General features: G+C 35.1%; 46 protein-coding genes (2 of these 46 cut by a window edge). 8 read left to right on the top strand and 38 right to left on the bottom strand.

The genetic code is table 11. From position 1 onward, the window contains the following. Positions 1-1025: the 5' portion of a galactokinase gene (locus ACFS5O_RS06280; protein WP_205725138.1), read on the bottom strand. 163 nt of this gene lie to the left of the window's left edge; the window shows 1025 of its 1188 coding nt (coding positions 1-1025); its start codon is at positions 1023-1025; its stop codon lies off the left edge, out of view. 94 nt (positions 1026-1119) lie between these two features. Next, a complete protein-coding gene (locus ACFS5O_RS06275) occupies positions 1120-2916 on the bottom strand; it encodes a glycoside hydrolase family 2 protein (protein WP_205725137.1) in 1797 nt (598 codons plus the stop codon). A 231-nt stretch (positions 2917-3147) separates the two neighbouring features. Between ACFS5O_RS06275 and ACFS5O_RS06270 the strand changes: the two genes are divergently transcribed. Then, the gene (locus tag ACFS5O_RS06270) at positions 3148-4191 is read left to right on the top strand and encodes a family 43 glycosylhydrolase (protein ID WP_318300120.1); all 1044 of its coding nucleotides are present in this window, start codon (positions 3148-3150) and stop codon (positions 4189-4191) included. A 296-nt stretch (positions 4192-4487) separates the two neighbouring features. On the opposite strand, the gene ACFS5O_RS06265 is transcribed toward ACFS5O_RS06270, so the two are convergent. The 8 genes from ACFS5O_RS06265 to ACFS5O_RS06230 form a co-directional block, all read right to left on the bottom strand. Then, on the bottom strand, positions 4488-5471 hold the full coding sequence (locus ACFS5O_RS06265) for a LacI family DNA-binding transcriptional regulator (protein WP_205725135.1): 984 nt from the start codon (positions 5469-5471) through the stop codon (positions 4488-4490). Between the two features lie 31 nt (positions 5472-5502). Further along, a complete protein-coding gene (locus tag ACFS5O_RS06260; protein ID WP_205725134.1) occupies positions 5503-6453 on the bottom strand; it encodes a glycoside hydrolase family 43 protein in 951 nt (316 codons plus the stop codon). A gap of 67 nt (positions 6454-6520) precedes the next feature. Continuing rightward, complete coding sequence (locus ACFS5O_RS06255) at positions 6521-7351, bottom strand: carbohydrate ABC transporter permease (protein ID WP_205725133.1); 831 nt, start codon at positions 7349-7351, stop codon at positions 6521-6523. A gap of 14 nt (positions 7352-7365) precedes the next feature. Then, positions 7366-8262: a carbohydrate ABC transporter permease gene (locus ACFS5O_RS06250; protein WP_205725132.1), complete on the bottom strand. Its 897-nt coding sequence runs from the start codon at positions 8260-8262 to the stop codon at positions 7366-7368. Between the two features lie 129 nt (positions 8263-8391). Then, positions 8392-9666 (bottom strand): ABC transporter substrate-binding protein, encoded by a 1275-nt coding sequence (locus ACFS5O_RS06245; protein WP_205725131.1) that lies wholly within the window; start codon positions 9664-9666, stop codon positions 8392-8394. A 271-nt stretch (positions 9667-9937) separates the two neighbouring features. After that, entirely contained in the window at positions 9938-10099 is a 162-nt protein-coding gene (locus ACFS5O_RS06240; protein ID WP_205725130.1) for a hypothetical protein, read from the bottom strand. A 303-nt stretch (positions 10100-10402) separates the two neighbouring features. Continuing rightward, positions 10403-11455: a DUF4179 domain-containing protein gene (locus ACFS5O_RS06235; protein WP_205725129.1), complete on the bottom strand. Its 1053-nt coding sequence runs from the start codon at positions 11453-11455 to the stop codon at positions 10403-10405. Next, positions 11445-12014, bottom strand: a complete 570-nt coding sequence (locus ACFS5O_RS06230; protein WP_205725128.1) for a sigma-70 family RNA polymerase sigma factor — start codon at positions 12012-12014, stop codon at positions 11445-11447. Before ACFS5O_RS06230 ends, ACFS5O_RS06235 begins: the two co-directional genes overlap by 11 nt. A gap of 688 nt (positions 12015-12702) precedes the next feature. Here ACFS5O_RS06230 and ACFS5O_RS06225 point away from each other — a divergent pair. Continuing rightward, positions 12703-13023, top strand: a complete 321-nt coding sequence (locus ACFS5O_RS06225) for a hypothetical protein (protein ID WP_205725127.1) — start codon at positions 12703-12705, stop codon at positions 13021-13023. Between the two features lie 91 nt (positions 13024-13114). Here ACFS5O_RS06225 and ACFS5O_RS06220 read toward each other — a convergent pair whose 3' ends face one another. The 20 genes from ACFS5O_RS06220 to ACFS5O_RS06125 form a co-directional block, all read right to left on the bottom strand. After that, positions 13115-15502 carry a S8 family peptidase gene (locus tag ACFS5O_RS06220; RefSeq protein ID WP_205725126.1) on the bottom strand — a complete coding sequence of 796 codons (2388 nt, stop codon included), beginning with the start codon at positions 15500-15502 and terminating at the stop codon, positions 13115-13117. 189 nt (positions 15503-15691) lie between these two features. Next, positions 15692-17569 (bottom strand): SpoIID/LytB domain-containing protein, encoded by a 1878-nt coding sequence (locus ACFS5O_RS06215; protein ID WP_205725125.1) that lies wholly within the window; start codon positions 17567-17569, stop codon positions 15692-15694. Positions 17570-17676: 107 nt separating this feature from the next. After that, positions 17677-17820, bottom strand: a complete 144-nt coding sequence (locus tag ACFS5O_RS06210; protein WP_205725124.1) for a hypothetical protein — start codon at positions 17818-17820, stop codon at positions 17677-17679. A 973-nt stretch (positions 17821-18793) separates the two neighbouring features. Continuing rightward, a complete protein-coding gene (locus tag ACFS5O_RS06205) occupies positions 18794-19258 on the bottom strand; it encodes an SMI1/KNR4 family protein (RefSeq protein WP_205725123.1) in 465 nt (154 codons plus the stop codon). 11 nt (positions 19259-19269) lie between these two features. Further along, positions 19270-27714: a polymorphic toxin-type HINT domain-containing protein gene (locus ACFS5O_RS06200; RefSeq protein WP_205725122.1), complete on the bottom strand. Its 8445-nt coding sequence runs from the start codon at positions 27712-27714 to the stop codon at positions 19270-19272. Positions 27715-28286: 572 nt separating this feature from the next. Further along, positions 28287-29102, bottom strand: coding sequence for an ABC transporter permease (locus ACFS5O_RS06195; protein WP_318300119.1), 816 nt, complete (start codon positions 29100-29102; stop codon positions 28287-28289). Beyond that, a complete protein-coding gene (locus ACFS5O_RS06190) occupies positions 29102-30082 on the bottom strand; it encodes an ABC transporter ATP-binding protein (RefSeq protein WP_205725121.1) in 981 nt (326 codons plus the stop codon). The genes ACFS5O_RS06195 and ACFS5O_RS06190 overlap by 1 nt, the downstream gene beginning before the upstream one ends. A gap of 16 nt (positions 30083-30098) precedes the next feature. Next, the gene (locus tag ACFS5O_RS06185; protein WP_205725120.1) at positions 30099-30908 is read right to left on the bottom strand and encodes an ABC transporter permease; all 810 of its coding nucleotides are present in this window, start codon (positions 30906-30908) and stop codon (positions 30099-30101) included. 27 nt (positions 30909-30935) lie between these two features. After that, positions 30936-31601 carry a CPBP family glutamic-type intramembrane protease gene (locus ACFS5O_RS06180; protein WP_205725119.1) on the bottom strand — a complete coding sequence of 222 codons (666 nt, stop codon included), beginning with the start codon at positions 31599-31601 and terminating at the stop codon, positions 30936-30938. Between the two features lie 234 nt (positions 31602-31835). Then, complete coding sequence (locus ACFS5O_RS06175; protein WP_205725118.1) at positions 31836-32090, bottom strand: PqqD family protein; 255 nt, start codon at positions 32088-32090, stop codon at positions 31836-31838. Positions 32091-32105: 15 nt separating this feature from the next. Next, positions 32106-32930 (bottom strand): nucleotidyltransferase domain-containing protein, encoded by an 825-nt coding sequence (locus tag ACFS5O_RS06170; RefSeq protein WP_205725117.1) that lies wholly within the window; start codon positions 32928-32930, stop codon positions 32106-32108. A gap of 2 nt (positions 32931-32932) precedes the next feature. Next, entirely contained in the window at positions 32933-33562 is a 630-nt protein-coding gene (locus ACFS5O_RS06165) for a CYTH domain-containing protein (RefSeq protein WP_205725116.1), read from the bottom strand. Further along, the gene (locus ACFS5O_RS06160; protein ID WP_205725115.1) at positions 33552-34571 is read right to left on the bottom strand and encodes an LLM class flavin-dependent oxidoreductase; all 1020 of its coding nucleotides are present in this window, start codon (positions 34569-34571) and stop codon (positions 33552-33554) included. Before ACFS5O_RS06160 ends, ACFS5O_RS06165 begins: the two co-directional genes overlap by 11 nt. Further along, positions 34572-34838 carry a phosphopantetheine-binding protein gene (locus tag ACFS5O_RS06155; protein WP_205725114.1) on the bottom strand — a complete coding sequence of 89 codons (267 nt, stop codon included), beginning with the start codon at positions 34836-34838 and terminating at the stop codon, positions 34572-34574. Next, positions 34822-35460, bottom strand: coding sequence for a dTMP kinase (locus tag ACFS5O_RS06150; protein ID WP_205725113.1), 639 nt, complete (start codon positions 35458-35460; stop codon positions 34822-34824). The genes ACFS5O_RS06155 and ACFS5O_RS06150 overlap by 17 nt, the downstream gene beginning before the upstream one ends. Before the next feature lie 4 nt (positions 35461-35464). Beyond that, positions 35465-36118, bottom strand: a complete 654-nt coding sequence (locus tag ACFS5O_RS06145; RefSeq protein WP_205725112.1) for a dTMP kinase — start codon at positions 36116-36118, stop codon at positions 35465-35467. A gap of 13 nt (positions 36119-36131) precedes the next feature. Next, positions 36132-38438, bottom strand: a complete 2307-nt coding sequence (locus ACFS5O_RS06140) for a glycoside hydrolase family 3 N-terminal domain-containing protein (protein ID WP_379838824.1) — start codon at positions 38436-38438, stop codon at positions 36132-36134. 120 nt (positions 38439-38558) lie between these two features. Beyond that, positions 38559-40631, bottom strand: a complete 2073-nt coding sequence (locus ACFS5O_RS06135) for a glycosyltransferase family protein (RefSeq protein WP_205725110.1) — start codon at positions 40629-40631, stop codon at positions 38559-38561. Continuing rightward, positions 40609-42615 (bottom strand): radical SAM family protein, encoded by a 2007-nt coding sequence (locus tag ACFS5O_RS06130; protein WP_205725109.1) that lies wholly within the window; start codon positions 42613-42615, stop codon positions 40609-40611. Before ACFS5O_RS06130 ends, ACFS5O_RS06135 begins: the two co-directional genes overlap by 23 nt. 53 nt (positions 42616-42668) lie before the next feature. Further along, the gene (locus ACFS5O_RS06125) at positions 42669-43682 is read right to left on the bottom strand and encodes an Ldh family oxidoreductase (protein WP_205725108.1); all 1014 of its coding nucleotides are present in this window, start codon (positions 43680-43682) and stop codon (positions 42669-42671) included. 286 nt (positions 43683-43968) lie between these two features. On the opposite strand from ACFS5O_RS06125, the gene ACFS5O_RS06120 reads away from it, so the two are divergent. Further along, positions 43969-45246, top strand: a complete 1278-nt coding sequence (locus ACFS5O_RS06120; protein WP_205725107.1) for a helix-turn-helix domain-containing protein — start codon at positions 43969-43971, stop codon at positions 45244-45246. A gap of 174 nt (positions 45247-45420) precedes the next feature. Here the strand turns inward: ACFS5O_RS06120 and ACFS5O_RS06115 are convergent, their stop codons facing one another. The 5 genes from ACFS5O_RS06115 to ACFS5O_RS06095 all read right to left on the bottom strand — a co-directional run bounded on the left by ACFS5O_RS06115 (position 45421) and on the right by ACFS5O_RS06095 (position 49807). Further along, positions 45421-46626 carry a UTP--glucose-1-phosphate uridylyltransferase gene (locus ACFS5O_RS06115; RefSeq protein ID WP_205725106.1) on the bottom strand — a complete coding sequence of 402 codons (1206 nt, stop codon included), beginning with the start codon at positions 46624-46626 and terminating at the stop codon, positions 45421-45423. Between the two features lie 403 nt (positions 46627-47029). After that, complete coding sequence (gene hepT, locus ACFS5O_RS06110; protein ID WP_205725105.1) at positions 47030-47437, bottom strand: type VII toxin-antitoxin system HepT family RNase toxin; 408 nt, start codon at positions 47435-47437, stop codon at positions 47030-47032. Next, complete coding sequence (mntA, locus tag ACFS5O_RS06105) at positions 47427-47819, bottom strand: type VII toxin-antitoxin system MntA family adenylyltransferase antitoxin (RefSeq protein ID WP_205725488.1); 393 nt, start codon at positions 47817-47819, stop codon at positions 47427-47429. Before mntA ends, hepT begins: the two co-directional genes overlap by 11 nt. Positions 47820-48042: 223 nt before the next feature. Then, positions 48043-48882 carry an ArdC family protein gene (locus ACFS5O_RS06100; RefSeq protein WP_205725104.1) on the bottom strand — a complete coding sequence of 280 codons (840 nt, stop codon included), beginning with the start codon at positions 48880-48882 and terminating at the stop codon, positions 48043-48045. A gap of 583 nt (positions 48883-49465) precedes the next feature. After that, positions 49466-49807 (bottom strand): hypothetical protein, encoded by a 342-nt coding sequence (locus ACFS5O_RS06095; protein WP_205725103.1) that lies wholly within the window; start codon positions 49805-49807, stop codon positions 49466-49468. 211 nt (positions 49808-50018) lie between these two features. On the opposite strand from ACFS5O_RS06095, the gene ACFS5O_RS06090 reads away from it, so the two are divergent. The 3 genes from ACFS5O_RS06090 (at position 50019) to ACFS5O_RS06080 (ending at position 54200) form a co-directional block, all read left to right on the top strand. Beyond that, positions 50019-50714, top strand: coding sequence for an ABC transporter ATP-binding protein (locus ACFS5O_RS06090; RefSeq protein WP_205725102.1), 696 nt, complete (start codon positions 50019-50021; stop codon positions 50712-50714). 88 nt (positions 50715-50802) lie between these two features. Then, positions 50803-53313 (top strand): ABC transporter permease, encoded by a 2511-nt coding sequence (locus ACFS5O_RS06085; RefSeq protein WP_205725101.1) that lies wholly within the window; start codon positions 50803-50805, stop codon positions 53311-53313. A gap of 581 nt (positions 53314-53894) precedes the next feature. Then, entirely contained in the window at positions 53895-54200 is a 306-nt protein-coding gene (locus ACFS5O_RS06080) for a hypothetical protein (RefSeq protein WP_205725100.1), read from the top strand. A 173-nt stretch (positions 54201-54373) separates the two neighbouring features. On the opposite strand, the gene ACFS5O_RS06075 is transcribed toward ACFS5O_RS06080, so the two are convergent. Together ACFS5O_RS06075 and ACFS5O_RS06070 are read right to left on the bottom strand one after the other, a co-directional pair. After that, positions 54374-55222: a DUF2785 domain-containing protein gene (locus ACFS5O_RS06075; RefSeq protein WP_205725099.1), complete on the bottom strand. Its 849-nt coding sequence runs from the start codon at positions 55220-55222 to the stop codon at positions 54374-54376. Positions 55223-55378: 156 nt separating this feature from the next. Further along, positions 55379-55843, bottom strand: a complete 465-nt coding sequence (locus tag ACFS5O_RS06070; RefSeq protein WP_205725098.1) for a VOC family protein — start codon at positions 55841-55843, stop codon at positions 55379-55381. A gap of 178 nt (positions 55844-56021) precedes the next feature. Here ACFS5O_RS06070 and ACFS5O_RS06065 point away from each other — a divergent pair, with 178 nt between their 5' ends. Both ACFS5O_RS06065 and ACFS5O_RS06060 read left to right on the top strand, forming a co-directional pair. Then, the gene (locus tag ACFS5O_RS06065; RefSeq protein ID WP_379838818.1) at positions 56022-56789 is read left to right on the top strand and encodes a phosphotransferase family protein; all 768 of its coding nucleotides are present in this window, start codon (positions 56022-56024) and stop codon (positions 56787-56789) included. A 43-nt stretch (positions 56790-56832) separates the two neighbouring features. After that, positions 56833-57357, top strand: a complete 525-nt coding sequence (locus ACFS5O_RS06060; RefSeq protein WP_205725097.1) for a P-loop nucleotide/nucleoside kinase family protein — start codon at positions 56833-56835, stop codon at positions 57355-57357. A gap of 53 nt (positions 57358-57410) precedes the next feature. Here the strand turns inward: ACFS5O_RS06060 and ACFS5O_RS06055 are convergent, their stop codons facing one another. Then, a protein-coding gene (locus tag ACFS5O_RS06055) for a GNAT family N-acetyltransferase (protein ID WP_205725096.1) crosses the window boundary here: on the bottom strand, positions 57411-57671 show its 3' portion. 174 nt of this gene lie beyond the right edge of the window; 261 of the gene's 435 nt are visible here — the last part of the coding sequence; the start codon falls outside the window, past its right edge — the gene reads right to left on this strand; its stop codon occupies positions 57411-57413.

Genomic DNA, 57671 nt, shown 5'->3' with positions numbered 1-57671 from the left:
GCACCAGTCATTCGTGCACCTAATACACCTTCACGCTTCCAAGCAGCTTCTACCAGTGTATCGAGTTCTTTTCCTGTAACTTCATAATCGTCTCTTAAACTATGATGTGAATCGTTCATTAATTTCCCAAAAACCTTCAGCTCTCCACTACGCAACGCTTTAAGAGCTTTTAACGTTCGTTGATTTTCATAAACAGCATGTTTAGCACGCTTTATAAGTCGATCATCACGAATGATCTGTTTGTTCGCTTCAAATTCTTCTTCAGAAAGGTCCCCTAGTTCTTGTATATCGACTACAGTTTGTAAACGACTTAAAGCCGTTTCGCATTCACTTCTTCTTTCATTGTACTTAGAATCAGCTAACTCTCTACGTTTGTTCGTATTCATGATCACGATGCGATATCCGTTTAAAGGTAGAGGAGCATATTCATAGTTTAATGTGTTGCAGTCCAGTAAGATGCCGTAGTCTGCTTTTCCCATTCCCACCGCGAACTGATCCATAATTCCACTGTTAACACCAATAAATTCATTTTCAACTCTTTTACCGAGTTTGATCAGTTCTAACCGGTCAAGATGAAGATTAAATATTTCACTGATCATGACTCCAATCAGCATTTCTAGTGACGCGGACGAAGATAAACCTGCACCGTTAGGAATGTTACCGTTGATGACGATATTCAGCCCGCTTGGCAGCGAACCATAGTTCTCTGACAAGTAGCGAATCATCCCCTTTGCATAGTTAGCCCAACCATGCTCTTTTCGATAATCAAGTTCATTTAATGAAAATTCAATAACTCCTGCTTCAGGGAAGTTCATAGAATATAACTTGACTAGTCCGTCATCTCGTCTTCGAGCAACACCATATGTACCATATGTAATAGCGCTCGGAAAAACATGGCCACCGTTATAATCTGTGTGTTCACCAATTAAATTAATTCTTCCCGGCGAAAAGAAAATTCTTACATCTCCATGTCCATCTACAGGGAATATAGAGTTAAATGTATGGGTTAATTGCTGTAAGTTCATCGTATCGTTCCTCTCATGTAAGATCTGAGTGACGGGGAATGAAGACTTTCCTATCTGTTCTTTAATGCCTTCAGCAATTCCGTCTACTATCCCCTTAGATAACCCCTGGATGCCACATATCATTGATCTTCTTAATTTGTTTCAGTTCGCACTTTGGTTTTCGATCGTACGTTAATAAGCCATTGATTTCTTGTTCGACATCGGTTAATTGTGTGTAGCAGTACCCAAATAAAGCCTTGGAGCTGTAAACGGCCTGCATGATTCGGTCATAATCTGCTATAAATTCTTCCGCATTGTTCACCGAGGTGTAACCCCATCCTGAGTCTTCTCCAACTTTAAAGCCGATTCCACCAAACTCCGTTAATAAGATCGGTTCTCCTTCATAGTTGAAACCATTAGCATAAATAGAGCGACGTGCGGGTTTAGAAGAGAGAATACCGTCAACCGTAGAAATGTCTTCTTTATATTTTTCATATTTTGCAATTTCATCTTTATTTCCATGATTGTAGTTATGCACGGCACAAATATCCGTTTTCGTAAGTTCCCATCCATCGTTTGATACAACGAGTCTTGTTGAATCAAGAGAGTGGATCAGATGATACATGGCTAAGGAGTGATGTTGCTGTTGGTGGTTATCACGAATGTTTGGTACTCCCCAACTTTCATTGAGAGGAACCCACGCTACTACTGATGGATGGTTATAATCCCTTTCAATGATTTCAATCCATTCTTTCGTAAGTCGTGCAACCGCATTTTCACTGAATGAAGGAGATGCTGCACATTCACCCCAAACAAGAAAACCCAACTGATCTGCCCAATATAGAAAACGAGGATCTTCTACTTTTTGATGCTTTCGGCAACCATTAAAGCCTAATTCCTTGGATAACTCTATATCTTTGATCAAATCTTGATCTGAAGGAGCCGTTAATAATCCTTCTGGCCAGTACCCTTGATCAAGTACAAGCTTTTGATAATAAGGACGGTTGTTCAAATAGATCATTCCATTTTCAGAATGCACTTTTCTCATTCCAAAATAAGATTCAATCTCGTCTATAACGTGGTTATTTTGTATCACTTTAATCTTCACATCAAAGAGATTTGGATTCTCTGGTGTCCAGTTCCATCCGTCATGATGAAAGCCTGTTCGGAAGATTTTATGGTTATACAGATTAAACGTTCTTCTATTAAATGCTTCATGAGTAGAGACAATATCCTTAACGATTCGTTCTCCTTTAAACACGATCTCGAATTGAACATCTACATCGTTTGCTTGTTCAGTTAGCTCAAATTCGACCCCAATCTCCCCTCGATCCACATCAGGTGTAAATCGAAGCTTAGATAGGTGGACGGAATGGACAGCTTCTAACCAAACAGTCTGCCAGATTCCTGTTGTACGCGTGTACCAAATACCATCAGATTCCTCGATCCAATACTGTTTTCCACGAGGTATCGTTTCATCTGTAGAAGGGTCTTCCACTTTCACCACAATCGTTTGAGTACCTTCTGTCAAATGATCGGTTATATCAAAGGAAAAACTAGTGTTACCACCTTCATGAAAACCTACAAATTTCTCATTTATATAAACCCAAGCACGATAATCGACGGCTCCGAAGTGAAGAATTACTCTTTGTCCGCTCCAATTTTCAGGAACTGAAAACTCCCGTTTATACCAAACAACATCATGAAATGTTGGATCTGCAATTCCACTTAATTGTGTTTGATAAGCAAACGGTACATTAATTTCTTTATCAAATGTTTTTGTGTTTTCCTTGTACCATTTTTGCTTCGTTCCTTCGTTTTGGTCATCAAAGTTAAATTGCCAAGTCCCGTTCAAATTCTGCCACTCTTTACGCACCAATTGAGGTCGTGGATATTCTTTGCGATGCATCATACATCTCTCCTTTAAATGGGTTGATCTATTTAGATTCTTAATTGAGGAGTTATTTACCAAGTGAATTGAAAGCGCTTTACACTCATTGTAGTAGAAGGGTAAAACAGCGTCAATGTTTTTACTAAAATTTTAACTAAATATTTAACTAAAATCATTGAATACCCCCTTTCTATCCGTTAGAATAAATTGTAAGCGCTTTACAAATAAGTGAGATGAGAAAGGATGGTAAGTTTGAGGCTAAGAAAACTACTACTTCCTATCACTACAGCCACTCTGATTCTAACTTCAGCCTGTTCAAACACAAACACAGAAAGCCCTGATGAGAACAAAGCTCAATTTCAAAATCCAGTATTTGAACCGGTATTCGCAGATCCTTCCATTATTAAAGCAAAAGATGGAAGTTTTTACGCTTATGGTACAGAGGATGATTGGGGAGATGGAAAAGGAAGCAAATACATACCTATCCTTAAATCTACTAATTTAAAGGACTGGAAACACGTCGCAGATGCATTTAGCGACAAAGACCGTCCCACTTGGAAACAAGGAGGTCTGTGGGCACCAGATATTCAGTACTATAACGATACCTACTACCTGTATTATTCCTTGTCCACTTGGGGAGATTACGATCCCGGAATCGGAGTTGCTACCAGCGATTCACCTGAAGGTCCTTTTCAAGATCACGGACAAGTTATCCGGAGCAGTGAGATCGGTGTGGAAAATTCTATTGATCCTTTCTTTATGGTAGACAACGGTGTACCTTATTTGTTTTGGGGTAGCTTCCATGGTATTTATGGAGTGGAATTAACCGCGGACGGCAAGAAACCTAAGGGAGAACCTTTTCATGTTGCCGGTAATGCTTATGAAGCGCCTTATATCATTAAGCGAAACAACTATTATTACTTTTTTGGATCATTAGGTTCTTGTTGTGAAGGAGAAGATAGTACGTATCGAGTAACGGTTGCGCGATCAGAATCCATCAAGGGACCTTTTTTGGATAAGAAGGGTGTAGATATTCTCGCTTCAGAAGGAACGCCTGTTTTATCAAAAGGAAAACGTTTTGTTGGTCCTGGTCATAACGCCATCATTTCTGATAATAAGGGTAAAGACTGGATCCTCTATCATGCTATCGATAAAAAGAAACCTAAACTGGATAACGGAGCCACAAGACGTCCGCTAATGATTGATCCTCTCGTATGGGAAGATGGCTGGCCGATGGTTGAAGGACTTGTTCCAGGGGAGGAAAAGCAAACAAGACCTAACATGGATAAAAAATGATTAACGGTTGCGGACTGCTAAATACCAGCAGTCCGTATTTTATTTAAGAGAAAAGCCCTTTTCTAAAAGATTATTGCTTTAGAGTCTTGTCTTATATGTTCAGTTATTTTTTTGTTTTTTTACGGTACGTGTTTTTATATTTATTACGCGTTCGCCGGTAAACGAACTGTGACCACCTGAGATGCATAACTTTTCACCTGTAATCATGCGTTTTCCACCTGAGAAAGCCTAATTTCCGCCGATACAAGATTCCGAAAGAAACCAAGAAAAAAAAACACACAAAACGCTGTGTGTTTTTAAGTGCTAGAGCCTCGTATTTCTAGTTTTGTGGCGATGACTACTTTTTTAGCAATCTGACGATCAGACAGCCTTTCGACCAGCAGGTCAACTGCTGTTTCACCCATAACTTCAGTGAATACTTTTACCGTACTTAAAGGAGGATAGATGTATTTAGAAACACTGATATCATTTACTCCGATTACATTCACTTGATCCGGAACCGAAATCCCCGCTTCGTGAAGTGCTCTTAATGAACCTATGGCAATGGAATCATTGGCTGCAAAAAAAGCCGTCGGAAGGTTGTCCCCATGATCAGCGATCGCTTGCTTTGTTAAAGCATAACCGTCTTCCACCGAGAACTTACCCATATACACTTTCGTTTCATCGTACAACCCTCTTGGCGTTAGATAGTTTTCAAAACAGATCCGACGAGGGTCTTCAATTTCTTCTGTTTGATCTTCGTAAATTTCTCTGCCGCCGATGTATCCTATGTTCGTATGCCCCTTTTCTATAAACCGTTGTAACACATTTTCGGTAGCTTTATAGAAATCACTAAGAACCGAATCATATTGATCATCATCAGGTGAACTGTCTACGAAAACAATGTTTTCCGTCTGTTGCCGCAGCTCTTCAGCTTGTCTTTTATTATATTTACCAATTGCGATAATGCCATGAATTTCTTCGTCTTGCTGCACACTGCCTTTGTACATCTTTGCTACTTGAATACCAAGTGCTTCACAACGATTCTCGATGCCTAAACGAATCGACATATAATACAGATCATCCAACTCTTGTTTCTCTGTATACCAATGAATGATCGCGATTTTATAAGCCATCGTTCTTCTTGCTGTTTTTTTTCGATACGACAATTCTTCTGCCACTTCAAAAATCTTCTGTTTTGTTTCATCACCTACAGAAAGCTTTGAATCATAATTTAGTACTCTTGATACGGTGGCAATGGAAACCCCAACACGTTCAGCGATATCTTTAATCGTTGCCATCGTTTACCCTCATCTCATTTTCGTTAAATATTTATTTTTCTTCATCCGTAATCGTAATTCCGTTCAACTTCTCTTCTACTTTTATAAATAGGGGGCGCTCACTTCCATGTGGCGTGTCTGGATAATGTGTACAGAGATACAATTGTCCGTGTACATCACGAAATAGACTCGAATGACCCGCATTACGATCTAACAGCAACTGTGGATCGTGCGTCCATTCTCCTTCTACACGACCATCACTTGAACGGGCTACCGCTACCGTATAACCCCCAAGACCAGCATCTCCATAACCCGGAACTGAATAGCTCGACCAAAGCATGATGAGTTCACCGTTTTCGGTTTTATACATGAACGGTGCATCTGTTAAGTAACCTGTTTTTTGTATACGAGGATCTCCAAAGTGACGAATCCACGGCATCTTTGCAGCATTAAGAATTTCAACCGGTTCACCAAAAGACTCTTTCAAATCTTCGCTTAAGCGAAAAGCTTTGATCCGACCCTCGTAGAGCTCTGTCCATTCATGGCAATAGATGATCCATTTTTGCCCTTCATCATCTTCATAATACGTTCCGTCGAGACATTCAGCATCAGCTGGCGTAACAGGTCCATCACTGTGTGGAAGATAAGGTCCAGCAGGATGATCAGCAACCAATATCCCCGTACCTCTATTCTCTCCAATTCCTCCTTTAAAAGAAGCGAACATGTAATAGCGCCCATTCCATTCAAATACTTCTGGTGCCCAATAATGCCTCACACCCCAAAATCCTTTTGGAGGCTGAAACGCAACATAAGGACCTTCCCAATCAATGAGATTATCACTTTGATAAACTTCAAAGATGGGATCTTTGTCTCCACAGCCATCTGCAAAGGTTGTACCAAATAAATAATAGTTGTTATCTTTTAAACAAGTGAAAACGAAAGGATCTCTCATGTGAATTTCATCTGTTTTTACTTTTTTTATCGTCCGAAATCCTATCTCCATTATACTCACCCATTCATTATATTTGTTTTGGATTTATTAATAAACCATGGCATAAAATTGGCTCTCGTTACTTAATCCCTGTATTCGTAACACTTTTAACGATATATTTGTTCGCGATCAAAAAGACAATGATAGCCGGGATTGTAGCGATAACCGTCGAAGCCATCATTTTCGCTGGATTCACGAAATTCGCTCCTTGTATTAAAGTCGCAATTCCGAGCGTGATCGTCTTCATATCGTTAGAATTCGTTACGAGTGAAGGCCATAGAAAGTCGTTATATATACCCAAGAACGTAATAACCCCAAGTGTCATCGCCACTGGCTTGATCGTAGGAAAAATAACATGATAGAGAATTTGCCATTGCGACGCTCCATCAATATATGCCGCTTCTTCAAGATCTTTTGGAAATGAGATCAAGAAGTTATAGATGAGAAAGACACCCATCGTACTCGCCGTATACGGCAATATAAGTGGAACATAAGAGTCTAACAGTCCTGCTGTTTTAAACATATAGAACGCCGGAAACAACGTAACGATTCCAGGAATCGCAAGGGCCGCAAACACCATCCCTAAGATAACTTTCTTCCCGGGTACATTCAATCGAGCGAGCGAGTATGCCGCTAATATATCAACAAAGACAACAAGTACTGTACCTGCTGCAGTGATAAACGCTGTATTAAACAACCACCTGAGGATCGGTGCATCTGTTACAGATGAGAATATCCCAACATAGTTTTCAAGCGTCCATGCAGAAGGAAGAATACTAGAACTCGCCATCGATTCACTCAACGTCTTAAATGAAGTAAATATCATCCAGATCAAAGGCAATAGAAACAGAATGGCGATTATAGTAGCCACGATTAATATCGGAAGGCTTTTGCGTGTGGATCTTTTCATCTTCGTCACTTCCTTTACTCTTTGTTTCGATACGAAATCCAGTATTGAAAACCGATGATCAACATCATAATAAAGCCCATGATGATCGCCATGGCAGACCCGATTCCCAGCTGGTTCATACTGAAAACAGATGTTTGGATATTCATGATAAGCGAATTCGTCGACTGTTCAGGTCCACCTGCTGTAATCAATCTTGTTTGTCCATAAAGGTTAAAGGATGCTATCACCGTCATGATCAGAATAAAAAAAGCAACATTTCGAATCTGCGGCCATGTAACAGAAACGAACTTAGAGAACGCACCTGCACCATCTAAATCTGCTGCTTCATACAGAGAACCATCTACTTCATCTAACGCATTAATAAAGAGCATCATATTAAAACCAATCGTCCACCAAACCGTCGCGATTAAGATTGTAACCCATGCATACGGCTGCTCACCTAACCAATTGATCGGCTCACTTATAATCCCGATAGACTCTAGAACATTGTTTACATATCCACCATTTCCGTTAAACAGCCACAAGAATATAGCAGACACAGCTGTTACAGAAATAGAATAGGAAATAAAGAAAATGGTACGGTACACCGGCTTAAACTTTTCTGGCAGATTATCAATGATTAGAGCCAGAGCGAGACTGATTAACACAAGCGGCGGAACACTAATCACAACAAAATATAACGTGTTTTTTAAACCATTAATAAAAAGATCATAGTATAGTGTTCCAGGAGTAAGAATAGATTTGTAGTTTTCAATCCCGATAAAACCTAAGTTTCCTGAAGAGATATTCCAGTTATGAAGACTGATCCACGCGCCAAAAGCAAGGGGAAGCAGCCAGAAGAGTAAAAAGAATATAACAAATGGAGATACCATCAACACTGACCAAATTTTATGGGAAGCTCCTTTATACATATTGTCCTCCATTCGAAAGAATCGCCTGTTCTTTCCTATGTTTCACTTCATCTGTTAGTAAATAAAGAGTGGAATTACCACTAAAGGCAACCACTCTTTATTATTTTCTTATAGAAATGTGATAAATGTTTATTTCTGTGGAGCAGTCTTTGCGATCTGTTCTGCTGTCTTACTTGCTTTTTCAAGTTCTTTCATCAGATCTTTTTTCGTAAAGTTCTCAGTTGTCACAAGTTTACCGAACACAGACTCGTTCATATAACGCATCTGTTCTCCGAATTGGTAGACTTGCGGCGGGTTTACATAGTTTTCAAATTGCTTTGAATTTTGGTAGGCAATCTGGTACTTTTCTTGATCTGCTTCAATTTTTTCAAGTGTCGCTAAGTGTACAGGAGCCTGTCCACCTTCTGCCCAATTCAGAAGATTTTCTGGTGTGAACATGAATTTTAAGTATTCGGCAATTCCTTCTTTTACTTGATCATCTTCCACTTTTGCAGAAAGAGCGATCGTATGTGCATTTCCGTAAGAAGCAAGTTCTGATCCGATCTGAGGAATCGGAGCCACTCCTAATTTGTCTCCATACTTTTCTTTAGCTGCGCCATAGAACCAAGGTCCAGTAAGAGCTACAGCAGTCTGGTATGCTTTTCCTTCTTTCGCTTCCTTCATAAACGTTTGGAACTCACCGTCAAGACCAAGTTTTGCAGGAGAAACTTTATCCTTCCAGATCATATCGTGAAACTGCATCAACGCATCTGCGTATTTTTCTTGTGCGAAGTTTAATTTCTCACCATCTTTTAACTCAACACCATTTTGCGCTGCAATCATCAACATGTAGAATTCAACCAATCCACTTGAAGGAACACCTAGAGCGTAAGTATCTTTGTTTTCTGCTTGTAGCTTTGTGTTGAGCGCTTTTAAATCTTCGTATGTTTTTGGAGCTTCAGCTGTTAAATCTTTATTGTAGAACATCGTTAATGGGTGAATATCTAGCGGAACCGCATACATTCCACCTTCAAGTTTTGCAATATCTAATCCTGCTTGGTGAAAATCAGATTCTTTAATACCCGCTTTCTTTATTACAGGACCGATATCTTGAATGAGTCCGTCTTGCTTGTATGTTTCAAGGTTGTTCCCATGAACCACAACGAGATCATAATCACCTGATTTGAACTTTGTGTAGTGGTCTTTTTCCTGCAGCTCGGTAACCACATATTTATCTTGTGAAGCATTGAAGGCTTCAGTGATTTTTTTCATATACGCACCATCACCACCAGTGAAGCCATTTATAAAGGAAATTTTTATCTTCCCATCTTTCGTCTTTTCAGAATCAGAAGATGAGCCACTCGAACATCCTGCCAGCAACAGAAAAACTGAAACTACTAAAGCTAACAACTTTGTTAATTTCATAAAACGTTTCCCCTTTCACTTTCCTCTTATTTAGCACTAGTATGAAAGCGCCTTCAATTAGATAGTAAACTACACAGAATTTCCAGTCAATTGTTTTTACTAAAATTTTAACTAAAATTATTTTAACTGTACTTTACTAATAGTGAATAGTTTACATTAAGTAATTGATAATATGTGGATGAATTCCCTAGTAAAAATTTTACTTCTTAATATGTAAGTAAACATCCTGGAAATAGGTGGATTTAAAAAATCCCCGTTTCCGGGGATTTCACTAATTATTTATATTGGCTTTGTTATTTCTTCCGCTATAGATCCTGTATACAATCCCAATACCTGCGATAACAAAAAAGATTACGAGTGCCGCAGTTGTTTTGGCATAAATGCTATAACCTAGAGTAGCAATGAACGCTATAAAAATAAGTATATTTAACATAAATCTATTCCCTTTCTTATATGTTGCGGGATTTTTCAGATCTTCTTTTATAGATGTTCAAAAACGCTTCAACCGCAAAAAAACACGACTAGACCAACAACTAATAAATTTAATGAGCTTTCATTCGTAATAATGAATATCCAACTACTCTCATACTTAAACATTTGTTTATATATAAGTATGCAGAATAAAAAAAAGCACCCAACATATTGATGGATGCTGGATGTTTATCCAATAAACAAAGTTCTATTAGCGTAGGTAGCCCGTTTAATTTTCTTCGGATCCAAATTTCAGGTTAAAGTTCTATTCTTTAAGCGGTACTTTAAACTGTACACTTTCTGAAGAATCAGATGGATTATAGGCTTTTATTGTAATAAATTCTGGTACTTCTTTTATTGGAGGAAAACTTGATTTAGTTGTTATCTGTATTTTACCGTTCTTTAACTTTTCAGCATCTGCTATTACCCCGTTATCTGCACCTACCTCAACTATACTAAATAAGAAGTAATCATTTTTATTTTCTTCCGTTATTTCTCTTATCATTTTAGTCTCAAGTCCAATGGCTGTTGGAGTAAAATCTACTTTACTCACTATAATTTCCCCATCTAATCCATCTACTTTATAGTTAGGTTCGAAAGAATGTACGGTTTCTTTTACTTTCTCTTTAGTGACAGGCACTTTGAACTTCCATTCTCCCTTTACTCCTTGAATTTCTGTAAAGAAACAATCTAAAGTAAAGTTGTCTTCTTTTGGAAACTTATTTGGATGGAACTGTAAAACTCCTTCATATTCATTTGAGCCTACTTCTTCGAATGTATCATTCATACCGCCCATCATCTCTGATCCATTTATTTTGAATTCATGTTGACCTTTAAGAATTAAGAAGTGTGAAGCTCCAACTCCCATTTCAGGAGGATCTGGCCACTCCTGTGAAGTGTTGTTTTTTATTTTATACCCGATTGATAGGTTCACTCCATCGTAATAAATTTTTGTAAACGTCACCTCAACCCCTTCTGAGGTTACCGTTTTTTGAAAGTCTTCTGTTAAACCTACTTCTTCAGCTTTTTGAAGCCCTATGTCAGATTGATAATCTTTATAGATATACCCGACAACCGGAATCTTTTGTAATACATTTCCTAGGCGTGGAGAAACAAATCCACTTCCAAATAATAAAATTAAAATTATACAAACCGTGCTAACACGTACAATATTTATCTTTAGTTTTTGCCAGGATTTTGTTGTGCTTTTTTCGCTTATTATTCTTTGCTTAATTTCGGTATGTAGGGATGATGGAGGATGGAGGTTTTGTAAGTTGTCATTTAAATTCTTTTGTAAATTGTTATCTTCATTTAGCATTATTAATTCCCACCTCTCCTGTTATTGATGCTCGTTGTCTTTGTATATACTTAATAGCTGTATGATGTCTAGATTTAACTGTTCCAATAGGAATACGCAATAGACTAGCAATCTCTTTAAGAGGATAGTCATAATAATAAACTAATAACAAAACTTCTTTTAATTTGTAAGGCATGGTACTTAACTGCGATAATATCTCATCTTGGTTTTCACTTTTAAAAATATCATTGTCTATAAAAGACTCTTTCAGACTAAACTTTTTAATCTTACGAAGTAACTCCGCACGCTTCCATGCTTTCATTTTCCAATTCTTAACTTGGCGAAACACTAGACCGTTCAACCAAAATAAAAATGGAGATGAATCGTTATAATTTGAGATAGATTTCCAAACTTGAAAATATATTTCATTCACAATCTCGTTAACTTCTTGTTTATTAGGTGCAAGGACATAAACAGTTCTATAAACTTTATGAATAGTAGCTCCATACATCTCGTCAAAAGCTGCAAGGTCCCCTTTTTTTAAACGATTTATAACTTCTGGTGTTATTTTTGGTTCCATGAAGGTCCTCCTAATAGTTGGTCAATCATATGTAATTGTCTAGAATTCGATAAAAGGTTCAAAAAATTCTATTGATGTTGCATTTACTCACCATGTCTTCTTAAAGAAAGCACATAAAAATGAGCTCACCGGGTGGCAGCTCAATAGTGAAAATTAGGAAATATATACTATTTTCTTTCGTACTTACCTCACATTACCATATTAAACCAATTTTCATCCTAAATAAACACCCAAGCCATTTGGCTCAGGTTCTCAAATTGCCTTTAAGCTACAACAAAAAAAGCCTTAACCCTCGTGGTTAGGCTCATTAAGTCATATATTCTTATATTAAATCTATATTCTTAAAAATCAGACGTCAACCGACCTTGTGGGTCAAAATATGATCCAAATGGTAACAACGACTAATATGGAAAGCAGCCATAAGGGCAATGATAATAATATTCCCCATAAGATAACCCTTGCCATCTTCTTTTTTGTCATGAAAATCCCTCTATCATTTTTTATGTTAAAAGACTTATATTTCCTTATACGTTAATTTGTATAAAAAGTTTCAGTCATACTTAAAATTCAACATATATAAGTCTATTTAATTGTAAACAGCGTACTTGCATATGTTAAAATTTGTATAAGTAAATTATAACCATGTGTTTTTATATAACTGTTTAATAATAAAATATAGGAGCGTGCTATGAAAAGAATTAAGCCTACTATAAAAGATAATACAAACATACCTGTAAACATCTACAAAGAAGAAACGCTTGTTTTGGAAGCACTGAGTATTGAACAGGCTGCTAGTTGGTTAAAAGATGAAACAGGTGATTCAAATAAAAGATTCACTGCAATCACTAAGGGAATTTGGTATTATGAACCTTATCATTATAATGGACACACCTATTTTTTTGAAACCGATCCACATGCCGTTGTTCAATACTTTGAACGTGTCAATAGGAAAATTCTAACTGAACTAACTCAATATAATGTTAATCATTCAGTGGCGATATCTACATAGATATATTTTAAAACCATAAAGACCTAGAGATAACTCTTTCTCTAGGTCTTTATTTAGTCCTACTACTTTTAACTACATTTATTCTTCTAAATTACTTCTTCACAACAACCTTAGCTGCAGTACTTGTATTTTTAGCAGCATCTGTTGCAGTTACAGTTAGGAGTACATTTGCTTTCTGAACAGGGATTTTCACTGAAAAAGCCCCGTTTGTTGCTGCTTTTGCTGTATAACTTTTGGTCCCAATCTTTACGATAATCGTTGCGTTTGCTTCACTTTTTCCTGTTACACTCGTAGATTTACTAGTAACTGCATTTACTACTGGTGATTTAGGGGCTGTTTTATCCTTTGTGATTACTTTTGTAAGTGTACTTTTATTTCCATAAACATCTACAGCCCATATTTCAAAGACAGTCCCTGCTTTTTGCAAGAAAATTGGAACGGCAAATTTTCCGTTTTCAGCTACTGTAATATACGTATTGATTCCGAATTTTACTGTAACCGTGGAACCTTTTTCTGCCGTACCAGACACTTGTGTGGATTTATCAGAAATCTCGCCCACTGACGGTGCTGGTGGTGGTGTTGTGTCTTTTACTGTAACCTTTTTTATTATGCCTTTATTGCCAGCTTTGTCTGTTGCCCAAACTTCAATTGTTGTACCTGGTTTCTGTAACGGAATAGTTACAGAGAACGATCCTGTACTCAATGCAGTTGCCGTATAAGTATTTGTACCAATCTTAACAGAAACTTTAGCTCCTGCTTCTGTTTTCCCTGTTACCGTTTTTGCTTTCTCAGTAAGGTTATTAACAACTGGTGCTGCAGGTCCAGATTTGTCCTTTACCGTATAAGTACTCGTATTGCTATAATACCCAGACGAATCCTTTGCCCATACATAAACAGTTGTCCCTGCTTTTTGAAGAGGGATGGTAATTGAAAAGACTCCTTTGCTATTTGCTGTTGCGGAATAGGTACTGTTACCAATCATTGCATAAACCGTAACCCCTGCTTCTGCTGTTCCTGAGATGGCTTTATGCTGGTCTGAAATCTCATTAACCTTGGGATTTGTCGGAGCTGTACCGTCTTGAACCGTTATTTCTACAGCATCGCTAGAATTGCCATTTGACTTTGCTGTTACGTAAAGCTTTGTTCCCGCTTTTTGCTTAGGTATGGTTACTGAAAAATAACCATTATCATTGACTTTTCCAAGCACTTTTTTACCATCTGTTACTTCAATGTCGTAATAGTCATATCCACTTGTATATCCTGTTACAGATGTATCATAATCATATACAGAGTAAACAGTCGGTGAAGTAATTTTGTCCGCAATACCCAGTGCTCCTCTAGCATTCACTCTGCCGTTTCCATAATAATAAGAGGATCCTAAATCATCTGCTGTATCATACAAGCGCTGTTCTACTTCATAGTTAGAAAGGTTAGGCTCATTTGCTAAGATTAGTGCTGCTACACCTGCAACAACCGGTGAGGCCATTGATGTGCCACTCATGTAACCGTATGAAGAATAAGGCAGTGTTGAATAGATGTACGAACCTGGCGCCATGATATCGACCCAGTCACCATAATTAGAGAAGTACGACCGTGAATCAGATTCAGTTGTGGAACCTACCGAAATTACATTGTCATAAGCAGCAGGGTAATGCATTGTACTTGTTCCATCGTTTCCTGCTGCGGCTACAATCACTACTCCTTTTTCATGCGCATATTGAATGGCAGAATCATAGGAATAATTGTAATAATAGCTACCCAAACTCATATTAATAACATCTGCCCCGTTATTAACTGCGTAATAAATTCCTTCAATGACATCCGAAGAGTAGGCTCCTTCATCTGTAAATACATCAATAGGCATGATTTTTGAATTAGGAGCCACACCCGCCGTACCAACATAATTGTCAATTGAACTTCCAATAATTCCAGCAACGTGTGTACCATGATCGCCTGCCGTTAACGTACTCGAAGAATCATAAACCGTATCATAAGGAGATACAATCCTATTCTTTAAATCCGAATGATTTAGATCTATTCCATTGTCAATTACAGCAACGACAACACTTGAGCTACCCTTCGACTTGTCCCATGCACTTTCAGTTTGAATCGTTTCATGATGCCATTGATAATCGAAGTAAGTATCGTTTGGCGTATGATCTAGTTTAATAATATGATCTGGTTCTGCGAATTCCACATCATCTCTTTTTTCTAACTCTTTAATATACGAGTCTACTTTTTTACCCTCTGGTACTTCTATAGTAACGATAGGTTCTTTTTTACTTTCCTGATTTGTTAGTACTTCAATGCCTTTTAAGTTTGTTTTTTCCGCAGGTTTTTTCAGCTTTACGATAACTCGTTTTGTTTCCTGGTTACTTAGAACTTCTTTTTTAGGACCGGCAGCATTTACTTTATCATGAGTCCAACTGCTTCCCAATAAAAATATAGCCGCCATAAATAATAAGCCGATTCTTTTCATATACAATCACCCTTTATGAAAAATAATGTAAAAAAATTTATCCTCTTCTTTCATCGGCTAATTTCCAAATTTTATAATACTAAAGAGAACTATTTTCCTATTACAAAAGAACTATTTTGTTATTTCAAATAATTTATATACAAAAAGCCGACTACAAAAAGTTACCTTTTTTGAGTCAGCTTTCTCTATTTATCTATTAATCCATAGTACGCCTTCAGCTTTTTCTTCATAATAGTACGCTAATCCCGTTTCACTTAAAAATGATGCAGGCACATATACAGCTTTGTAAATCATTTTTGGTCTTACACTTAATGTCTTTTTAACACCATTAACCGTAGCGGTGTTACTAACAAGGGAAGCAGTTACTTTGCGCGATCCAGATGTAATAGAAATCGTAGATCCTGATACTTTTGAAGTCATAGCATACCGCTTTGATAAGCCCACAAGCGGTACATATACGGTATTCTTTTCTATTACAAGATTACTTCCTAAGTATTGAATTCTACCCGAAGAAATTGGTGTAATGCCATTTTTATAAGCTAGTTGTTGGTTCACCGTCACATAATCTTCATGCATGTATCCTGTTAACGATCCGATCTTAATTTTATACCATTCTTTTGTCTTGCCTAGAACGGTTACAGCTTGTCCTAGTTTACCCTTACCCAATGAAGCTGAAGATGTTGTCGGTGATTTACGAATATTAACACCTTCATAATTTACTTTTCCCGTTACTTGAAGAGCGGAAGGAATGGATGAAGTTTTGTCATTCTTTAAACTTGTGTTTGGGTAATAGAATGCCAGAACTTCACGATAACCCAAACCACCCTTCGCTCTTGCGTTAGCACCGATCTGACTCAATCCTACCCCATGTCCATTACCAAGGCCGGATACTTTAAAGTGTGTCGATGTTTTACTTAAACCCGTGACATACTTGCTTGTTAAGCCAAGTGCACTCTTAAACTGATCTGCAGAAATGGTGACTTTTTTCCCGTACAATTTTGCCTCGCCTTTAGTATTCTTGATGACCATCCCTGAAGCATCTTTCATAAAATACGTGACATAAAAAGCAACCTGTAACAACCGCTTGCCTTCTGTTCGCTCTTTAGGAAGTGCAACCGAAGAAATCTCTACAATTTTAGACGTTTGGTTGGAAGCTGTCAGTTTTTCTTTTAACACATTCGATAATGCTTTATCCTTCTCAACTACGCTTCCCCACCAAGAATCTGGCTTTTTTACATTTTTCCCTGCTAAGGAGATTTGTTTTCTAGAAAACGTTTTTGTCCATAGTTTTTTGCTATCATACGAATCAGGCTTAGCAATGAAATATGGTAGTTTCGGAGCGCCTACTCCTGGCCAAGCTCCTCGATTTGTTTCAGTATAGCCGCCATTTGAAGCATTATATAAAGTCTCGACCACTTTCCCTTGATAGGTTAAGACTTTACCTTTTGTCTCCATGATTGCTTTATCCGTTTTATTATTTTCTTTATTGTATCCTGTGTAATGTTGATAACTTGGTGTATCGTTAATATTTTTTTTAGCAGATACCTTGTACATCACATAAGATCTTGCAATGATTGCCTGCGATTTTAATGCTTGCAGATGATAGCTAGAATCCATTTCGCCAGGAACAACGCCCTTAATATATTCCTCTATAGGGAGGCTATTAATTGGACGAATATACTTAGAACCCTCAACAGTAAATTTCATCGTTCCCATGTACGATAGTGTCTTTTTCCCATATAGAGTGAGAAGATGCGTACTTGCTACCACATTAGGCTTAACAGTAAGGGTCCTTCCTTTTGTAACAAGTATACTTCCGTTATAAAGGTATAGTTCTCCTTTTACCACTTTAACTGTGTATTTCTTTCCTGATCCCAATGTCTTTCCACCTTCAGTTACCTTATAGGTGCCCTTTGGCAAAAAGGATAGAGCGGTAGCATTTTGTATGTACATGTTTAAAGACACAGATACTACTGGATCAGCCGCGTATGCTTCTTTTTGTTTTGAGATAAAAATTGAGCTTAACACAAGTGTAACGACTAGCAAACTAACTAAATACTTTTTCACAATCCACCAACTTATACATTTATTTACAAAATTAGTATAACAGAGTGATAGAATATTGGTAATAAAAATACCTTTTCTCACAAGGAGAAAAGGTTTTTCATTAAACTTTATTTCTTATCTTCTTTTAATCTTTTTTCTATAGCTGAATTGACTAGAGCTCTAATTTCTATTAAATCATCATATGGCGCATCTTGATATATATAACGGATGGCTTTTTTAATACATTTTGGCATGAATTTAAAACCGTTCAACTTAACTCTCCCTTTGTAACAAATAGAATAACAAATAACCTTTCAATATCTTACAATATTTCCATAATCTTAGATAGAACTTTTTGTAACTAATTACAATTTTTTCGCTTTTGTTACTTTATATATTTGGTATCGATTAATATGGTCTTTCAATCACAGCTAAATTAAGGTTAATTTTTCAAATAACATTTTTTAGTGGAATGAGGATATTGATTTTATATTCTTAAACTTTATTCGATTTATGAGTTTACATATATTTATCATACATCGATTTGCTTCGTGCATGACAAAAATCAAGAGATAAAGTTCCTACTACCTTGATTTACAGTGCTAATTATATATAAAATTAAGGTAATACATCCTTATCTTGATTATTATAAGTGAGTATAATTTACGAACTAACGTTCCTTTAATATCTTGAATAGTCAGATTTTAAGTTGTATAAATTTAAAAAAATAATGATTTTGAATTAATATTCATAAAATGAATAAAATACAATTTAGGTGATATTATGTCAGTGCTTCTAAAGAAAGGTTATCACAACAAGGAAGGCTATTTTACATCCCAGTGGTTTGGAGGGAGGAATTTAAGTTTGTTTGGATATCGAGGATGGTAAAATCGTGATAAACAAACATAGAAGCTAAAGATTTGTTTTTAAAAACTTTCCGTTGATTTTCTTACTAATAGTGCTTACTCACTGGATAAATGCTTAGACAACATGAGTTCTTCTCTTAATTTTAAAAAATTAAATAGCATTATCTTCCTAGTCCTTTAAAAAAACCCATAGATAAACACTAGTAGCAGGTGTCATGATGGGTGCCGTAGCCATACCTTTGCTCCTTAAATAATTATATAAATTAATTGTCTAAAATAAGGGTTTTAATTTTATAATAAAAAAGCTTGTAGACATGGTACTTTGTCTACAAGCTTTGACATTGCCTAAAAGAGAATTGCCTTTTTATTAGAGTTTACTTTATTCCATTGCCTCTTTTAAAAGTTTATAGAGAAATGTTCCAAAATCTTTTTCTATTAATTCATATTCTTGTTCGCTTTCATCCGCACTAATAAAAGATATTACTGGAGCGTTATCATCTTCTGAATCACTAATCTTTGAACAGTCTAAACAATAATACTCATTATCATAACCAGTATTATATATAGGAACAAGATGATTAGGTAAATTTACATCCTTCCTCAACTCAAGCGTTATCCATTTAACGTGGGGAATTCCAACCTCTTCTACACCTAAACCATAAATTTCCTCACCAAATATATCACCTAAACCATAATTAGAAAGAAACTCAATATAGCTTTTAGGAAACTTTAAGTTCAGGTCACTTTGACAATTGTTAATTACCTCTATAGGAACTGCTCCTACAAAATCTGCTTCATCAATATTTCTCTCAATTATTTTAAACGCCTTTTGAATATTTGACATTTTTCCCCTCCTCACTCTTTAGCACGAGTCTTCCAGTAATCTTTTCTCCAAGAATTAAAATTCTTTCTATTAATTCTACTTTTTCCGTTATACTTATGCAAAACTTTTTTATATTTTGAATGAATTGATGCGGTTACTTCGACTAAGGAACTGTCATCTCTTTGTCCAATGTGATGAAGATTTATAGATTTACCGTCTCTTCCAAGAGGAGCCAATCCTTTTTTTGCTCTTTGTCTATTGGTTCTACCTCTTGCGTCTTTTTTCCCCCAATCAATATCACTTCTTTGGAAGACTTTTTTTCCATCTACTTGCTTAGGTTTGAAGACACATGAATTGTGCGTATAAATATTGAGATCCGATACAAAGTACGTATGGTAATCTTTAACCTTAAAGTTATAAACAGTAGTATTTTTCTTCTTAACTACAACCTTTGAGATGATAAGAGTGTCACCTTGTTGATTCTCTAATTTATCACCTGCTTTAAGGTCCTTCGCCTCTACCCATCCTTCACCTATTATCCAAAATGGGTGTTCATCAGTTGTTTGAAGAACTTCTTCGCCAACATGTATTTCATAAATTTCTGAAACATTTCTTTCATATAACCATTCTACGTCCTTATAAGCCTGCTTACCAGTATCTTCATCTTTGGCTAGAACCTTATCACCTATTTTAACATCCTGTATATCCTTTTCACCATTGTCTGTTTTCACTTTTGTATTTACAGTGAAGCAATTACATCCACCTGGTTTTTTGCTTGTTCGTTTAGCAGTATAGCTTCTAGCGCTATATGTCTTCTTATATGTTTTCTTAGACTTAAGTTTTTGCTTCCTTGTCTTCTTTATAGAGGAAGCCGGGAATTTCTTAATTTTTTTCGCCTTTTTCCCATACTTCAAAGCCTTTATCCCTGCTTTAGCACCCCATTTAGCTGCACCTACTCCAGGAATAAAGTTACTTGCGAGACTTGCTCCGGCTCCAGCTTTTTGATACCACTTAGACTTTTTACTTCTAAGTTTTCGTATATCGTCTCCAGCAGCAAAATTATAAGCTTTCTTGGAATACTTCTTAGTTGACTTCCATCCTCTTTGCATCCATTTTGGAAGATGGCCATCTGGGTCAATATTATTAACCGGATCACCCTCTGCATACAAATATCGGTTTAAAGAAGTTGGCTCATCTTCTTCCCCTTCGTATTCGTCAGGGACAATGAAACGACCTGTCGAAGGATTATAATCACGCCAGCCCATAAGATACGTATTTGCATCTTTATCATAAATTACTCCATACTTACCAACAAAGCGATAAGGATTTGCATTCGCCACTTCTTGATTTCCTGTAATGGAAGTGATATTACCCCATTCATCATAATCATACGTAGCTATCACAGTTCCTGCCGGATCTGTAATCGCAATTACATCGCCTCGAGCATTAAACTGATAGTAATAAAGACTATCGTTGTAACGGAAACTTAAAAGATTACCATCAGCATCTTTGTAAACATTAAACATGGTCTGTGATCCATTGGCGGTTTCTGTTGTAACCTTAAAGATCTCACCATTAGTATCACGATGGTAATGTTGGTGAACACCATTTACAGTTTTAGCTAATCGATTACCGTCTTGATCATACTCATAAAGAATGCTAGTTTGCGTTCCATTGATGTTTTTAATAATTTTGATTAACTGATCATCATTGTTATATGTGTAATCAATCGTATTGGTCTGACTGCCTTCTGTAATTTGAGCTTTAGCAAGTGCACCATTTGCATTAAATGTATAATTTATTGTTCGAATTAGTGTACCTGTTGTATCGTTATATTCCTTCTTTTGTGAAATACGGTTTCCAGTAGCATACGTATATGTTTCTTTAACTTTACCGGAAGTTAGATTATCAACTCTTATCATATTACCATTGGCATCGTAAGAAAACTTATACTTCTTACCGTTTGCTTCTACAGTTTCTAAGTAACCGTTAGCAGTATACGTGTATTTCTTTTTAACTTGCCCTTTATCAGTAATCTGTGCGATTTGCTCAGTATCTGTGTAGGTGTATCCTAAGTCAACGACAGAAGAACCACTTCCGTTAATCCCCTTCATTGTTGCAACCTTAGTACCACCATTGTACGTTAAGCTTGTTTTTACACCTGGAGCATTAATTTTGGAAATCGAATCATCTACCAAATATTCATACGTAAACGTGTCTCCATTAGGTGTTCTAATCGAACTAACGTCTTCATTATTGTTATAAAAGACCTCAGTATCCCCAAGCGCATTCTTTAAGATTTCTTTATTGTCTTTATCAACAAAAGAGTGCGTAGTGACAGTCCCTGTATGAGAAATACTTTCTTGTAAAAGTCTATTATTAGCATCATAAGTGGATATTGTTTCTGTGTTGTATTTACCGTCTTTATCAGGATCGTAAGTTTCTGGCACAGCAACAGTTTCATCATAAACCCAGGTATGCGTTGTATTTCCATTATTATCGAAGTAGAAACGGGTTTCTGTTAATTTGCCCTCTGCACTACCCGACTCTTTAACAAGTCTGCCTAACTCATCGTACTCAAGACTTACTTCCTTTGATGTTATGGTACTCTCATTAGTCTTTTCTTTATGAGTTCTTTTAGTAACTTGACCGAATGCATCATATTGATATTCCGTAATTTGATGTTTAACTTCATTCGTGTCGGGATTTACTATCTTAACCGCTTCACTTGTAAGCTGTCCCTCAGCATCATACTCCCAAGTCGTTTCTGTTCCTGTAGCATCAACCTGTTTTATTTTATCTCCAGCTGCGTTGTAAGAATAGCTCGTCTTTTTTCCCTCTTCATCGATGACTTCCAACAAGTTTCCGTTAGCATCATGTGTATTATAGCTAGCCCCTTGCTTGTCTAATGAAATAGCTAAATTTCCATTACCATCATACAAGGCCCAAGTTTCTGTAACAGGTGTTGATGATTCCTTTGTATAGATGCTTTCATTGTTCTTATCAAATTGAAACTCTGTTGTTACTCCTACCCCACTAATTGTCTTGATCTCATTGTCAACAGCATCATATTTAGTTTTCTCTACAATACTATTTGGATTTCCAGATGAATCTGTAAATGATATCTCTCTATTTAACTCATCATAATTATATAGAGTTGTTCCTTTAATATGAGGAGTACTAGTAGAAACATCATACGCCCAATCTTCTTCTTTTATCTTGTTATCATTCGCGTCATAAACGTATACAGCTTTGTTTTTAAGGGGATCGGTAGTCGTAATTAAACGATTGGCCTTATCATATACGAATGTTGATACGTTTCCATTCCCATCTTTCTCTGCTACTTTCTGACCGAACTCATTGTACTCATCTACTTCTGTAACAACAACCTTCTCTGGCGTTTGAGGAGTTTGACCAACATAAAACGTCTTTGTTACTTCAGGATTTTTAATAAGAGTTTGACGATTGTTCTCATCATACGTAAATTCAGTAACTTGATTTAATGGATTGGTTACTTGCAACAAGTTTCCATTTAAATCATATTTATTTACTGTCTTTTTACCTATTCTATCGATCTCTTCTATGACTTTTCTATCTGCATCATAATTATATAGAGCAGTCTGATTTAATTCATTGGTTTCTGAAATCTTATTTCCAGCTGCATCATATTCGTACTTCATCTTTTTACCATATGCATCTGTTGAAGTAACTAAATATAATCCATCCGTACTGTATTCAGATTGTTCAATAATATTTGCTTCCTCAACCCAAACACTATCAACAAATGCACTACCAGCTGTCAGTGCTGAATCTACACGAAAACTAATAAATGCTGCATTATCAGGAATTGAAGCTGAAAGGTTAAACAACTTCCAATCATTTGAACCAGTCGTTGGTGTAGAACTAGTTTCTGAGATTTTACTTTTATTTTCATCATAGAATAAAAGTGTACCTTTAATACCAGTACCCGTTAATCCTTCACCTTTCATCCAGTATAAGGCGCGCACAGGAAGCTTTCCTTTTTTAACCGGAACAAATTCACTCGTCACTGCTGATGTTCCTGTTAACTTAGCACTTTTGATTCCACTTTTTTTGTTTGTAGTATCCGATGTTACCGTACCTGTAGAATTCCAGTTTTTAAATGAAGTATCTCCTTCTTCAAAACTAAAGTTTGGTAGATAACCATAAAGTGCCCCTCGTTCAGATGTTTCTTTTAACAGGTTTCCGTACTGATCATAATCATAAGTCGTTTTAAATCCTTCACTATCAATCATTAATGTACGGTTGCCTTTAGTGTCATAATCATATGTAACACTTCGTCCTAATGCATCCGTTTCTTTAACAACTAGGTTTGTTCCTGCTTTATACTCATAGGTTGTAATAGGTGTTCCCGTCCCACCTTCTACATCCGTAAAGGTTGGTTCTGTTTTGGCTAACAGGTTTCCTAAAGTATCGTAAGTATATGAAGTTTTGTACCCTTTACCATCGATAGACTCTTTTAATAAATTATCTTGGTAAGTCGATTTCTCTCGAATCGCTAACCCTTTCGGATCTGTTACAGTTTCTATAATATTTCCTGCATCATTGAACAGATAATCAATTTCCTGAGAATCTGCTGCACCAGAGACCCGTAACATAACTTTTTTTGCTGCTAAATCGTAAATTAAACTTTCATTTAAAGTAACAGGGGCAAGGTTCTTTCCAGTCGCCGCTTCTCGTGATGTATGTTGACTTGCGGCATTAATAACACGGTTACCATTGTAAGAATAAACAACAGCATTGCCATTAGGATCAACGGCATGAGTTAATTTATTTAGACTATTGTATCGATAAGTTAATACACGATAACTTACCCCATTCTTATCAAAAAACTCCACTTTGTTTAGTAGGTTTTCTTCATTAAAACCATATTTAACTCTATTACCTGTATATAAAATGATTTCATCTATTAAATTATTTGTTCCATATTTAAATAAAATTTCGCGGCTTACATCGTCCTTCATGCTTGTAAGCTTTCCATCTGTGTAAACAAATGTTATTTTGTTACCATTCTTATCTGAAATGGATGAAATAGAACCAGTGTCAGAATAAGTTTCTGAAATGCTAGCTGGATCTAAATCTGTTATAACAAATTTACCATCCGTATTTTTAATTAAACGTTTAAATATACCCTTTGGTGCCGAATAAGTATTGTCAGTATTCTTTATAAATCTGTGTTTAGACCCATCACTATCACTATAAATAACGTCACCATTAGCCTCTTCATTAACCGCTGTTTCAATGCTCAATCTCCAGCCTTGTCCTAATAATCCAAGGTTTATGTCCTGGCTATTGTAAGTTCTACCAATTGAAGGATCTAGTTGTCTCCCATCAACCGAAGCATCCGTATAATTTAAGATTAAATTACCGTTTGATAGATTAATATCGCTGCTGCCAAAACCTGAGGCTGTTGATTCTGTACCCCAAAAATCCTCTAATCCTAATTGATTATTTGATTGGTCAATCCAAACCTTCTTTTGTTCATAGGTCGTGTTCCCTGCAGCATCTGTTACGGTTAAACGTATCGTATATTTACCGGTTGTAAGGCTGCTAGTGTCCCAATTAGCAAGCAAACCATCTTCTATTACTCGATCACTAATTAATATGGAATACCAACTAGTTGGAACATCACCTATTCCGTATTCTAAAGAATATTCTCTTAAATCTTCATCTTTCGTAGTACCTTTTATCTCAATAGTACCGTTTAGGTAATCTAGTTCTTTTGGTGTACTAATAACTGCAGTCGGAAAATTTGTATCGAGTTTAATAGAATCAGAAGCTTCGACTGACTCGTTACCTGATCCATCTTTGAACATAGCTGTTACTGTTTTTTCACCATTTGCTTCAGAAAGTGTCCATTGTTTAGTCGTGTTAAAAGGCTCATAAGTAGAGTAAGTAGCTGTTTCATTCTTAAACCTTTGCATCCATCCACTGGACGTGTTGTCCGTTGCATTTAAAGACAAGGTAACATTAGGTGAGTTTGTAATCTCTTGACCATTATTAATAACGATAGAGCCAGTAGGCGCTTTAGTATCGACTACTGGAACATCTCTAGAAAGCGTATCACCGAACCAACCAGTACCTATTTTCAACATTCGCCACTTAGTATTAAAGAGGCCTGTTTTATCTCCCCCATTGAATTTCAAAGCAAACGTCTTACTTTGATCCTTATTAATTACCTCAGTTGAGCCCAGTGGTAATCTCAAAATTTTGGAGAATGGATCAGTTTCATTTACTGAACCCAACATAAAGTTCTGTGCACTCGTCCAAGTCTCAATTCCTTCATTTTTTAATGTTATTTCAACGTTATAGTCCCCACCAGCTTCCATCGGGTCAGGGATAGAGACAGCTTGAAGACTTGCATCTTGCAATAATCTTGCTTTAGCTTGTCCAATTCCTGAAACAGGTGAGCTATTACCGCTATTATCTACTGCTTTTACGTAATAGTAGTATGTTACTCTTGGATCTAGTGGTGTTGGAAATGTGTAAGTATTTGAGGTAACCGGTTCACCGTTTAAGATGTTAGTCCCACCAGATGTAGTTCCCATATATAACAGATACTTTTGTACGCCTGATAAAGAATCAGTTGATGCTTGCCAATTAATTCTGAATTGAGTATTTAATTCATTGCCGATTGTCGGTGTTCCTGGTTTTGTAGGTGCCGTCTGATCTATAATAGTTGGCATAAATGCATCAGACTGTGCTGTCTCACCTAATGAGTTATAAGCTTTTATTCTAAACCAGTAATTCTTACTACTCTGATAGGTACCTCCAGAGTTTTGATAGACTGGCCGTGGATCATCAGAAAATTCTGTTCCAGTTCCGTCTTTTCTTAGCGTGTAGGTTCCTGTTGCAATTTGTGAAGCAGTTGGCCACAATTTTTTGCCTTTTGTTGACCATGCAGTAACATTTCCTACATCAATTTCCTCGTATGCTTTTCCATTAAAAATTAGCACTTTGTATCCTGTAGCACCTGCTACACTTGTCCAATTCAAATCGACATAACCATTTCCGGTGTTTGCACCGTTACCTGTAGCTGAGCCAGTTGGGACTGTTGGTTTTGGCGAGTAATTAACTTCAAGGCGAGGGGAATAGCTCCCTGTACCGTAGTCACTCGCATAAAATTTACGGTAGCTTCCTGTTGTGTTCTCATTAGAAGCTTGCATTACTAATCCATGATATGCTGTTGGATTTGTATACCAATAATCTACTAAACTAGCAACATTCCATGAATACCAACCATTCGCTTCACCTTTAGAGAGGGTATTACTTGCATATGTACCCCCAAAAGTTGGTTGATTCTCCCATTTTAGTGTAGATTCAGCCCAAGAAGCATTTGCTTTATGGATATTAATCGTTGTATCTACACTAGCTGGTTCGTAATACTTGTAAGCTTTAAATGTGGCTCCAGTCAAAAGCCCACCATTTAGGTTTGGCATAGCTGTACCAGGTTTTATAAAAGAACGATGACTATAAACTCCTGGTGCATATCCTGTGCGTAACTCAACGTCTGATCCATAATTTACATGGCTATAATATTCACCTACATATGCATCTGTCGTAGTACTAGATGTCCCACCAACCGTTACTGTTGGATCTAGATATACAGGATATTTTGTATCTTTATCATTAAGGAAGTCTTCATCCAAATGAAGGACAAGTGTATTTTTCCCCTGAGATTTAACGTATTCAAATGTACTTTTATATGATTCCATATCATTGGAATCCCTCATAAATAAAGGTTCAAAAGACCATATTACTTCATTCGTCTTCTTATCAAGAAAATCAAAAGTATTATCTTTTTGTTCAATTTCTAAATTAGTTTTAAGGTCAAAAGTAATTGTATTAAAATCTGGTTTACTATGAAGAATAAAATCTTCTTTTATACCTTTTCTTCCAATTCGGTATTTAGCATCCGTATCCTTAAATATATTCTTATAAACGATTTCATTATCCTTTGCTTTAGCTTCAACATTGGAGGCACCACTTATTGAATAAGAAAGCCAGTGATTCTTTTGCTTAATCTTAAAAATTTCTTTGTTTGCATGACTAGCAAAATATGAGGAAAATTTGTTAGCTTTATTCTTGTATTTATATTTTCCTTTCTCTGTTTGGTCAATAATGCTCTCTGAAACTGTATTATCAATCTCTAGCCAGTTACCTTTAGATTCTTCTTGATAGAAAACTGGGCTAGAATACATTTCGGTCGTTTCAGTTAAGTCACTATTCTTAAACGTTTTTGAATGACTTGTACGTTTTTCTTTAATTTCATGAAGTCTTTCCACATTTTTGTTTTTCTTGCTTTTTTTCTCTTGCTTTTCTTGCCCGTGATTATCTGATCCGTGTGCAAATACTTTTGGTTGTGCTTCTGTCCATGGAACAGAGCTCAACACTAGTGTTACAACCATTAACCAAATGATTAAAGGCTTAACCTTCATTTTACTCCCCTTGATCATAAAATCCCTCTTTTCACCATTTTTGTAATATAATTACAATAATAATCATATTCTGGTAAAATAGTACAGATACTCACTCCAAATGGACAGTGTCAAATTTACTAATATTAATTTAATAAGCTCAAAAAAAATTTTGTATGTTAAAAAATTAAGCCAATAAGGTGCTTAAATAATCAATAAATGAGATTGGACGCCTATCGATAAATAATGGGTATATTTTATGTACGGTATATGAAATTAATTAGAAGTTTGTAATTCTATTCTTTGTGAATTCACATGAATTTTTAGAGTAAGGAATAGAATAACGACCAAAACTTTCAATTTAAGTTATAATTCAGGCAAAAGGCATTATCACTTATGGAAACCAATGAGAAATAAAATATTTTAGAAAAACCTTGAACATATCACAGCAAACACTAGCAATAGGGATATGCTCCACTTCTTACCTAAGTATCGCTTTTGTTTTAAGGGGAAAAACCACACACAGATCCTTAGTAGAGACCAGTGTATGGTTTTTTTAAGCTAATAAATATTAAAAATATTTCTTTCTATATTTAGTATAAAGCCATGGAACCATTAATCTTAGAATTTTTTTCTGCTTTCCTAATAATCCAAGAAGTTAGCAATATAAATACTATTATTACTACAAGCAAACTATAAATCATAGTTGAAACTTCAAATAATGATGCACCTCGCATAACAATTTCACGATAAATTAAAAGAACATATGATAACGGAAATAAATAAGAAATAAATTTTCCCCAAATAGGTAATACCGGGATAGGTATCCTTACACCAGAAAATAATAATAGAGGTTCTTGTATTATTAAGAAAAAAAAGCCAGCATCTCTTGAAAATAAAAAGATAGCATTTAAAAAGCCACCCCAAACAACAGCAGATATAATCAATAAAAATAAAGATAACGGAATACCCCACCAATTATGAGGTTGTATATCACCAAAGAAAAATAAACCTAAGACAGTAAATACAAAAAATAACCATACTCCTTCTAGAAGATTAGCCATTGCACGTCCGTAAATAACAGCTAATCTAGATACCGGCGACAAGAATATCAGTTCAAGTGTGCCACGCGCTCGCTCCGGTGCCATCTGAAAGGCAGATTGCATTAAACTAAAATAAAAAATATAACCCAGGTATCCAATGAGTAAAAAAGATCCAATTTCTTGATTGCTCACATACTCTGACAAAACATTTTCACTTTTTGTATCAAAGGGTTTAAAAGAATAATAAGCCGAAAAGAATAATATTATTGGCCAAACCAAAAGCGAAAAATAAATCATATTGGTATGAAAATATAAAAAATGACTTTTCTTAAATTCCGCCATAAAAATGGTCATTAGATTCTTCATCACGCTACACCATTTTCTAATTGCAAGATAGCATCTTCCAGTTTTGGTTTCTCTATATAAAGTGAGATTAAATTAACGTTGGAATTATAGATAGTTTGAACGACTTCTGTTGTAATATCTTTTTTACTTTTAATTGAAATTAAAATCCCCTCTTCATTTGACGATATTTCTATATTTGCATTATGTAGTTCAATAAGGGTTCTTAAATTATTATTTAATTTATCGTTAATTTCTGGAACCACTATATTTAAGACATTTCCATGGGTAATATTAAAAACTAGATTTTTGGGAGTATCATGCATAATGATTCTTCCATTATTTGCAATATAAACGCGATCACATAGTTCTTCTATTTCCTCAAGATAATGGCTAGTTAGTACTATACCTTTTCCTTCTCGATGAACAAGTTCTTGAACGAATTCACGTAACCTTTTAGCTACACTTACATCTAGTCCTAATGTAGGTTCATCCAAGAAAAGGTATTTGGGATCGTTTATTAAACCTCTTGCTATCTGTAGTCTTTGTTTCATTCCCTTTGAATATCTTTCTACAGGTGTATCAGCTGCTTTTTCTAGTCCTACTTTTGATAATAAGTAGTTAATTCTATCTTTTAATAAACTTCCCCTTAAACCGTATAAATTTCCAAAATACTCTAAATTTTGACGGCCGGTTAGTCTAAAATATAACATTCTTTCTCCACCAGCTATCATGTTAACAATTGATTTGACCTTTAATGCATCTTTAACTACATCCATACCATCTATTGTGATCGTACCAGATGTAGGAGAGAGTAGGGTTGACATCATTTTTATTAGTGTCGTTTTACCTGCACCATTCATACCTAAAAGACCTACAATTTCTCCAGGATTAACATAGAGATCTACTCCGCAAACTGCCTCTGTTTGTCTTGTTTCACTAAAAAATAAAAAATTTCTATGTTTATTTATATAAGTTTTATAAACCTGTTCAACTTTAATCATGTTATATCCTCCAAAATTATTCGGTAATCTTTTCTAATATGTTTTTCTCAACTTTAATCAATAGATACTTACCAATCAAGAAGTAACATGTTGTGAGCATAATTAGATATGAGATTGACTCAAAACTACTTACAAGTTCTCCACCTAACATAATAGTCTCGCGAAAGGCAACAAGTCCAAAGGTAAGTGGCATTATTTTACTTAAATATTGTAACCAGTCTGGAAGGTACTCAATTGGGAAAGAAACACCTGAAATTAAACCCATTAAAGTAATCAGTGTATTTTGTGTAATATATGTATCCCTAAACCATACCATTATTGCTCCTAAAACTAGTGCCTGTGAATAAAAAGAAAATATAATTAACACCAAGGTAATACTTGCTGAAATAGGGTTTATATTAGTAATATCTAAGCCAAAGAAAAAACCCATAACTAATATTCCAATAAATTCAATTCCAACTAACATTAAGCCCTGTAACATACATCCTAAAAAATATCCTTGCCTTGAGGCTGGACTCAAAAAAATGGTTTCGAGGGTTCCTTGTCTTAACTCTGAGATTAAGGAACGGCTTACTATTAGTAGGACTGAAATACTAAGTATATACACAGTACTACCCAAAACAGCGAAAGTTATATAGTCACTTGAACCGGTATACTTTATAAAACTATCGTCTAGCTTTCCATTAAACATAATTTTATAAATTAAATAAGAAAATAAAATCATATAAAATCCACTTAATAAACTTCCGATTATTGAAGTGTATGGTAATGAATGTCTCATTACTAAGTAGTTTCTTCTAAACGTCGCTTGTATTGTAAGAAACATAGTTTTACTTTCCTCTTTTCATGAAATTCATATGGAATAGTTGCTGTTATATTTGCGGGGTAAATAATAGCAAAGACATGTAATAACAAGATTTGGAGAATTATATATTAAATGTCCCAAGATGGCTGGAATAATAGATCCAGTAAGTTCAATTGATATAGCCCAGAATAAACTTAGAGAAAAAATAATCATATATGTTTTTATAGTAAACGTTTTTTTTGTACTAGGCTGTAAAAAGTGAGCAAGTGTAAATAATATTGAACACATCAATATTTGAGCAGCTACGGGCCATGAAGGGACCAAACCTGGAAGGAAATCACGATAAAATAATTCTTCAACAAATGCACTTCCTATAAGTGTCCAGCATGAGATGATTAAACGTCGTAGATTTATAGGCTGAATAATGTAATATATATCTTTACTTAAATAAACATTAAAATCTTTAAATTGTAACATTATTCCGACAAAGGAGGCTAAAATAGCTATTCCATATCCTAACCAAATTTCGTCTGTAATCTGATGACTGAATGAGGGCTCTCCTATAATTATTGAAGGAATAAGAAAAGGTAAGAAAAAAAGTAAGTGCCTTGAAAAATCCGCTGTTAACGAATTACGAATCTTTATTCTGATTAATTGTGAAAGATAAAACGAAAGTAAAAATACACCAATAAAAATGAGAAGCTCAATATACATTAACAGTGTCACACCCTTTTGTAGATAAAGTTGAGTGATGTAGGGGAAGGGCAAATCTAGGATTTTTTTCTTGAACTATATTTAAGTTTTTTCTTATGTTATCCCTGGATAATTGCAGCCGGCATTTTTACTTTTACTACTTTAGGCTTTTTGTAAGTCATTAAAATCACCTCCTTTAAGTATAAATCTCCCATTAATACCCTTCCTCGACATCACTCAACTCATTTATCTTTCCTATTCTATCTCTATTAACTTATCTTCAAGTAATTCATTGATGAATTCTATTACATCTTCTGTAATGTCATTGACGCTTTTATTGTATTTTTCTGCTATTTTCTCTGAAATTTGCATTACCGTATTTTGCCCATCTAACAATTGCCATATTTCTAGACCCACACCGTCTAGTAAAAAAACCTCATTATGTTTAACTGCATAAGTTTTTCCATTGATAGACCTGATTTGAACAAAAATATCTTTAACGACTGTCATATATATAACTCTCCTTTATACTTCCTGCTTCGTTTTTAGTTGTTCTTGTATACCGATGTTAATTTCTTGGCAATACTTCACACATTCACGAATATAAATTTTTACAGTAGCAGGATCAAAATTAGAATTTTGTAATTCCATAAATTTAGAGAAGTAATTAAAATCACCTGTAGTTTCACTCAATCGCTGTAATTTGCGATAAAGCCATTTTACATTTGGATTAGTTTCCCCATGCAATGCTAATAAAGCTGTAAATGTAATTTCTACTAATCTTTTTGCTCGAAAAAATGCCGTGCCATAATCTTTTGAAATGAATGCTCCCTGTAAATCCTCAAGAGTCCCTGCAAAAGCTTGTGATTCTGTTACTGCGATATAATATCGAAGATTATCAAAATTTATAGTTTTTAAAAATTCAGAAAATTCTGCGTGGTTAATTATTGATTTTGCATATTTTAAACGATGCAAAAAATCTATTTCACCCTTATTTAAAACCATCTGAAAATCCGTATTTAAATCAATATTGTTAATTGAATTTTTGATATGATTTACCTTATCTGAATTCCAATATGTAAAATCATAACGGATACCTTCGTGAATGATATTGTGAACTAATGAATACATACCTTCAAAAAATCGCTGTTCTTCATTAGATAAATTTATATCTTCCGAAGTAGGATCGTCTGAACTTATTACAAAGACATCTATGTCAGAGGTTGCGTTTCCAAATCCCTCCATAACAGATCCACCAATATAAATCATTGAGTTCTCAATATCTACCCACGGAATATGCTGTAATATTATTTCTGGATGTTTAAATATTTCTTCAACTTTCTCTAACATATCTACACCCCTTTTAAACTATTTTTATCTTTTAATAATGCTAAAAAACGTTTATACTTTCCCTTTTGATTACTCACATATTTAATTCCAATTTTTGATAACATCATTAATAACTGATTAGCTTCTTCAGGGTTTATATTTTCAATTTCTAGTTCATAACTATTTACAGCATTAAAAAATATAGAGTGATCTAGAGTTAAAACAAGACCGGATGGCCCTTCTCGTAATTCACGATAATTTTTTATACTCCCAAGCATTAAAAGCTGTTTACTGCGGTCAAATAGTGAACTCAATAATTTCAAACCCTCATTATTAATATGATTTAGAATATATTGAGGATTATCTTTAATAGTTAAAAAAGTTTGTTCTGTAATTATGGTATTGTATTCTTTTGATTTGGATATTAAATCTCTGTCTTTTGAAGTCTTATGTTTTAAACATATACAATATTGATTTTTTTCAAAACGAATACGTAAAGTAATATGTTTAGAACCTAATTCATAATCAAATGTATCAAAGTAGTAATTTATTTGCTCTATAGATTCTTGGTGTAACTTAAACATTTTTTTTAACATGATAAAATCTTTAGCTTCTAAGAGTAATTTCAATTCTTGTTCAAGTTCAACTTTCAAAGTTTATAGCCTCCTTACTACCTCTCTTATTGATGTAATCTTTTACAATATTTATTACATTTGCATTCTCCTCATATTCTTCTTGAGGACTTGCTAATATGATATGTTTAACTCCACATTGAATGTAACGAAACAAATATTCTGCTACTTTTTCATAATTGCCTACTAAGAAAGGAGAATGTGATCGTCCACTTAGAACTGAACCTAACCAGTAGGTCTGATCATACACCTCATTCTCAGTAAGTAATGCTAATCTTTGTTTCCAACTAGATTCTGATTCTCGGTTAAACTTACATCTTATATAAGCCAATCGATTCGTTGGAAAATAATCCTTTGCTACAGACCAGGCTTCAATATCCGTTTTTCTAGTGATTATTCCAATTCTAATCCCTAGCTCTCTATTTTCTTTATATTTGTGAACAAAATAGTTTTTAAACATGTCAATAGGCTCTGGATTAGTTAAAGAGATATTTTCATTTGATCCCCCATTATCGGAAGAACCACCAATAAAGAACTTAGGTAAAATATTCTTTTTTATCCCCGGTTCGAAATAACGTAAGTTGCGATAGTTGTAATAATCTCCCTCATAAGTAAACACGTCTTGATGGGACAACAATTTTTTTACAATATGTATATATTCATTTAATCGAATGTATCTTTCAGAGTGATTAATTTCATCACCCACTTCTTGCAGTTCTTTAGGATTAGAACCAGAGATCATGTTAAGATAAACTCTTCTATTATATAAGTAAGCTACTGACGCAATACTCTTAGCCAGTGTAAAAGGAGGCATACTGTAAGGCTGTATAGCTATTAACGGAATAAATTTAGTTGAATGTTGTAGTATTTTTAAAGTTAGAACCCATGGATCTGGTACTTTATGGTTGTACTGAATGAGTGCACCTGTAAAATTAAATTTCTCACAAGTTTGAACTATTTCAATAACAGCTTTTAAATAGTTCCTATCCCCTATACCTGGAAGCGATCCATATACTTCTAGTTGTGACATTTAAATCTCCCCAGCTTCCAATTTAGTATTTAACATATTTACAATATTAAGAATGGTAGAAAAGTTATTTAACACTAATTCCTCATCGGTAAACAAGATAAGATATTCAAGTTCTAAGGTATGTACTAGTTTTGCAGCTCTCTTAGAATCTAGTCCTAACTTTAAAAGGTTATCGTTAGAAGAAATTTCATTTTCTGTTTGTAATAAGACTTTTAAATGGTCTTTTGTTTTTAAAGATAATATCTCTTTCTTAATTTTGGTTAGCATATAATTTTTCCTTTATCATCTCTTGATATACTCTTTCAACGATTTTATCGGCTGTTAAATTTCCATTAATGATGAGGTCTGTTCTAGCAAATTCTAAGTATTTGTTTCTTGAAACATTTAAATAAGAGGCATATTCATCTTTATCAAGAGTATCCTCTGAAGCATGAGGTTGACCAAATCCTATATACCAAGTAGAATTTGCTCTTGGTGAAGTCCTTTTCAAACTTTCTTCTGCTGATAAATCTAACAATATTGTTAAATCGGGCTTAGCTGCAAAACGGTAGGCTTCTTCAACAAAACTTCTAGGTAAGCCTCTTACAAGACCGCGTACAATTCCTGTATATACATAACGATCAGCGATGACAACTTTTCCTGACTGGAGGGCTGGAAGTATCTCTTGTTCATGCCGAAATGAAAAGTCTGATAAATGCATCATAAAATATAAATATGGATTATATAACAACCCATTCTTTCTTAAATAATAGATTGCTGGATGAACTAGGTCATAGGAATTCCAGCTAGTTGTAACCACTTCACGACCATCTATTTGTAGTTTTTTTACTAATGAATTAATGAGAGTCGATTTTCCACAACCATGTATTCCTTCTACTACAATAAGCATTATTTCACCCCTGTTTTACACACCTACTAAGTAAAGGCTCTAATTCTAGCAATATATCTTGATATATTTTGTCTGGTTCTTGCGTAGCATCAATCCAAGAAAAATTACAAACTTCTTTTAATTCTCTATAATTCGAATATAAATTGTTTTGATATTTCATGAAGCTAGGTTGCAAGCCTAGTAGAGGATTAACATCATTTCCAGAACTATAATAATAAAGATTAGGATGTCTTTTAAGACGCCTTTCTATAGATTTTTCAGGCGGTAAATCAAGAAAAAAAATTATATCTGGTTTCCTAGCAAAGGAGTACAGATTCTGGACATAATTAGCTGGAATTCCTCGATAGGTATCACGTGTATAAGCAGTTGGATAATATCGATCTGCTAAAACTACTCGATTTTCTTCTAATGCAGGCAGGATTTCCTCAAAATATCTTCGACTAAAATCTGTTGCGTGGAGTATTGACCATGTAATCGGAGTAAACAATTTATTTTTTTTCGCTTGACCGATTAACGGACTGATTACTTCATCACTATTCCAACTGGTTTTAGTAAACTTGTATTCATTGTCATTTAAATACTTACTTATATAATTGATCTGAGTACTTTTCCCACAAGCACTAATACCTTCAAATGCTATAAGAATTCCCTTCTCCATTTGATATATCTCCTTACTCAAGTGTAAATGGAACCTGACCTTTTGCTTTTAAATTACCAGATAAAAACTCACATAATGACTTAATCGAAACCTTATGTGGGCTATAAATAACAATGCGTGCTATATCATCTTTTCCTAATAAAGTGTCCTGAGGATCTCCTAAAGCTACATGGACTATTTGCTTTCTATGTTTCTTCAATTTACTAATAATGTGTAAAAAATAGTTGATTTCATCATTGTTAGACTGAGACAAGTTATAAGTTGAGACAACTATGTAATCTGCCGACTGGTATTGTAACTTTGTTTCACAATCATCTGCTTTAATCTCAATATAATTGACATGTGAAAAATGTTCTTGAAACATGACAAACATGTTATTTGTGATTTTCCAAGAACTATCCGCTCTTGTTAACTTTTGTGGTACAAGGTTAATTAAGAGAATCTTATCATCGGGCTTAATTAATATATCTTTTGAATTTTTTATCAAAGTAAGACTTTCATCTGAGACGATCTGAGCTAATTCAATATGTTCTTTCTCTGCTATCATGGAACTTCTTTGTATTAATGGTTTAACACCATATCTTTCACGCATATTCCATATTCTTCTAATAGACTCATTTATTCTTTCTTCTGAAATTCGACCAGAAAGAACACTTTCTAATAATGCTTCATAAACTTCTATCTTTTTATTGACCGAGTTGCTATTTCCTTTTTGCATAGCCCTTAGATCATATTTTTCTTTTGAGAAGTCAGGGTCAATCATTATAATGTCTGCTCCAGCTTCAAATGCTCGAACAGCTACCTCACCTAAATTCTTAAATTCCTTAATGAGAGCGGGAATACTTAAGTTCTCAGTAACAATTACTCCCTTAAACTTTAAGGTTTCTCTTAAAATATCAATCACTTTTTTCGAAATAACAGCGGGAAATTCAGGGTCAACATCAATTATCTTTAAGTTTGCTACCATTACAGCAGCTACATTTGCGTTTATAGCTGCTTCAAAAGGTAGAAGATCTTCACGATTAAGTTTTTTGATACTTGGTATTTCTTCATGAGAATCACTATTTGATGGCCCTAATCCTGGAAAATGCTTTGCGGTAGCAGCTACTCCTTCTTCTTGCATGCCACGGATAAACTCAGATGCTAGTACAGCTACTTCAGTAGCTTCACTTCCAAAACATCTAGTCCCTAGTGAAGGATTAACAGTGTTATGAAGTACATCGCATACTGGAGCAAAGTTCCATGTTATTCCTAGGTTGAACAGCTGCTTTCCAATAGCTCTACCCGTTAAATAGGCAAATTTCTTATTATTCGTGGCTCCAATTGACATATTCCCTGGAAAAAGGGTAAAACCTGACATGTCGATTGTATTAAGCCGTCCCCCCTCTTGGTTTATGGTCAACAGAGGTGGTATTGAGCTTAGCTCCACTATCTTCTTTATTTTAAATTCCAACTCTTCTAAGTTTTGGATCCTATCTTTATTAATCTTATTTAACCCTACTCCAAAGTTTTGGATTAGCCGCTTATCTTCTACATCTAATAAAGGCCACTCAAATCCAGGCTTAATAATAAGACCGATCTTTTCCTCTAAACTAAGCTCAGATATATCATCAATTCCCTCTAGAATCGGCACTTGTTTAATTCCTAGTATTGTTCGTACAAAAAATGAATATGGTACTCTTATGTTCTTACTTTCAATTTGTCCTTTAGAATCACTACCACCAGACATTAATAAATTAAATCTTCTTGAAAGTTTCTTTAATATATCTTGTTGTGTTTTATCTAAATTTGGATGAATCACTTCAAGTCCATCAATGCCTTTTATTAAAGTTCGCTCTATTTTTTCAACAGAAATATCTGAACAAACCAAAATTGTAACTCCGTTATACTTTTTAATTAAATCAACTGCATTTTCTAACTGAATTTCTTCTTTATTCGTAAGAATGTTTAAATCATAAGAAAAATTGGATGTTAAAAGATTTTGTCCATAACCAAGAAGACAAATAGGTAGATTTTGAAATAGTGTTAATATCTCAACTCCTGGTATTACTTTTATGCCATATCTTTCTCCAGTTTTAACTGCTTCGGACAGACCGTTAATATTATTTCTATCAGTAATACCTATAACTTCTAATCCTAAGAAACGTGAAGCTTTTACAATTTCTGTCGGTGAGTATTTCCCTTTACCATGATTGGTGTGAAGGTGCATATCAATACATCCAGTATTTTTTTGATAATCACTTTCCAAATTTAAGCCCATTCGAACAAACAATTCATAGTCATGTAAAGCCTCTTCCTTTGTAAGACTAGAAATTTTCATCCAATCTATTAAATTAATTTCTGAATGTTGAGCTTTTATAATCAGTCACACCTTTCAAGGCATAGGTATTCTATTACCGATCAATTTTGTCAATTACTAATAGAATATGTACATTTTTATTTAGGAATATTGTTTGATGTCTACTATCTCAATCTCTTTATTACCTGTTAAAGACTTTAACTTTTGTTCTTCAAGTACAAAGACTGCCTTGTTAAAACCGCCATTTTCTTTAATAAATTTAATTGACTTCTTTTTAATAAGTGATTTTTGTCCGTGCCACTTAGCTTGAGACTCTACTGTTTCTAACATTTCCTCATAATTACGTTGTACACCCATATTATCTTGCTCATATTTATGAAGGGTACTTACTCCAACTTCAGAAATTTTGAATCCTGCTAAAGATGAAAGTAAAAGGAGTTCAGTATCAAAACTTAAACTTCTATCTCTCATATTCGGTAATATCTCTAATAGTAATGAACCTTTGACTGCTTTAAATCCAGCTTGTGGATCATTAATAAAATTTAAATTTAGAAGTTCTTTAACAGCCTTTGCATACAGCATAGCAGTAACATTAGGTCCTTCCTCTAGATAATAACCATAAGAATCATCTAAACGTCGTGAACCAATAGTTACTCCTAAATTTCTCTCGCTTAATAGTTTTGAAATTAATAAACCAGCTTCTTCAAGAGGATATGTTAAATCGAAATCCGAAAACAGTACTATATCTGTTCCTGCTTTTGCAGCTTCATATAACCCCCATATAGTACTACCACCCTTTACGCTGTCATTCTCTGCATCATTCAAACCAACAAGAACCGGATTTTGCTTTTCTATATTAAATTTAAGATTTTTATTAATACATTCTTGTAAATAATAGATTCTGTACATGCCTGTTTGATCAGAATTATAATTACAACTAAACTCGTTTGACAGAATGCTCTCCGCCACTTTTCCTGAACCTGTAGGGTCACCATCATCAACAAAAGTGATCTTAATCTCAATATCTGGATTATCAGCAAATAACCAGTCGACTTGAAAAAGTTTAGTTCTTAAAGCGTTTTGTCCCATAGGATTTTCAAGTGGATCTAATATGCGGTTGCCTTCATTCCCCATTGGAACAATAATTTCTATTTTAGTAAGCCTATTTACCTCATTCATTGCAATTTTAGATTTAGCCATCTTAATTGATGTAATAAATCCAAGATGATGTAGATTGTTAACAAATTTATGTTTATTTGCCTTTGATATCGCTTTACAGAATTTAATAAGTGTTTTGTCATCAAAGTCCATAACGGGTTTTAACCCCTTATATCCAGTAAGTTTGTCTGAGATAAAATGTAAAAGTTTTCTTCCTTTTTCACATGATCCCCAACGAACCTTTGGATCCCAGATAATTTCTTTAGCTTCGGCGAAATCATTAAGGTGATTAAAAATGAGATGGTATGCAGTAATTAATACTTTTTGATTCTTTTCTAAAGGTACCCCACTTTTCAACCCTACCTCATCTAACTTCTCCCATAATGAATCCCATTTTAAATCTAGATTTTTATTTTTTTGAGATCGTTGTGTTACATTAATAATTTTTTTCCAGCTTTTCTTTACAGCTTGATTAACAGAAGAATAGTCGAGGCATTCCCTCAAAATGTCATCTGAATTGGAAAAATTATCTATGCTATTTTCCAATAGGCTCAGTTTTAGTTTGATAGATTCCAAATATATATTTGGATTTTCATTATTGATATTCTCTTTGATTAGTTCGTCAAGAGACTTTTCCCATAATTCAATCACATGAGTTAAATTACCAGTAAGGTTTTTAAGTATCTTAGTAATATCCGAAACTAAAGAAGTAACTTGTTGACGTTTATATGAATATTGTATGTTGAATAATTTTTCATCAATAGACTCGGTAATACTTTCAAATCCGTTCTTATTATTTAATGTTCTACTCATATTTGATAGAACATTAATTTCCTCATCACTGAATGACTTTTTTTCTAAAAAATCATCAATAAGTATTTTTAATGTCTCTGGATCCGCAAGTAACAAATCATCATTAAAAATTCTCAGATTTTTGTTATTACCGATATACAGTAACTCGATAAGGGGATCTATGACATTTGTGCGGAGTCTATCTTTTTCTAAATCAGTAACAGTTGGTAAGAGTTTAGACTCAAGTTGTAGTAGCAAGCTCATTATCAACAACACCTTTCAAAATTTCCTCTTTTGATAACTTAGCACCTAATACATATCCCATTGCTTTTAATGGTAGATCTTGTCGCGATTCTAATTCATCAAGAATTTGGTTATAAAATGGTAAATATTTTAATTCTACAAGACCCTTAATGATTTTTAAATCTGAGGTACTAGCAGCAAACTGCAAAGCTGCTTGTCGGTGTAACTCTAAAGGAATTTCCCTTTCAAAAAAAGGACTTTTTCTTAATAATGGATGCTTTGCTCTTACAAATACTGCTCCCTGATTACCAAAACTAAGATTTGGCTGATCTTCCATAAAAGCTCTATTATCTTTAACTAACACTTTTAGGAATTGCTTTGGAGTAAGTACTGGGAAAAGTAAATTTTGTTTTAAGAAAGTTCTCTCAAACATTGAAATTTCACCAAATAGAATAACTTCATCTGGTGTAATTTTATAAGTTAAATCAGAACGTTCAATTCTTTCTAATAGATTATTTACTTCATCTTCTGTTGGCATAATTGCGTTAAAGCAGACGTTGTGCTGTTGAATTGGACAACGCTGAGTACAGTTTTTTTCAGGTAAATCCCAATGTGCATTATAATCAGCATAATAACCACCACGGGCTACAATTCTGCTACAAGACGACCTTCTAAGAATAGATGGGCGTTTTTGAGGCTCTACATCAGCATAAACATCTTCAAAAATCCTTAAAATACGTTCCTCTGTTTCACGAGAAAGCATTTTATTTCCGATTGTAAATGAACCCTGTGGTAATGGTAGTCCATATTCCATGAAAGATTTTTTATGATCATCCGAGAATTTCAAACCACCAAATGAAACAACTTTAACTCCTGCTTCTTTATAAACGTTCCATACGGAACGAATGCTCTCTTCACTCGTGTTTAATCCTTCAGCAAGAGGACGGAAGTATGCAATAGCCCTTATTTTTTCTGACTTCATTATACGTTTTAAAAAGTCTTTTCTCTTTGCACGACTCGCTGGCTCAATCGATTCTGGCATCTCAGAATAACAACAATTTATATCTAAATCTATATTCTTAAGCGACTCTAACTCTTTGATCTGCTCATCATTTAAGAAATATTTAGTAATACAACTTACTCGATTCGTTAAGCCTAAATCGTCCAGCATACGCAATGCTTGAATTGTCCGCGGCCATATCTGTGGTAAAAATGCTTCAGTTGTCGACATATGTAAACCGATTGGTGTTATATGAGGCGTAAACCAAGGATGAGCGAGTAATCGTGCAACTGCTTCTTCCGCCTCTTTAAAACCTGTAGGTTTCCAACTACCTAAATAATTGTCTACCGTATCACCTTCACGTCGATAACAATAAGCACACATCAGTGGACACCCGATTCCAAAATCGACAGACATTCCACCTTTCATCTGTGAGACCATATAACTTGTATTTAAACCATCTGGCCCAGCGTTACGTTGGCTTTCTAAAATTTGATCCATAGGTAGAAAAGGCTGAAACCCCTCTGGTAATTTTTTCTTTAAGGATAATGGCTCTAAGGGTGAACCAACGATCCCTGGATATTCATAACTTAATTTAATGGCAAAAAATAATATATCTTGTTCATCTGAATTTAATTGATACTGAATAGTTAATGGTTTTAATACACGATTATGAATTTCTAACAACGGAATCCTTCTATTATATTTATCATGGAGTAATCTTTCTTTCGCAACAGATTCAAGAGCTTTAACTAGCCCGTTCTTCCCAAAGATTTTTGAAGCTAGATTTATCATTAAAAAACATGCAAGATAAGAATTTTTATAGCTTCTTAATTCTTTATCATAAGTTTCCATAATTAGTATCCTGGTGTTACGTTCACTAAAATTTAAAATGTCATTTTTTTCTATAAAGTTGTTGGCAACACTCTCAACATGGTCAAATTGTTGGTTGTTTGCCTTGCTCTCGATCTCTTCAAACTGGTGGAAACCTGAAATTCGTTTCATAAAATATCCTCCTTAAATTTTATTTACAGGATAGTGATTCCTAATAAAAATTGTCATTCCCATGGAAATTCAACAGACAATTTATTTGCTACTTGGTAGAGTGTGTGTAAGTGTGTTGAATCAATTTCAATTCCGATTTGCTGTGACTTCTGATGTTGATTAAATGCTCGCTCACCTGGCAATGTAATCTTTTCTATTTCTGTTTGAGTATTCGAATTTCGAATATCACGTATAAATTCGTCTACAGAATTTAAAAATATATTTAAATCACTGAAAACTTCTATGTTTAAAGCTATAAAGAGTTGTCCTCTTCTGTTTTGATTTTTACTCTTATCCTGGTGCCTTCCCAGCAGTCTAGTCAAAATACTCATTACGACTGTTAAACCAAAACCTTTGGCTTCTCCAAAGGGTAACAGGGTAAATGCATTTACAGGATCTGTTGTAATAAGGCCGTTTATATCAAGCGCTTGCCCTTCATTCAACTTAATACCTTTTTCTTCCATTTCTTTGATTCTTCCCCACGAAGATGAGCCACACGCCATATCGAGCACAATTGCCGGTTCTTTTTTTGCAGGTATTGCGAAGGAAATAGGTGCATTGTCTAAAAGACGATCTATTCCACCAAATGGAGCAACACTCGGACTCCCAGTTTGACTAGTTGTAAAACCAATCATGTTCTCATTACTAGCTAACATGGAGTAGCAAGCAGCTGCTCCATAATGACTGCTATTTTGCACAGCAATAACTCCAATACCTGTATGCTTTGCTTTTTTTATAGCCAATTGCATAGCGTAAGTACCTATTACATGACCCAGCCCATTATTTGCATCAATGGTACATATACTTAAAGTTTCTGATTCTATCTTAATATTTGGTTTAGTATTTATAGATCCATCTAACAACTTATTAATATAACTTAATAAATGTTTAGTACCGTGAGATTTAACTCCTCTTGAATCTGTTAATACTTGTAGATCTGCTATTGTCTCAGCATCTCTGTTCGGTATACCTACTTTTTTATAGCAGTTTGAAACAAATTTTTTTAGATTCTCATTTGAAATATTCATGTTTTACGAAAATAAACGTTAAGATTTAATTATCCATGGTAAAATGTCATCATCACTAACGACAAACTCTCTAGCTTCAATGTTGAGACTCCCAACAAAAATACAACCAATCAATAAAAAAAGTGTTAACAACCTATACATAATATTTTCCCCTTTAAAGTAATTAATACTAACATTTATAATTAACTATAACTTACTTACATATTTTAGAATTTATTTAAGATTAATGTCAATATTTTTTTACACATTTATGGAAAATATGTTATAAATCGACACCGGAGGCCATATGGATATTAATACCAAAATCGGACTGAAAACTAAAGAAATGAGAAAAAATCTTGGGCTGACACAAAATGACCTTGCAGAAGGGATTGTAAGCAGGAGCTTCATAAGCCAACTTGAAAAAGGTAAAGTAAGTCCTTCGTTAGATACCTTAGAAAAAATTGCAATGCGACTTAACTGCACAATCGGAACTCTTGTGGATTCCAAAGAGCAGTACAATCCTAATTCTAATGATTTAGTAAATATTCTTGAAAGAATAGAAAAGTATATTGTAGAAATGAACTTTGACAAAGCAATTGCTTTAGAGGTTTCTCTATCTTCATTTGAAATTGATAGTTTAGATAGAGAGCTTTTAAGTAAATATCTGTGGATAAAAGGGACAATTTTTTTTGAAAAAAAAGAATATATTGATGCGAAAATATATTCTTTAAAAGCTCTTGAGAGTTATAAGCTATATAATGAAGCAGAACTAGTTAAAATATATAATTTACTAGGAAAAGTTAATTTCAAGTTAGGAGAATTTAATGAGGCAATAACATTTTTTTCTAAAGCACAATATTTCTCTCAAAAATATTCCGCAAATATTAATTTGAGAATTGAAACATTATTTAATTTTGGAGTCTTACATGCTCACGCTAAGGAATACATGACTGCTATTTATTATTTAAGTGAAGCTGAAAAATTGAATTTAAACACAGAGACCCTATATAAAATGGGTGAAATTTATATGGCATTAGGGGTTTGCTATAAGAATATTAATAACCTTGCGAAGTCTGTTAAACAATACGAAAAAGCTTTAATTTACTTTAATCTCGGGGAAAACAACAAACTCTATGCAGGTGTATTTATAAATTTAGGATATTTATATAGAAAAATGGGAGATTATATTTCTTCTAATGAATATTTATGTAAAGCTATAGATATTTATATTAAACTTAACGAAAAAACTCTGTTAGTAGATGGTGAAATTGAAATTGGAAAAAATCATGCATTTCAACATGAAATAGTGGCCGCAAAAAGCCGAATCAGTAAAATCTCTAAATATCAGCTAAATAATAAACAAATGGGTCTTCTTTTCTTTTTGAGAGGTTATATTAATATATTGGAAGAAAAATATGAAAGAGGGATAAAACTCTTTGAAGAGAGTGAAAACCTATTATGTGAAAATGAAAACCCAGAACTTTTAAATGAAATATATAATGAAATTGCTATATTATTAGCAAACTATGGCTTTTATAAAGATGCTTCTTCGTATTTTCAAAAAGCCAAAAATAAAAATTAATCCAGTAATCCTTTTCGACATAATAGCACTTAAGTTTTATATATAAAAATGTTGTTGAATTGGCAAAAGAGGAAAGAACCAATCAGTTCTTTCCTCTTTTGTATTATACTTTTTAATTCATTTGAACAATAGTTTTTGTTTAGGCATATCAATTGTCGAATCCACATATATTATTCAAAAAAGCATCTTTCTAGCACTTTCTAAGCTGTCCTCCCCAGATCGATTTTTTACAGGTGCAAACTCCTTTTCTCTTAGTACTTGTAATACAGACATGCTCTCTGCATATTTAAAAATATCAAAATAAAATTTTTCTAGCTTATACCCATTTGGGGCATTCGATTTAATTGTTTTACCATTTTCATTTATTGTAGGAATAATTTTATGTGCAAAATGATAAGGAAGATTGATATTTACTGTATCTTTAAGAAATGATAAAGAAAAAAGATGAATTCCAATATTAGAATTAAAAAAATTTTCATCCTCACATTCCTCTTCACTCATTTCTGAATATTCTATAACAGAAGGCCTTCCCTCAGATAAACAAAAGATGCCTACTTTTTCACCTGGTTCTCTTTTTTTAACTGCTTTACTTGCAACTCTTGAACCCTTTTTATCCGCAAAACCAATAAACAAAGGATCAGCAACTTGAACAAGAGCATTATCAATGTTATTGAAAAACACCCATTTAATTCCCTTTTCTGCTAACTCCCTTAATACTCCGTTTGATTTCATTGAAGTAAATACTCCTCCGTTTCCGTTGGGAGCCATTGAAATTTTTGACTTACTCTCAAGAATTAATTTACCTTTAGGAGTTATTGTGGGAATTAAATCTTGTTTAAAGAAAAAGATTTGATTGGGGTTACAGTTAAAGTAATTGTTATTTCTAAAATAATCCCTGGTTTCTTTATCATTTATAGGACTTGTCATTATATACCAAGGAACTATAGAATCTGTTTTTTTCTCTATTTTTCTCAGTCTTTCAGCCTGTAAGGCAAAAAGAGATTGTTTAGTTGAATCACTAAAACTTATTGTGCCTTTTGGTCCGTCGTGCCCAAGTCTAGTTCCCTGACCTCCTGCTAACAGTACAACTGCTACTTTCTTTTCTCTTAGTAATTGTAGACCCCGTTCTTCATACATTTTTCTTTCCGAATCGCTAAGGTTTGAAATTGATTCATACTCTATCGGGGTAATTTCAGATCTTTGTTTAAACGAACGATTAGATAGTTGTTTATATGCTTTTTCTATTTCTTCAAAATTTATTCCACTGATCTGCTCCAGTAATGATTCCTTTTCAGTTGCATTCAATTCGTTATAAAATGTTAAAAGATGTCCCTGATCATAATAATCAATTTTTCTTTTTAAAAGTTCATATTGTTCCATTTACAAGCTCCTTGGCTTTACAATTTGTATGAAAAGTAAAAAATATAGTTTTAACAAAACTATATTATAATTCTATTCAGTTCTCAGCTTTTACGCTTTTAAAGAAAATTACAAGAATACATTTTCTAAGAATTACAACAAATATAAAAATGTTTTTTCTTCTTAATTTTACATACATCATATTTCGCTACTTTGACTCACAGATCTTATTCATACAATACATAATGTCATTATAACCCAATTCAACTTATTGTTCGATATAAACTGAAAATAATACCTTTCTTTACTGAACCGTTTGTTGAAGACATTTGAATCGATTCCATAGAAAAACACACTGCTATTTTTTACAAAAGCAATGCGTTTTTTAAGTTTGTATGTAAGCAAAATTGGTAAAACTGGATTTCTACTTATATGCCAAAATTTGTTCAGTGTAAGTTTTAAAGTCTATTAGATGTTTCTCAATAATCTTTTGTACAATTTCAAGGTTCACTTCTTGATAGTCATGAACAGCAATGTTGCGAAACCCTACCATTGCCTTTAGTCCCTTACATAGGTCCATTGTGATGATGTCATTCTGCTGTAGGAGATCAAACGTCTCTCGACTCGTTTGTGGAATTCCTAGTTTTTTTTCTGCCACCACATGCATGCCGAGATCAATCGCCGCTTCACAAGCACGTTGGATATTCAAAATGATCGAATCTTGTTTCGTAAAGTTTTCTAAATTTAGTGGGTTGTTATCATACTCTTCATTTATCCGCTTTAAGCATCGTTCGATGATGCTAATCTTGTTTAGTATCACATCATTTTTCATAGATCGATCCACTCTCTTCAATTCTTTTCATCACGATTTCTCGTTCTTCGTTCAACTTAGCATACATTTTTAACGTCTTCATCTCAAATTCCATCCTGCGTTTATCATCTCTACATAATATCGTTTTACCGGATTGAATGATTTGAGCCGCAAATACCGTAGAAACGTTATTCAAATCAACAAGATCTACGTCCTTATTAATCAGTGCAGCAAGCTCTTGAGACAACATAAATCGATTGTACTTCTCTATTTTTTGATCACTCAAATATGCGATATCTAGATCACTGTCTACTCGATCTGTTCCTTTAGCCGTGGAACCGAAAACAACAATCAGATAAGTTTCTAGTTTTTCACTTAGAAAAGATATAACTTGTTCCTCCATTTTACGGTCCACAAAAACACCTCCAGAAGTCTATAGTTCAGTATATGACAGCTTACCTAACTACTAATCCTATAAAAAGTATATCATGAATAAACCTTTACTTATCTATTCGCTTTACTAATTCTTTAAGAGCTTTACCTCTTATCTCCTTTTGCAGGCTCGATGCCTGCTTTATTAAATAAAAAACATCGTTTTTTCTCCATGCGTGTAAAAAAAGCTCCTGTTAAGGAGCGATTCTTACTACCTCTACCTCTGTACCGAGAATATAATCGGCCGCTTTTTGTGCTTGTCCAGCAGCTTGTACGACCAAGCGACTATCTTCTTTTAACACGCGTAACCAGCTCTCGATATAACTCGCAGAGTTCGGGATTGTGTTATCGATACCCGCTACCCCGCATAACATCGCCGCTCCCATCTCTGCCACAAGCTCTTCTTTGGAATAGCTTTCATCACCGAACGCAAAGTGTTTAGAGACAATTGCTTCTCGTTTCAACCGACATTCATGCCCCGTAGAGTGGACCATCTCATGAAACAGTGTGCTGTAATACTCTTCTCTTATCGTAAAATCTTGTAGTGGCGGACAGTTGATGCGATCAATCAGTGGCATATAGACCGCACGACCTCGATAAGAACTATAGTCTGGCGCATCCCTATACCCTTTAACGATTTTTTCTGCCTCTTGGATAGGATCATGATCAAACGTCTCATCGCTTCTTTTACTCTCTAATCCCTCTACTTGGGTTAGAACATTGAATACCCTGTAATAACGGAGGTACGGAATTTTATCTTCTTTTTCGTCATCCTCTTCCTTCTCTAGCCACGTCCAGAACACTACCATATGAGATTTAGCCCCTTTCCTCACCTTCCCTCCCGCTTCTGTGATTTGTTTAAACGTCGCGTACTCTCCAGCTGGAAGTAAAAACGTGTTGATCCCACGATAAGGTTTCTGCGTCTTCCAGTTCACTGCGCCACCATTCACCCATGGTCGTCTCCATGGAACTACCCCTTTTTCTAGCTCTTCCATGATTCTCTCTGTCACCATCTCGTATACACTTTTCTTCATCGCCCTTCTCCTCCTTTTGTATTCCGAATCGAATCTCTTCCCCTAAAGGGAATGATTTTGCCCCTTTGTTCGAGAGAGGGAGAAAAAGAAGCCATGACAGACGGTCAAGGGTTTTAGCACAAAAAGTTTTTGATTAAGCGTAGCTTAAAAGTTTTTTGCCCCTTGAACCGTTTGACGTGATCATTTCGCTTCTCGTTGGGAAGGTTCGGGTGCCCTACCAAAGAGAAGGGTAGTGGAACGGCTTCTTTTACGATTCGGAAGACAAAGGGCAAGAAAAAAGGCAGCCGCTTTGGCTGCCTACCATGTTATTCTTTAATCTTTAAATTCTCTTATCTTTATATTCTCTTTTCCTCATGTTCTTTTCTTTTCTTATAAATCACTCTACTTTCTCCGGCTCGTTCGATACGGCCGAAGGTAAACGGAACAGGAACGTACAGATTGTTTTACAAGCTGTCGTTATCGGTTCGTTTAGTGTCGAAGCGACGAGAACCACTTGTTTTGTGGTTCTTGCTGCCGGACTAAAAGGATCTTTCCTTCTCTAATCTATATTCTCTATTCTCTATTCCTAAATGCTTAAGATAACTTACGAATGATTGTTAAACTCATTGTGATCTTCATTTGGTTTGTAAAGGGTAAGTAAAGGTAATCCCAACAGAAAGATAAAGAGGATAGGATAAAAGATGAATAACCTAAACCCCCAACTCTTTCCTAACGTGAAGTAGCCGATCACCATCACAACCATTCCCTTTAACAACGCAGACAACCAGATGATATAACTCGGTTTCTCTCCGATCAACGTTTCATAATACAGAAAGAAATATAACCCTACAAAGAACAAAGATTTAAACAGACTTATCATATTGATCGACAGGAAAAGGATCAACACACAAGTAGTGATAAAGGTAGGAAGAACCTTGTTTTTCATGAATCACTCTCCAAAATAGAATTACGACTTTGGCTTTATGCTAATCAAAAATACAACAACAGAAGAAAGAAGAAAGATATGAACAACCACCTATAAATCCCCATAAAGTAAGCCTTTCTCCTGCTTAAGTTGATATATAAAAAATTACCCCCCAATTTGGAATTTATTGTTAAAATAAGGTAAGTGATTTTCTTTAAAAGGGGGATTTTTTATGAACCAATCATTCATATGTAAAGGTGTAAGTAAAACATTTGCGGGAGACGGTGTGCAAACATTTGCTTTAGAGAATATTAACATCAGTTTCCATCCCGGAGAATTTATATCCATCGTCGGTTCGTCCGGATCAGGTAAATCTACACTCTTAAGTCTCTTAGGAACATTAGACTTCCCAAGCTCTGGCGAGATTTTCTATGGCGATCACGCATTGAATACGTTTAACAACAAAGACCTTGCTGACTTTCGTTTCACCCAGATTGGCTTTATTTTTCAACAGTTTCACTTACTCCCTTCATTGACAGTAGAAGAGAATGTTATGGCACCTCTTTTAACAAAGAAAACCAACTACAACAAGAAAGACCGAGCCCTTTCCCTATTAGAGATGGTCGGTCTTAAAGACAAAGCGAACGCTCTCCCCTCACAACTTTCTGGTGGACAACAACAGCGCGTAGCGATCGCACGAGCACTGGTGAATGAGCCCCAATGGATTCTAGCGGATGAACCCACAGGCAACTTGGATTCTGAGAATGGCTCTATGATTTTTGAAATCATCCAATCACTAAATATCGAAAAAAAATGCGGGGTTATCTTTGTGACCCATGATATGAACCTTGCCGAAAAAGCAGATCGTGTGATTTATATGAAGGACGGAATGATCACTGAAGATAAGCGAGGTAACATGATATGCTGAAGTTTATCTTCACCACTGGATGAGACATAAAGAACGCTTTATCCTCCTAATTGTTGGTGCTTTGGTGATCAGTTCAGGATTAAGTTTCATGTTCAATCTCACAGAGACAAACAAAGGAACGATTGTTGATACCCTTCAGAAAAAATGGTCATCTTCGTATGATATTGTGGTTCGCCCTAAAGGAAGTACGATGGAAACAGAATCAGAGAACTTGTTAGAACCGAACTACTTGAACGGCATTAACGGTGGTATCACAACTAATCAATATGAACAAATAAAAAAGATGGATAATATAGAAGTCGCAGCTCCGATTTCTATCGTTGGTTATGCGATGCTAGGCGTGGTATTAGAAGAAAAGTTAAATTTTAAAGAACCTGGCATTTATCGTGTAAGAGAAGAAATCATAACAGACACAGGTTTAACAAAAGAGAAAAGCTACAACACGAGCTTTTACACCGTTCGTGGAAATGAACAACCCTTGAGCCCCGCTCATGGACTTCATAGTCAGTACCAAGGTGAACTCGCTCCTAAAGACTTTAACTTACTCGTGGCGATCGACCCTGAACAAGAAGCTAAATTGGTCGGTCTGAACAACTCGATCCTCACCTCTGATCAAAGTCGTTATTTTAATAGTGAAGATACAGCTCGTATAGTACCTGAAACGAATGGTTTTCATATACCAGTACTCATTAACACACAATCCTTTAACAGAGGCTATCATAAATATACCGTTGAAAAACTATCTGTACCTTTTCAATCAAAAGAAGAGCGAAAAACAACTCTAGAAAAAATAGCGCAAGAAGGCGGTAAAAAGTATTTAGAGTCACTTAAAACGGAAGAGATTTCACTCACAAAAAAGATAGAGTCTAAAGATATCGAAGATCTTTTCTTTGATCAACTAGCGGGGTCAAACAATACCGAATTAAAAGGAAAAGCAACCGAGGGTTCGATGTTGCTCTTTCAATCAGGGAACTTGAAATATAGCAAAGTAGACAGCCCGTTTCCTGAAAGATGGAACAGTGGATTCCAAGTTGAACCATCGAACATGGTAATCGAAGAAAACAATCCAAATTTAAAAGAATTACTTCCAAGTGAGGGATTTAGAGACGTTGATGTAATCGAACAAGAGTTCAATACACCTGACGGACCGCTCAAGATGAATCCTTTCGTAAACTACAAGTATGTAGGATTCTACGATCCTAACAAGATAACGGTTTCGAAGGACCCGCTTAACGAACTTCCTTTAGAAACGTATCGTCCTTCTCGTGCTTCTTTGGTACTCGACGAGAACGGGAAACCCGTTAATCCATCCAAAGAGGTTTCAACAGCTGGTAACCCAGCGGGTCTTCTGACGAATCCACCTAACATCCTTACCACAATGGATGCAGCGGCAATGATACATGGTGAAGATGCTATTTCGTCGATTCGTATTAAGGTGAAAGGTGTAGAAACACTTGGTGAGAAATCTGAAGAAAAATTACAGAATGTCAGAAAACAGATCGAGAGTCAAACCGGTTTGGTTGCGACTATAACAAGAGGATCATCTCCGCAGCCTGTTATCACAAAAGTGACCGATGACTCTAAAGTATTAGGGTGGATCGAACAGCCATGGATCCATTTAGGAGCTTCCATCACGATCTTCAAAGAAACAACGATGGGCTATTCAGGAATTATTTTATCCATGGTTGCCGTAGCCATTGTTTATGTACTAGCCAACAGTTACGTCTCGTTACTTGCGAGAAGAAAAGAATTTGCTATCCTGCTCTCCTTAGGATGGCAGACTAAAGATCTTATAAGAATAGTCACTATAGAAAGTGTGATGATGGCAACGTTTGTGTCTCTTGTCGCCATAGTCGTTGAAACGTTCTTTACGGTTAACTACGGAGAACCGTTTAACGTGTTAAGTATATTATCTATCTCATTCTTTAGTTTTGTTATCTACTTGACTGGAGCCGCATGGTCTTCATATACCATCGCAAAGATTAAACCGTATGAAGCCATTAAATCGGGTGAACACTCTAAAATCTTTAAGAGCCAAATCCATGTTAATAACCGACTGATGCTTGTAGTAAAAGAAATTTTCAGTAAATGGAAAAGAAACCTACTCTCCATATTCTCAATTGCTCTGCCAGTTGGTTTATTAACCTTCTTCATCTTCATCACTTATCAGTTGAATGGGGTGTTGTATACATCATGGCTTGGTCAATTCGTCGCAATGGAAGTGGATAAAACGCACTACCTAACACTTATTATCGGTCTACTCATTTCCATACTAACCACAGGTGAGATTATGTGGCAGAACATATCTGACCGTAAACAAGAGATTGCCGTACTAAAAGCTGTCGGGTGGTCCAATCAATCCGTACGGTACTTAGTGGTTTTAGAAGGATTGTTCATAGGACTTCTAGCAGGTGTGATCGGTTTAGTCATCACACTAACCACCATCTATCTCATGTATCACATATTTCCGATTGATCAGTTTTACATCTTTGTAGCAACTCTATCTGTGCCTGTTCTTGTAGGCACTTTAGCCTCTGTTATCCCAGCAGAGATCGCATCAAAAATCAATCCGTATGAAGAACTCAAAAAAGCGAGTTAAAAAAAGTACCCTTCCTATCTAGGGAGGGTACTCTTCTGTATGATTCAGGTCTAACTTCGATAGTTTTTTTCTGACAGTTTACCTCATCTTTAGTTACCTATCTGATCGAGATCGAAGGATACTCATATGAAAAAAAGGTAAAGAAACACTGTTTCTTACAGGGTGCTTGTTGTAGATAATAAAACATCCCTTTCACAACAGTGTCACTGAAGATGAAGATTAGATATGAGAATAAAACCACCCGCTATTAAAAGAAGGGACATTCCTAAGATCCAGAAGACAGGAGACGTTCCTCCTATATACAGGGGAAGTAATTCTAAGATTACCATCTAAAACTTTTTATCTTTGTCTAACTTCTTGAAATCCTTGTAATCATCTAGGATATAGAAGATTCCTAAAGGAAAAAACAGAAACCCAATACACAAGAAGTTGTTACCAATTGACATAATCACTTTTACTTTTTAGCTTGATATCGACTTTTTCTTAGATAACTTAAACTTAGCCTATCTCTGTACAAAAAAGAATAGATTCCGATACTGTTAATAGGTAGAATGAATTATCTTCGATAGGAGCCTAATCTTATGTATACAGTACTTCTTATTTTATCAATCTTAACTTTAGGGTTTCTCATTTTCAGGCGAACAACGAGATACAAATGGGTAGTTCTAAGCATCCTCCCGCTTCTTCCTTCTCTTACCTTTGTAGTAACAGAGTTCAAACAGAACGCTTTTTGGTTACGCTTCTTAGAGACGGGCTCTTTTGTTCTTTCTATCATTTCTCTTCCCGTTATTCTGTATATTATGATAGGCTTCTTCTTTATCTACACCGTATGTTTTCTTTGTCTGTTTGGACAATATATGCTCTTAAACAAACCAAAGAAGCGTTGATTTACAAAGTACAATGGATTGGTAATTTTATTAAAAATGTTGAGCAGTATTGCCCGTTTCTCTAAGACGAAGTAGTAATCAACTACATATAATACTTAAATCTTGAGTAAGATTATGTGTATTTGCAAAGTATCCATATTATTTATGAAGCATTTATTAAAGGGTTAAGTACCTTAAAATGCTTCAATGCACGGTATAATTCGGTCCTGAAGAGGTTCTAGTTTAGTGTTCTTATTCAACTTAAGATATAGACTTTTTAAGAAGTTTTTCAGGTTACATACTAAGAACCAATACTTTTCAGGTTCAAGCTGTTCTTTTTGGACTTTCATCTTGTGCGGTAGTTGATCTAACAAGTTTTCAATCACCTTCAATTCTAGTCCACGATCCAACATTTCTAATATAGGAGTTATGACTCTCTCGTCTTCTTGATGAACATAAACACTATTAGAAATAAACATCTTATTCCAAAGCACTTCTAAAATTTCTGGGTAATCACTTTGGTTGATCTTAGGACTTTTTATAAGTTCATCCATCGTATCCGCTACATGTGCAATACTATGAGCCCAGCCTCTGTTAGGCACATATCCCCTTACATCTTCCTCGTCATTTAGATATTGTATTAATTTTTCTTTTATTTCATATACTTGGCTCTTTGGTAAGAAGTCATCTTGATTATCTCTGCCTAAGATAAGCGCGATTAAAAGAGAAGTAAAAGCCCTAGTAAAAACAGTATCCGTTCCATTCTCTCCGATTCCTTTGAACAATAAAGTTAAGCTGCAGTCTAACAACTCTTTCAAGATCTCAGGTTCAAGTTGGTTACTTTCTAGAATTACTTGATAAAAACACGTGTAAATCAACTGATCTCGTAGTTCAGAATCAATAGAACCAATATATGTAATCATAGAGTTTACGATAAGTACTTTATCAACCTCAGTCCATTCCTTATCCCCATTTTTCAGTTCGGTTAATAGAATCTTCAGCTCAGGTTCATCTAGTGTGTTGGTCTTTCCTAATACATTCATGTATATTTCTCCTTCATTCAAAATGATTTGACTGTTTTTACTTCCATTGAAAACCACCCGTTTCCTTTTCGCTTATTAAATCAACGAGTAATGTTTAAACATGAAACTTTGATTTGTTCTCCCTCTTTACTTCTGAACCTTTCGTATCTCTGTAATTCAAGAGTTTGATTTATTCAGTTCCTCCCATTCACTTAGATACATGCGTTTTGTCATTTTCTTGGGGTTTTCTAGTTTACAGATAAATTCTAAAGAGTTACCGTCAGGATCATTAAAATGAATCTTAGCGTGTGCATGATGCTCAAGTGCCATAACGAAAGGTTCCGTCGCTTCAAACCCAAATGCCGCCCTCGGTGTGTACCCTCTTTCAGTCAACCACGTCACCGAACTCTTCAAGCCTTCAAGCGATACGTGAAAGGCGATATGTCGGATAGAAGGATGGTAGTCAAGATTCACCTTATCTGTCTCCCATAATCCCAACCAACTCTCATCTTTAACGATCCACAAAAAAGCGATCTTATCATCAACGATATGATCCAGTTCAAGACCAAGACCCCTATAGAACTCTATCGATTGTTCTATATTACTCACCGGCAGATGTGCTTCATATAACCCTTTAATCATGTTTAGACCTCCAGTTAATTTCTAGATGTTTTTAGCCCTTCTTTACCGATTCTACCAAACTTTGGTATTTATAGTGTATCATTTATTTATGTGGCCTTTTAAACGATTAGATCTTGGTGATTTCAATAAAGATATGAAGAATGTAGAAATGGACGGTATCACGTTTTTAGGATGAGGAATGGTGAAAGATATGAATTTTGGGTATCCGATCGCAACAGGAAACACAGCTACGATCTATGAAAACGAAAACAAGGTAATCAAGGTATATAAAGAGCAATTTTCAAACGAGGTGTCTATCCTAGAAGCGCAAAAGCAGGTCTATGCCTATTCATATGGCTTACCTGTCCCAAAAATAATAGAAGTTACAGAGATAGAGGGAAAACAAGCTATTGTGATGGAGAGGATCCCTGGAGAAACACTAGGAGAACTCGTAAAAAGGGATCTGGACCTAGCCACTCATTACATGAATCTCTCTGTTGAAGTACAACGAAATGTTCATAGTTTTCCTTCGCCAAAACTGGAACTCATGACAGATAAACTGAAAAAGCAGATTCAATCAGCAGAAATTCTAGAGAACGTACAAAAAACAGCTCTGATCCACCAATTAGAATCGATGGACTTTGAACCGTATCTTTGTCATGGTGATTTTCATCTCTTAAATCTGATCTTGTCGGATGAAACTGTCTATATTCTAGATTGGATCGATGCCACAAGTGGCGATATTCGGGCAGATGTGTACCGGTCTTACCTGTTGTACGCACAACATTCAGAAGAGCTAGCGGAATTATACCTACACTTGTATGGCGAGAAGAGTGGCACCTCTAAAGACGAGATCTTTCAATGGGCAGCTATCATCGCAGCTGCAAGGTTATCAGAGAACGTACAAACAGACAACAAGGAGCGTTTATTAAAAATCATTCATCAACAATACCCACGTCAACTATAGAAAGACGGTTTTCATATTTTTATAGAGATAGGTAGGAATGTATATGTTTTTTGTACAAATGTCTGGTTTCCCAGGCTCAGGTAAATCGACACTCGCGCGTGAGATTGCAAAAGAGACAGGTGCCGTTATCATCGACCACGATGTTGTAAAAACGGCTTTGTTGCAATCTATTGCTGAAGCATCGATCGACGCAAGATCTGCAGGGGCGGTGAGCTATCATATCGATTGGTCCCTCATTGATTCCATGTTATCACAAGGTAGATCTGTCATTTTCGATAGTCCGTGCTTATACGAAGAGATGATTGAAAAAGGCACTTCTCTCACAAAGAAGTATGGTGTTACGTACAAGTATGTGGAATGTTACCTGGATAATCGGAATGAAATTAATCGTAGATTGAAAAGTCGTGACCGTATGATCAGCCAAATCGAAGAGATCTCTTCTGAAGAAGCTTTTCAATATACGATAAAAAATAGTAAAAAACCGCTTGATACCAAATGTTTAGTCGTGGACACCTCTCAACCTTTAGAGACTTATGTTCAAAAGGTACTGAATTATATCTTTGAGTAAAAAAACAATCCCATTCCTAATGATACAGAATGGGATTTTCTATTTATGTAATCTTATAGTTTTCTCCTAAACGAATAGCACCATTTATCATAATGCATCTTCTCTTCATAAAACCGATGCGCTTCTCTACGCTGTATCCCTGATTCTAGTGATACATACTGAGCTCCCTGTTCTCTCGCCCAATCATGAATGTATTGAAGCAGTTTCTCTCCATAGCCTTTTGAACGTTTTGATGAATCTGTTACAAGATCATGGATGAACACATAACGTTCGTGATAAAAGTTGATGTTCATCTGAATCCCAGCAAGCGCTAC

Origin of the sequence: Fictibacillus nanhaiensis (genome assembly GCF_042686385.1) — a bacterium.
In the GTDB taxonomy this organism is placed as follows: Bacteria; Bacillota; Bacilli; order Bacillales; family Fictibacillaceae; genus Fictibacillus; species Fictibacillus nanhaiensis.
This window is presented reverse-complemented; position numbering and strand designations above follow the sequence as displayed.

Excerpts from the sequence above, each read along its gene's own strand:
- ACFS5O_RS06275 (WP_205725137.1), bottom strand. The coding sequence starts at position 2,916 with ATGATGCATCGCAAAGAATATCCACGACCTCAATTGGTGCGTAAAGAG.
- ACFS5O_RS06265 (WP_205725135.1), bottom strand. The coding sequence starts at position 5,471 with ATGGCAACGATTAAAGATATCGCTGAACGTGTTGGGGTTTCCATTGCC.
- ACFS5O_RS06260 (WP_205725134.1), bottom strand. The coding sequence starts at position 6,453 with ATGGAGATAGGATTTCGGACGATAAAAAAAGTAAAAACAGATGAAATT.
- ACFS5O_RS06255 (WP_205725133.1), bottom strand. The coding sequence starts at position 7,351 with ATGAAAAGATCCACACGCAAAAGCCTTCCGATATTAATCGTGGCTACT.
- ACFS5O_RS06250 (WP_205725132.1), bottom strand. The coding sequence starts at position 8,262 with ATGTATAAAGGAGCTTCCCATAAAATTTGGTCAGTGTTGATGGTATCT.
- ACFS5O_RS06245 (WP_205725131.1), bottom strand. The coding sequence starts at position 9,666 with ATGAAATTAACAAAGTTGTTAGCTTTAGTAGTTTCAGTTTTTCTGTTG.
- ACFS5O_RS06240 (WP_205725130.1), bottom strand. The coding sequence starts at position 10,099 with ATGTTAAATATACTTATTTTTATAGCGTTCATTGCTACTCTAGGTTAT.
- ACFS5O_RS06235 (WP_205725129.1), bottom strand. The coding sequence starts at position 11,455 with ATGCTAAATGAAGATAACAATTTACAAAAGAATTTAAATGACAACTTA.
- ACFS5O_RS06230 (WP_205725128.1), bottom strand. The coding sequence starts at position 12,014 with ATGGAACCAAAAATAACACCAGAAGTTATAAATCGTTTAAAAAAAGGG.
- ACFS5O_RS06225 (WP_205725127.1), top strand. The coding sequence starts at position 12,703 with ATGAAAAGAATTAAGCCTACTATAAAAGATAATACAAACATACCTGTA.
- ACFS5O_RS06220 (WP_205725126.1), bottom strand. The coding sequence starts at position 15,502 with ATGAAAAGAATCGGCTTATTATTTATGGCGGCTATATTTTTATTGGGA.
- ACFS5O_RS06205 (WP_205725123.1), bottom strand. The coding sequence starts at position 19,258 with ATGTCAAATATTCAAAAGGCGTTTAAAATAATTGAGAGAAATATTGAT.
- ACFS5O_RS06200 (WP_205725122.1), bottom strand. The coding sequence starts at position 27,714 with ATGAAGGTTAAGCCTTTAATCATTTGGTTAATGGTTGTAACACTAGTG.
- ACFS5O_RS06195 (WP_318300119.1), bottom strand. The coding sequence starts at position 29,102 with ATGAAGAATCTAATGACCATTTTTATGGCGGAATTTAAGAAAAGTCAT.
- ACFS5O_RS06190 (WP_205725121.1), bottom strand. The coding sequence starts at position 30,082 with ATGATTAAAGTTGAACAGGTTTATAAAACTTATATAAATAAACATAGA.
- ACFS5O_RS06185 (WP_205725120.1), bottom strand. The coding sequence starts at position 30,908 with ATGTTTCTTACAATACAAGCGACGTTTAGAAGAAACTACTTAGTAATG.
- ACFS5O_RS06180 (WP_205725119.1), bottom strand. The coding sequence starts at position 31,601 with ATGTATATTGAGCTTCTCATTTTTATTGGTGTATTTTTACTTTCGTTT.
- ACFS5O_RS06175 (WP_205725118.1), bottom strand. The coding sequence starts at position 32,090 with ATGACAGTCGTTAAAGATATTTTTGTTCAAATCAGGTCTATCAATGGA.
- ACFS5O_RS06170 (WP_205725117.1), bottom strand. The coding sequence starts at position 32,930 with ATGTTAGAGAAAGTTGAAGAAATATTTAAACATCCAGAAATAATATTA.
- ACFS5O_RS06160 (WP_205725115.1), bottom strand. The coding sequence starts at position 34,571 with ATGTCACAACTAGAAGTATATGGATCGCTTCCAGGTATAGGGGATAGG.
- ACFS5O_RS06155 (WP_205725114.1), bottom strand. The coding sequence starts at position 34,838 with ATGCTAACCAAAATTAAGAAAGAGATATTATCTTTAAAAACAAAAGAC.
- ACFS5O_RS06150 (WP_205725113.1), bottom strand. The coding sequence starts at position 35,460 with ATGCTTATTGTAGTAGAAGGAATACATGGTTGTGGAAAATCGACTCTC.
- ACFS5O_RS06145 (WP_205725112.1), bottom strand. The coding sequence starts at position 36,118 with ATGGAGAAGGGAATTCTTATAGCATTTGAAGGTATTAGTGCTTGTGGG.
- ACFS5O_RS06140 (WP_379838824.1), bottom strand. The coding sequence starts at position 38,438 with ATGAAAATTTCTAGTCTTACAAAGGAAGAGGCTTTACATGACTATGAA.
- ACFS5O_RS06135 (WP_205725110.1), bottom strand. The coding sequence starts at position 40,631 with ATGAGCTTGCTACTACAACTTGAGTCTAAACTCTTACCAACTGTTACT.
- ACFS5O_RS06130 (WP_205725109.1), bottom strand. The coding sequence starts at position 42,615 with ATGAAACGAATTTCAGGTTTCCACCAGTTTGAAGAGATCGAGAGCAAG.
- ACFS5O_RS06125 (WP_205725108.1), bottom strand. The coding sequence starts at position 43,682 with ATGAATATTTCAAATGAGAATCTAAAAAAATTTGTTTCAAACTGCTAT.
- ACFS5O_RS06120 (WP_205725107.1), top strand. The coding sequence starts at position 43,969 with ATGGATATTAATACCAAAATCGGACTGAAAACTAAAGAAATGAGAAAA.
- ACFS5O_RS06115 (WP_205725106.1), bottom strand. The coding sequence starts at position 46,626 with ATGGAACAATATGAACTTTTAAAAAGAAAAATTGATTATTATGATCAG.
- hepT (WP_205725105.1), bottom strand. The coding sequence starts at position 47,437 with ATGAAAAATGATGTGATACTAAACAAGATTAGCATCATCGAACGATGC.
- mntA (WP_205725488.1), bottom strand. The coding sequence starts at position 47,819 with ATGGAGGAACAAGTTATATCTTTTCTAAGTGAAAAACTAGAAACTTAT.
- ACFS5O_RS06100 (WP_205725104.1), bottom strand. The coding sequence starts at position 48,882 with ATGAAGAAAAGTGTATACGAGATGGTGACAGAGAGAATCATGGAAGAG.
- ACFS5O_RS06095 (WP_205725103.1), bottom strand. The coding sequence starts at position 49,807 with ATGAAAAACAAGGTTCTTCCTACCTTTATCACTACTTGTGTGTTGATC.
- ACFS5O_RS06090 (WP_205725102.1), top strand. The coding sequence starts at position 50,019 with ATGAACCAATCATTCATATGTAAAGGTGTAAGTAAAACATTTGCGGGA.
- ACFS5O_RS06085 (WP_205725101.1), top strand. The coding sequence starts at position 50,803 with ATGTTCAATCTCACAGAGACAAACAAAGGAACGATTGTTGATACCCTT.
- ACFS5O_RS06080 (WP_205725100.1), top strand. The coding sequence starts at position 53,895 with ATGTATACAGTACTTCTTATTTTATCAATCTTAACTTTAGGGTTTCTC.
- ACFS5O_RS06075 (WP_205725099.1), bottom strand. The coding sequence starts at position 55,222 with ATGAATGTATTAGGAAAGACCAACACACTAGATGAACCTGAGCTGAAG.
- ACFS5O_RS06070 (WP_205725098.1), bottom strand. The coding sequence starts at position 55,843 with ATGATTAAAGGGTTATATGAAGCACATCTGCCGGTGAGTAATATAGAA.
- ACFS5O_RS06065 (WP_379838818.1), top strand. The coding sequence starts at position 56,022 with ATGGTGAAAGATATGAATTTTGGGTATCCGATCGCAACAGGAAACACA.
- ACFS5O_RS06060 (WP_205725097.1), top strand. The coding sequence starts at position 56,833 with ATGTTTTTTGTACAAATGTCTGGTTTCCCAGGCTCAGGTAAATCGACA.